The sequence below is a fragment of the Pseudomonas sp. OTU5201 genome, from assembly GCF_038440135.1.
Lineage (GTDB): Bacteria > Pseudomonadota > Gammaproteobacteria > Pseudomonadales > Pseudomonadaceae > Metapseudomonas > Metapseudomonas resinovorans.
This window is the reverse complement of sequence record NZ_JASATC010000019.1, coordinates 1-57,122: the sequence shown is the minus strand read 5'-3', so window position 1 is coordinate 57,122 and position 57,122 is coordinate 1. Positions and strand designations below refer to the sequence as shown.

Here is a 57,122-nt window from a genome sequence, read left to right as displayed (position 1 = left end):
CCTGGCATCAAGGCTCAGAGATCCAGCACCAGGCGCGGGCTGCGCGAGCGCGAGCAGCAAGGCGTGAACTGATCGTTGCGCACCTGTTCCTCCGTCGTGAGGAACAGGTCCCGGTGTTCCGGTTCACCCTCCAGCACGCGGGTCAGGCAGGTACCACAAATGCCCTGCTCGCAGGACAGCGGCAGGTCGATCCCCGCCTCCAGTAGCACGTCAGCCACGCTGCGATCCGCCGGGACCTGGAAGCAGCGTCCATCGCTGGCCAGTTGCACTTCGAAGGCCCCGTCATCCGCATGATCCTGCGGCTCGGCGGCGAAGTATTCGCGGTGCAGGCTCGACTCCGGCCAGCCCGCCAAGCGCGCTTCCTCCAGCACGTGGGCCATGAAGCCGCTGGGGCCACAGACGTAGAGATGATCGCCATCGGCGTAACCCGCCAGCACCTCGGCCGCCTGCAGCCGCTGGCCGTCGAAATGGAACGTCACCTGCGCGGCGAACGCCGATTCGCGAATGCGCTCGATAAACGCGGTACGTTCCGCCGAGCGGCTGCAGTAGTGCATCTCGAATGCCGCCCCGGTGGCGGCCAGGCGCTCGGCCATGCAGAGGATCGGGGTGATGCCGATACCGCCGGCGAACAGCCGTGTGCGCCGCGCGCCGTGTACTAGCGGGAACAGGTTGCGCGGTTCGCTGATGCGGATGTGGCTGCCAGCCTCAACCTGCTCGTGCATGGCACGCGACCCGCCCCGGGACGACGGGTCCAGCAGCACGGCGATCTGATAGCGGTGCTGCTCGTCCGGGTGGTTGCACAGCGAGTACTGACGCACCTGCCCGCCGGGTAGATGCACGTCGACATGTGACCCAGCGCTGAACGGCGGCAGCGGACCGCCATCGGCACGAGCGAGTTCGAAGCTGAAGATGCCCTCGGCTTCCGGGTGTTTGCAGGTGACCCTGACCTCAATCATGGACGCTGACCTCGTGGAAAGAGCGCGGCTTAGCACCCGGCCAGGCCGGGTGTGGAACGTGGAAAAGACAGGTGAGACCGCCGGTCCGACGACCGACCACGGCCTTCAGATGGGCTCGGCAGTGAGCTTGAGCATCGCCTTGGTCAGGCCGATACGGTCGAAGCTGCGGTCCTGCGCCATCTCGCGATCACCGGCGAGGATGGAGTTCTCGCTGATGTATTTGCAGCGCTCGAAACGACGCGCCATGAAGCGGTTCAGGCGCGCCTCCAGCGAGCCTTCGCCGGCCAGTTCCAGGCTCAGCACCAACGCATCTTCGATGGCCATGCCGGCGCCCTGCCCCAGGTGCGGGGTGGTCGCGTGAGCGGCGTCGCCGATCAGGAGGACGCGGCCCCTGAACCAGGGCTCGTCGACGAACACCACTTCCATCGGTTTGTAGACCACCTGGCTGCTGTCGGTGATCTGCTCGCGCAGCTCGCCCACCAGGCCGCCGATGTGCTGGATGCGGTCGCGCATCAGGTCGGCGAAATCCTTGGGCTCGTGCCAGGGGTTACCCGGCTCGTGGGAGGTGGAGAACATGTACATCAGGTCATCGGCCAGGGGCACCAGGCCGGCATTGCCCTCGGCGCCGGTGTAGCTGGCCAGGTGGTCGATGGAGGGGTGGCGCGGAAAGTTGTAGCGCCACACGGCCTGGCCGGTGAAGCGCGGCGTATAGGTGTCGCCGAAGAGCATGCCGCGAATCTTCGAATACACGCCGTCGGCTCCTACCACCAGGTCGTAGCGCCCGGCACTGCCGTCGGTGAAGGTCACGTCCACGCCGTCGACGTCCTGCTCAAGGCGTTCCACGCTGAGGCCGAGGCGTACCTGCGCGCCCAACTCGATGGCCGTTTCGCTCAGCACCTGGTGGAGCGCCAGGCGCGAAATCCCGACGTTGGCCGGATACTCCGGGCCGGCCAGGCGCTGGCCGGGAATACGAGCCAGGGCATTACCCTGCAAGTCGTAGATGCCGACATCCTCGAAGGCATAGGCGGCATCCAGGTAACGGTCGAGTACGCCGAGACGGGCCATCTCCCGCACCACGTTGCTCTGCTGGATGATGCCAACGCCGTAGACGGTCCACTCGGACTTGATTTCCACCAGGTCGACCGACACGCCCTGGCGGCACAGCGCGATGGCCGCGCAGAGTCCACCGATGCCACCACCGACGATGAGTACCTTGCTGATATCGCTCATGGATGAATCCTTGTTCTTGTTGTTGGCGCACGGGCGAACGCGAGCGCGGTGGCCCGGGCGGGAAGGTTTTCTCAGTAGGGGCCGCGCAGGCTCGGCAGGCAGCACGGCAGCCGGTGAGCGCCCCTTGGGAGCACAGGCTAGGAAGGCGGGAACAATTTGACTAATCGTTAGTCGGGATGCAGGGTATCGCGAAAATAAATACAACAAGAGCCTGCTGCCATGCGCTTCAAACACCTGGACCTGAACCTCCTGGTGGCGCTGGATGTGCTGCTGGAAGAGCAGAACATCACCCGCGCCGCCGCCCGCCTGCACATGACCCAATCAGCCACCAGCGGCGTGCTGGGGCGCCTGCGCACCTACTTCGAGGACGATCTGCTGGTGCAGGTGGGACGCAAGATGATGCCCACCCCCCTGGCCAAGGAACTGGAGATCCCGGTTCGCGAAGTCCTGCTGAAAATCCAGACCTCCATCACCGCCAAGCCGGTCTACGACATCGCCGAGAGCAAGCGGCATTTCCGCATCATGGCGTCGGACTATCTGATCAGCGTGGTGTTCGCCGAAGTGATCCGAGAGATCAACCAGGAAGCGCCGCTGATGACCTTCGAGCTGATCAGCCCCGGCGAAACCGCCGTCGAGATGCTCATGCGCGGCGAGGTGGACCTGATGATCGCGCCCGAGCACTACATCGTGAAAGAACACCCTTCCGAGCTGCTGTTCGAAGAGCAGCACGTTTGTGTGGTGTGGGCAGACAACGACAGCATCGGCGAGCGGATCACGCTGGAACAATACCTGGACATGGGTCACGTGGGCGTCGCGTTCGGGCGCAGCCGCACGCCGGGCATCGAGGAGTGGTTCATGTCCCAGTACGGCTGCAAGCGCCGGCTCGAAGTCATCACCCACGACTTCAACACCCTGCCGCAACTGGTCGTCGGCACGCAGCGCATCGCCACCATGCACAGCCGCCTCGCGCGGCTCTATGCGCGCAACCTGCCGCTGCGCATCCTGCCGCCGCCAGTGGAGCTACCCGCGATGCAGGAATACATGAGCTGGCACCGCAGCCTGGACCGCGACCCCATGCTGCGCTGGTTGCGCCAGAAGCTGGCGCAGATCGTACAGCGGCCGGACTCACCGGTCCTCGCCTGAGCCTCAGCGCGCGCCACGGAAGGCGCGGACCGCCTCGCCCAGGCTCGCCCCCAAGGTCTGCAGGCTGTCCGTGGCCGACTCCAGGCGCCGGCAGTCCTCGGCGTTCTGTTCCACCACACGCGCCACTTGCAGCACCGCCTCGTCGACCTGGCGCGCCACGGCCTGCTGCATAGCGGACGCCTCGGCGATGTTCCGCCCGCTGCGCTCGACCCGTGCCATCGCGGCGGTGATAGCCGCCAGCACCCCGGTCGCCCGTCCCGCCCGCTCGACGCCCTCCTCGGTCAGCCGCTGACTGCCTGCCAGCCCATCAGCGGTAGCCCGGGTCAGCTCGCCGAGGCGCTGGATCATCGCCTCAATCTCCCCGGTCGAAGCGCGGGTGCGACTGGCCAGGGCGCGCACCTCGTCGGCGACCACGGCGAAACCGCGACCATGGTCACCGGCCCGCGCCGCCTCGATAGCAGCGTTCAGCGCCAGCAGGTTGGTCTGCTCGGCCAGAGCATTGATCACGTCGAGCACACCATTGATAGCCTCGCTCTGCGCCTTGAGTACCTGCATCGATCCGGCGCTGGCGCGCATTTCCGCAGCGAGGTGTTCCAGGCTCTCGCTGGCCTGGCGCACCAACGCATCCCCCTCGTGGATCAGGGCGCCCGCATCGGCCAGCACCGCACCGCTGCCGGCCACCTGCTCGCTGACCTGCGCCGCCGAGCGCGTCATGTCCGCCATGGCCTCGGCGACCCGCTCGGCCTGCTGGCGCTGCGCGCTCACCCCCGCCGCCGTGCGCCCGACCATCGCCACCAGGGTGCTGGCGGCGCCATCCAGTTGATCGACATCGCCACCGATGCGGCCCACCAGCATGCGCAGAGCAGCGAGCATTTCTCCCACAGCATCCTGCAACTGCCCCAGTTCATCGCGCCGCGCAGGCGGGGCCGCCATTTCGCCGAGATCCCCGCCGGCGATACGCCGCGCCAGGGCCAGCATGCGCCGCAGCGGCACGACCAGTGCCCGATGAATCGCCAGCGCCGCCCCGGCACTGACCAGTAAGGCCAGGAGCGCCAGCAGCCCCAGCGCTTCGTGGAGCTGCCGCCGGGTTTCTGCATAGGCCCCGCTGCGCAATGCGCGCTGCGTATCCAGCTGCTGCGCGACCATGCCCGCCACCTGACTCATCCGCGTCTTGGCAGCACGAGCCAGTTGGCCGCCCCGGACAAAGCTCAGGAAGGCCTGGCGATACACCTCCAGCGCCTGGCGCGCCTCCTCCAGCGCCGCACGTTGCTCGCCGTCCAGGCGCGCGGCGAGACTGGCCAGTGCTGTAGCCAGCTCGTTCATGCGGTTCTCCCAGTCGTCGCGGTAGCGTTTTTGCGCATCAAGGGTGAAATACAGCTCGCTGTCGCGCAGGTTGGCCAACCGTTCGCGCAGGCTCACGGCCTCCTCCAGCAACTGCATCTGCGACATACCCGGCGGTGTACCGGCCTCCAGCCCGAAGTTGATGTCATCGAGCTGGTCGAGGAACAGGCTGCTGAAACGCTGCCCCACCGTCTCCGCCTGGGCCTGCATCCGCAGCCGCGCCGCATATGCTGTTTCCAAAGCCTGCGCAGAGTCCTGAAAGGCACTGCGGTAGGCCTGGGCGGTGTCATCCAGGGTCATGCGGAAATCCGCGTCGGAACCGCTGGCGGCCAGCCCTTTACGCAGTTGGTCCAACCCTGTGCCGACCCGCTCGGCCGACTCCGGTGCAAGATCCAGCGCGAAGTCCCGCTCCGCCAGGCGGGCCCCGGCCAAGTGCAGTTGCAAGGCGTCCAGCGCACGCAGTTCGGTGACGCGGGCCTGCAGCACCTGCAATGCCTGGACAGTGGCCAGCGCCATGCCCAGGGTGGCCAGCAACACCAGGCCGAAGCCGAGCGACAGCTTGCTGCCGACGGAGCGGTGGCCCAGCCAGCGCGTGACGCTGGCAAGGGGCATGAACAGGCGATGGGGGTGATTCGACATGAGCGTCCTTCCTCGTGGTCCGGGCCAGAAACAGCGGCGCGTACGCTAGCCGCCCGGTCCCGGAGGCCACCAATCGAGACTGGCGATGCGAGGCATCGTCATTCGCCATGACCCGGGCACGTCGGACACGAGGTATCTCGCTTGCCGATAGCTGGCATCCGAACAAGCGATTTGTTCAATTCCTGGCCCCATGCGAGCTTGCCATGGCCGCCCCACCGGGCGGTCGGCGCCCGCACAACTGCCTGCTGCGGGAGCAGTCACTCCGGGCTCGCCTGCCTTGCGCCCTGCCCTTACCAACCCGAGCGGTAAGCCCCGAGAGCCGGGGAAGATGGCGCCCCGGATCAGAAGAAGGAAAACAACAACATGTTCCGTTACTTCCCCACCAACTACGTCTGGAACCTCTCCGTTGACCTCGCCCTGGAAATGGGCGCGCGCATCGGCGAGATCGTCGAGATGTGCGAGCCCCTGCAGGAGGCCGCCAAGCAGCCCGATGCCGCCGGCACCCGTGCTTTCCGCGAAACCTGGTCGAAGATGGCCGACAAGCTCTGCGACCTGGCAGGTGAGGACGAGGCGCGTGGTCGCCTGCTCTCCGCCGGGGAGAAATACAACCGCGCTGCCACCTACTACCTGACCTGCGAACGCCTGCAGGCCCACGGTGCTCCCGGCCGCCAGGAGCTGTACCAGCGTTTCCTCGACACTTTCGCCCGTGGCATCGACCTCTCGGGAGAAAACTGCGAGCGAGTGGAGATTCCCTACGAGGGCAAGGTGCTTTCCGGCCTCTACGTGCGCGCCGAAGGTGTGACGGGACCCGCGCCGCTGCTGGTTCAGCTCAACGGCCTGGATTCCACCAAGGAAATGAAATACCGCGTCGGCCTGCCCGCCTGGCTCGCCAGACGCGGCGTGTCCTCACTGGTACTCGACCAGCCGGGCACAGGCGAAGCCCTGCGCCTGCATGACCTCAAGGCCCGCTATGACGCCGAGCACTGGGGTAGCCGCGTGTTCGACTGGCTGGCAGACCGTGCAGACGTGGATGCCACGCGCATCGGTTGCGAGGGCGTATCCCTCGGCGGCTACTACTGCCCGCGCGTAGTCGCCTTCGAGCCGCGCTTCGCCTGTGGCGTGGTCTGGGGCGCCAACCATGACTGGCGCGAGGTACAGAAGCGCCGCCTGGAGCGCGAAGGCAGCTTCCCGGTGCCGCATTACTGGGAGCATGTGCGCTGGGTCTGGGGTGGCAAGGACGTCGAGGAGTTCATGGCCATCGCCGAGAACGTCAACCTGGACGGCGTGGTCGAGCGCATCAAGGTGCCGTTCCTGGTCACGCACGGCGAGCAGGACTCGCAGATTCCGCTGAAATGGGCCCATCGCACCTACGAGCAACTGGTCAACAGCCCCAAACGTGAACTGAAGATCTTCACCCCCCGCGAAGGTGGTGTGCAGCACTCCAGCTTCGACAACTCCATCAATGCCGGCCACTACATCGCCGACTGGGTCGCCGAGACCCTCGGCGGCCGCACCGCCTGACGAGCGAGACGAGAACCTGACCATGAAGATCATCGGACCCGATTACCTGGTGTTCGGCGTCGACAACGTCGACGCCTGCGTGCAATACCTCACCGACTACGGCCTCAAGCCGCGCGCCATCGACCACACCGGCGGCTACCTGGAAGCCCTGGACGGCACCGGCATCGAGATTCGCCACCGCGACGACCCGTGCCTGCCCAAAGCCATGGAAACTGCCAACACCCTGCGCGAAACCGTTTACGGTGTGGCCGACGAAGCCACCCTGCAGGCCATTGAGGCCGAACTGTCGACAGACCGCGACGTCATCCGTGGCGAAGACGGTGTACTGCGCACGGTAGATGACATGGGCTTCGCACTGGGCTTCCAGATCACCTGCCGGCGCCCCCTCGACCTGCCCGGCGAAATCAGCAACGCGCCCGGCGCCAGCACCAGCCGCGTGGTCAACAGCCTGGGCGCCAGCGACGACATGGCCGCGCTGCCCCGCAGCCTGTCCCATGTCGTCTATTTCGTGCCGGACCACGCCAAGGCCGAAGCCTTTTACACCCGCTTGGGCTTCGTCTGCACCGACCGTTTCATCGACACCGGACCGTTCCTGCGGCCGGGTGGAACCTTGGACCATCACACCCTGTTCCTGATCCAGACGCCGCCGTTCATGAAGGGTATCGAGCACTTCACCTTCCACATGGGCGGACCGACAGAGGTGATGCTGGCCGGTACCCGCTTCGTCGAGAAAGGCTACGAGTCTTTCTGGGGTCCGGGCCGCCACCAGCTCGGCTCCAACTGGTTCTGGTACTTCAACAGCCCCATGGGCTGTCATGTGGAGTACGACGCCGATATGGACCTGCACGACGACAGCTGGAACGCCCGCGTGTCGCCACCCGGCGCGGATACCTCGCAGTACTTCCTGTTCCGCTACCAGGAGAAATGGGCCCCGGGCGGCCCGCCGCCTAAGCATTGACGCGCTCCGTCGTCATCGGCAGGCGAGCCCCACAGCAACACGCCCCGAGCGCGGGGCGCCTGCCACCTCAACTCCCGGGAACCGGCTGGCCCGGGAGTCTTTTTTGGGTCTCGCGATACTCCGGGAAGCGGTGGTCACACCACATGGGAAGTGGGGTATTGGCGTAGCCCTACGGCCTACTCAGCGCTTGAAGTGGCGAAGCATGCATCAAGTGTCGCGGGAACGACTTGAGCCAATCTGCTTGCCGGGTTCTGCGGATATTTCGGGTTTCGCTTTCCCAGGCGACGCCCTTTTGCAGTCGCTCAATAGGAAGCAGAACGCCTGTCGAGCGTTGGGCTTCGGTGGGCCCAACCCAACAAACGCATTCCGGCAGCCTCCCCGATGTGCTCCCTCACTCGGGCTTCTTGTAGTACCCCACCGCAACCAACAGGTGCCCGGTCTTGCGCAGCAGGGCGTACTTGTCCTCCACCTTGCCGGTCACCGGGTTCTTCCAGCGGTAGTCGAAACCGCCCTCGCGGCGGTCCTTCATCAGCGCCAGGATCGGCGCGCCGACCGGCTTGCCGTCGGGATCGCCCACGCTGGCAAACTCCACACCGAGCAGGCGCAGGTTGTAACCGTGGGCGAGGTAGCGCCCGGTGTCGAGGTCGATGACGAAGACATACAGGTCGTCCTCGCGAAAGCGCGGCGACAGCGCATTGATCGCGGCGATGCCGGCTTGCGGGTCCTGTTCCAGGGCGGTCACCGCGCGTTGCAACAGGTGTTCGGCCTGCTGGGGCGTGGCCCGGGGCAGGTAGAGGCCGACGGCGATGACCCGGTCTCCCATCCGCTGGAAGAACACCCGCTTGCGTTCCACGCGGCCGTCGCGAGCGTTCATCCAGCGGTATTCGGCCACCCGCACCTCCCTTTCGGCGCCTTCCAGGGCCTGACGGAAGCCGTCGCGCAATTCTGGCTCCAGAGCCTCGCTGACATCGCGTCCGATCAGCACCGCCGAGGTGCCGCCGCTCGCAAGCATGGTGCCGTGGGTGTCGACCACGAACACATAGTGCTCGCCGTCGATGAACTCGCCCTGGCGGCTGAACGCGGCGAAGGCGGCATCGCCCTGCACCTGGTAGTAGTCGACGGCCCGCTGCAGGAGCTGGCGGGCCCGTTGTTCCTCGTCGGCCTGGGCGGTTGTGGCGGTGGTCAGGAGCGCGAGGGCGCCCCACAGCAAAACAATCAGACGCATCGGGGTCACTCCGTGGCTAGTTTGGATTCGGGGGCAATGCGGCGAATGGTGCGGAAACCGACATGAGAGGTGGCCAGGTCCGCGTCCTGGCGTTCCCGCGCCGCCGTGCGGTAGCGAGCGCAATAGGACGTGGCGCAGAGGAAGGAGCCGCCCTTGATGACCCGTGGGCGCGCCGGCCCAAGGGCCGCACGCAGCTGTTGGGGGTCGCCGTTGGCGTGGCTGATCAGGGGCCCCCACTGGGTATCGGCGGTCCACTCCCAGACATTGCCGATCATGTCGAACAGCCCATGGGCGTTGGCAGCGAAGCACCCCACCGGGGCCAGACCGGCGAAGCCATCCTCCGCCGCGTCCTGCACCGGGAACACGCCCTGCCAGTAATTCGCGGCAGGCCGGCCGTGGGCGTCCAGTGGCGCCTCGCCCAGTCGTTGCGAAGCCTCGCCAGCGCGCGCGGCGTACTCCCACTCGGCCTCGCTGGGTAGTTCATTACCGCGCCACCGCGCATAGGCCTGGGCGTCGGCCAGGGTCACCAGGGTCACCGGGTGGGCGTCCAGCGCGGCCGGGGCGGCATCGGGACCCTCGGGGTGAAGCCAGTCGGCGCCTTCGACATAGCGCCACCAGGGCAACGCCGAACCGTCGGCGAAGTTCTCCAGCGGCGCGCGGAACAACGCGGCACCGCCGGAGCGCTCGGCCTCGGTGACATAGCCGGTGGCTTCGACGAATGCGGCGAACTGGGCGCGGGTGACCTCGGTGCGGTCGATCCAGAAACCGCCGACCTCCACCGCCCCCAGCGGCCGCTCATCCGGGTAGCCGTCCTCGGTGCCAGGGGTGAAGCGCCCGCCGCCGATCCGCAGCATCCCGGCGAGGGGATCGCTGCCCCAGCCCGCCGGCAGGCCGCCATAGACCTTGCAGCCGGCCACATCGCCGAGGGGTGGCGTGGCCCCGGGTCGGGCCGCGACGCCCAGCAGCGCCAGCGCCCCCAGGCAACCGGCGGCGATCAGCGCTCGCCTCATGGCAACTGGGCCACCGGCGGCGGCGGCGCCACCACACCCACCTGGCGGGCGTAGCCCTGCCAGGCCTGCATCAAACGCTCCAGAGTTTCCGGCTGGCTGGCGGCAAGGTCGTGCTGCTCGCTGCGGTCGCGGGACAGGTCGAACAGCTGCCAGCGCAGCGGCGGCGGCGCCTCACCCGGCTTCACCCAGGACACCAGACCGAGCAGCTTCAGGTCGCCCTCGCGGTAGTAGCGGCTGCCGAACAGCTCACCGGCCATGACCGCTTCGGGGCGCTCCTGGCCCTGCAGCATCGGCAGCATCGAGCGGCCGGTGATGGGGTGCTTGGGCTGGCCCTTCCAGCTGTCGCCCGGATCGGGCAGACCGGCCAGGGAGAGGAAGGTCGGCGCCAGGTCGTCGACCCGCGCCACGCTGCGTTCCAGCCCCTGGCGGCGCAGGTTGGCGGGCAGTTGGACGATGGCCGGGACGCTGATGCCACCCTCTGCGGTGCTGCCCTTGAACAGCCGCAGGGGGGCCGCGCTCACCTCGGCCCAACGCAGTCCGTAGTCGATCTGCGAGCCGCGCCGGCCGAGGTTCTCCAGGCGGTTATCGGTGTTCGGCCCGGCCGGGTAGAACTGCTCGTGGCGCTCGCCCGCGGCGCCGTTGTCGGACATGAAGACGACCAGGGTGTTGTCCAACTGGCCGCTATCCCTCAGGTAGTCCAGCAGGCGTCCGATGTTGTAGTCGAGGTTGTCGACCATGGCCGCGTAGATCTCCATCTTGCGCGCCTCGACACGCTTGCGCTGCGGGTCCAGTTGCGCCCAGCCGGGCAACTGCGGGGTCACCGGCAGGGTCACGGCCGGTTGGAAGTCGGCAGGCAGCAGCCCCTTGGCCTTCATTCGCTCGATCCGCGCCAGACGCACGGCGTCGTAGCCGCCGTCGTAGTGGCCCCGGTACTTTTCCAGGTAGGCCTCCGGCGCTTGCAGCGGCCAGTGCGGCGAGGTGTAGGCGGCGTAGGCAAAGAAGGGCTTGCCACTGTCCTCCCCCGCCTTCAGGTAGGCGATCAGCTTGTCGGTGTAGAAGTCGGTGGAATAGAAATCCTCCGGCAGTTCCACCGGCCGGCCGTTCTCGCGGTAGGTGACCTGCTCGAGCCTGGCGGTCGAGCCCGGCGTCGGCCTGAAGTGCACCGCACCGCCCTCCAGCAGGGTGAAGGAACGCTCGAAGCCACGGCGGTCCGGCCCCTGCTCCGGCGCGAGGCCCAAGTGCCACTTGCCCACCATGCTGGTGCGGTAGCCACCGCCCTGCAGCAGTTCGGCGATGGAATGGGCCTGCTGGTTGAGGTAGCCCTCGTAGCCCGGCTTGCCGCGCTGGAAGGGCTGGATCGCCTCCTCCATAGTCCCCAGCCCGGCCAGGTGGTTGTCGGTGCCGGACATCAGCATGGCGCGGGTCGGCGAGCAGGTCGGCGCGGCGTACATGCTAGTCAGCTGCAGGCCGTTTGCGGCCAGGCGGTCCAGGTTCGGCGTCTCGATTTCGCCGCCGAAAGCGCCCAGGTCCGAGTAACCCAGGTCGTCGGCGACGACCAACAGGATATTGGGGTGATCGGCAGCGCTGGCCATGGCTGGGGCAAGGCAAGCCAACGCAGCCAGCAGGATGGGGAGGCGCATGAGGAACTCCTGTTCTTATTCTTCGAAAATCGCCACGGCGCGGACGAAGCCGGCAGAGGCATGTTTGATCTTGTAGGGGAAGCAGGACACCAGGAAACCGCTTGCCGGCAAGCTGTCGAGGTTGGCCAGCTTTTCCATCTGCCCGTAACCAATATCGCGCCCAGCCTTGTGCCCTTCCCAGATGATGGACGCGTCGCCACTCTCGGCGAAGCGCTCACGGGTGTACTTGAACGGCGCGTCCCAGCTCCAGGCGTCGGTGCCTACCACGCGCACGCCACGCTCCAGCAGGTAAAGCGTGGCTTCGCGGCCCATGCCGACGCCAGCGTCCAGGTAGCCCGGCTGGCCGAACAGGCTGCCTGCGCGGGTGTTCACCAGCACGATGTCCAGCGGCTGCAATTCATGGCCGATGCGCGCCAGCTCCGCTTCCACCTCGGCCCCGGTCACCACGTGGCCGTCGGGCAGGTGGCGCAAGTCCAGCTTCACGCCGGGCTGCAGGCACCACTCCAACGGCAGTTCGTCGATACCGAAGGCCGGCTTGCCACCGTCGGTGGTCGATGCGTAATGCCAGGGCGCGTCCATGTGGGTGCCGCTGTGGGTGGTGATCGACAAGCGCTCGGCGGCCCAGGACTCCTGACCCGGCATCTGGTCGATGGACAGGCCGGGGAACATGGCGGCCATTTCCGGCCAGCCCTGCTGGTGGTCCATGTAGTCGATTTTCGGCAGAAGCGGCAGTGGGTCCGTGTACGGGTTGTTGTCGAGCGTTACCGACAGGTCGACGAGGCGGCGATTACGGGCAAGGGTCATGGCGGGCGATCTCAGGCGGTTTGTGGCGCAGCGCGCAGGCGGCGCGGCCGTTGATTGAGGTTCAGGGCATTGCGTACCAGGGCGAGGGCGGAGCCGTCGTGGCGGAAGCCCAGCGCCCGGGATTGGGGGGTACGCAGTGACGGATAGCGACCGAATAGGCGCTCCAGCTCGGCATCGGGCCGGTAGTTGACCAGAGCGCGCCGGTCTTCGCCGAACGCGTCGGCCAGAGCGTCCACCACCTGGCCGATGGACAGGTGCAGCACCGGGAGTTGCCAGACGCGTGAGTCGCCGGGGTTGTCCAGCTCGGCAGCGTGCAGCAGGTTATCCAGGCAGCAGTGAGCGGACATCCACCAGGCGCTGGCTTGCGATGACACCGGGCATTCGTAAGCCTGGCCGGCAGCGAGCGCGTGCATCAGATCGCTCATGAAGGCCGAGCGCAGACCGTTTGGCTCCCGTGGCCGGGCGACGATGCCGGGCAGGCGCAGGGCACGGCCATCCACCTCGCCCCGCCGGGCCAGGTCGCTTAGCTGGGTCTCCACCATCAGCTTGTGGGCGCCGTAGGAGAGCACCGGACGGGGTGCCAGTTGCTCGTCCATGCGCGCCGGCAGTTCCGTGCCGTACACCGCCACACTGCTGGCGTACACCAGCACCGGTGGCTGCGCGACGCGACGCAACTGGTCGAACAATTCGAGGCTGGCCTGCAGGTTGACCTGATAGCCCAACCCGTACTGCTGTTCCGCCGCACCGCCGGGGATGCTCACCAGATGGAACACCACGTCCATGCCGTCGGCCAGCACGCGCCGCAGCAGCGCCGGGTCGGTGATGCTGCCGGCATGGGGGCGCAGACGCGGGTCATGCGCAAATCCATCGAGCTCCTGGTCCAGCAGTACCAAGGTGTCCAGCGGCTGACCGCGCAGAGTGCCCCGCTCCAGCAGGCGCTGGACCAGTAGCCGACCGAGGAAGCCACCGGCACCGGTAACCATCACACGCATGGCGCACCTCCCCGGACCACGCACTGGTCGATGGCGCCGAACAGCGGCGAGCCGTCGGCACTGCGCGCCTCCATGCGCACGCGATCACCGAAGCGCATGAAACCGGTACGCGGCGCGCCGTGCTCGATCATCTCGATGGCACGGCGCTCGGCGATGCAGGCGGAGCCCACTCTACGGTCGGCGTTGGAAACAGTGCCTGAGCCCAGGATGCTGCCAGCGCCGAGACGGCGGGTCAGCGCTGCATGGGCGATCAACTGGTGGAAGCCGAAGTGCATGGCGCCGCCGTGCGGGTGACCGAACCACTGGCCGTTCCACTCGACCTCGAGCGGCAGGTGCACGCGGCCGTCACGCCAGGCATCGCCCAGTTCGTCCGGGGTCACCGCCACCGGAGCGAAGCTGGAGGAGGACTTGGCCTGGACGAAGCCGAAGCCGGTCTTCATTTCCCGCGGCGCCAGGGCGCGCAGGCTGACGTCGTTGACCTGCAGCACCAGGCGGATATGCCCCAGTGCCTCCTCGGCGGTGCAGCCCATGGGCACTTCGTCCACCAGCACGGCAAACTCGCCCTCGAAGTCGATTCCGTGAGCCTCGCTGGGCAGGGGAATGTCCTGACGGGCGCCGAGGAAGTCGTCACCGGCGCCCTGGTACATCAGCGGCGTGGTTTCGACGCCCTCGATGGGGTCGAGGTGAAAGGCGCGCTGCATCAGTTCGCCATGACTGAGGAAGCAGGAGCCGTCCAGCCACTGCCAGGCACGCGGCAGCGGCGCCATCGCCCGGCTCGGGTCGAAGTCGAAGGCGCCGGTCACCTCGCCACGGTTGAGGGCGTCGTAGCGGCCGCGCAGGTCGGCCTCCACGCTCCACCAGTGGTCCACGGCGGCCTGCAGGGTGGGCGCGATATCGGCGGCGTCCACGGCGCGGGTCAGGTCACGGGAGACCAGCAGCAGGCGGCCGTCACGGCTGCCGTCGGCGAGGGTGGCAAGCTTCATCAGAGCATCTCCTTGAGTTCGGGGGCGTAGCGGCCGTCGAGCAGGATGAAGACCATCCGCGCCATGGCCTCGGTGCGGTTGCTCCAGGCGTGGTTGGTGCCGCGCTGGACCACGATGTCGCCGCGCTTGAGGTGGACTTCCTCGCCATCCAGCACCAGCCAGACCTCGCCCTCGGTGACAATGCCGTAGTCGAGGGTTTCGGTGCGGTGCATCAGCTTGTGTTTCGAGTCCGCCTTGCCGGTGCCGGCATGGGCTTCGCCGATCTCGGCGAAGACAGCGGCCGCGTCCTCGGCGCTGACCTGGTTCTGCACGCTGTCCGGCGGGATATCCACCACACGGATCACGCTACCCAGGGCGCCAGGGGAGAGTTGCAGCGGCTTGTCGGTGGGGTCGCCGCCATTGTCCAGAAGAGCCGGGCTGATGCTGCTGTTCCAGACCTCGTAGAACAGGGTGCCGGGCACCGCCTTCAGGGGGAAGTTGTTGGGCGTCGGGCCTGCCATGGCGACCACGGCCTGGCCATCGGCGTCGTGGCCGGTGACCACGCGTTTGAAGGGGGGAAGTGCTTGCATGGAAACTCCTTTCAATTGCCGTCGCCGATGGTGGTGCCACCGTCGACGATCAGGTTCTGTCCGCTGATAAAGGCGCCGCCGGGTGCGGCCAGCAGCAGCGCCAGGGCCGCCACCTCCTCGGGCCGGCCGACCCGGCGCAAGGGGGTCAGTGCCAGGCGCCGTTGCATCACCTCGGGGTTGTCGGTCAGGGGTCGGGCGAATTCGGTCTGGATCACACCGGGGCTGATGGCGTTGACGCGGATATTCGAAGGCCCCCACTCCACCGCGAGGTTGCGCGCCAGTTGCGCCAGCGCTGCCTTGGACAGGCCGTACAGCCCCAGGCCCTTGTTGCCGCGCACGCCAGCGATGCTGGCCATCAGCACCACGCTGCCCCCGCCCTGCTCCGCCATGGCCGGCAGCAGCGCGCCGGTGAGCCAGGCCGCGCTTTCCAGGTTCACGCTCAGGGTCAGCCGCCACTGCGCAGCATCGGCGCTGGCCAGCGGCCCCAGGTGCGGGGCGACACCGGCATTGCACACCAGCACTTCGATCCGCCCATGCAGTGCAAGGGCAAGGCTGGCGAGCTGGCGGACTTCGCGCTCGCAACCAAGGTCGGCAGCGAGACCTTCAGCCTCGAAACCTTCGCCGCGCAGCAGCGCCGCCACGCGCTGGCAGTCCTCGGTGCTCTCGCTGCTGATCACCAGCCGCGCGCCGGCACGGCCATATTCGCGGGCGATGGCCAGGCCGATGCCACGGGTAGCACCCGTGATCAGGGCGACCTGGCCCGCCAATGAGAACAGGGGGCTACTCATAGGATGCGACAGCCCTGTTCGAAGGACAGGCGCGGGCCGGCCGGCCGCAGGCCGGTGGGTTCGCCGTAGCCCAGGCAACAGAGGAAGTTGCTGCGCCATCGGCCATCGGGGAAGAACGCTGCGTCCACCTGGGCGTTGTCGAAGCCGGACATGGGGCCGCAATCAAGCCCGAGGGCGCGGGCGGCAAGCATCAGGTAGGCACCCTGCAGGCTGCTGTTACGCAGTGCCGCGCTGGAGGCCGCCTGCGGGTTGTCGCGGTAGGCCGCGCCCGCGTCATAGATGGGGAATAGCTCGGGCAGAAACTCGAAGAAGCGGCTGTCCCAGGCAACGATGGCCGTCACCGGCGCCTGCAGCATCTTGTCGCCGTTGTGGCCCTTGAGGGCCGGCAGCAGTTTCTGCTTGGCCTCGGCACTGCGCACGAAGACGAAGCGCGCCGGGCAGCAGTTGTTGCTGGTCGGACCCTGGCGCAGGGTCTGATAGAGCTGGTGCAGCAACGCGTCGGGTACGTCGCGGTCCTGCCAGAGGTTGTGCGAGCGCGCTTTCAGGAACAACTGGTCGAGCGCGGCGGAATCCAGGGGATGGGCCATGGAATGCTCCAGATGGAATCAGGAAATGGACGGCGTAGTGCTGGCCAGCGGGCGGAACAGCCAGGGCAATGCCAGGCAGGCGACCGCCAACACGAGTTGTGCGATGGCCACCAGTGCCAGGGCAGCCGGCAGCTCGCTCACGGCGCCACCGTTGAGGCCCAGCACCACCAGCGGACTGATGAATTCGCCGGCGAACAGCGCGGCGGTGAAGCCGCCCGTGGCACGACCGCGCTGGGCGAAGCTGACCTGGCTCATCACCCAGGTGATCAGCGTCGGCAACATCAGGCCAATACCTAAGCCATTGACCAGCACGGCGATGATGACGAGGGCGTGGTTGCCGGCCTCGGCCATCAGCAACCCGCCAGCCCCCGCCGTCGCGAAGGCGATGAGCAGCAGGCTCTGCCGCCGCAGGCCGCCCAACAGGCGGAAGCTCAAGGCGCCGGCAAGCACACCGAGCTGGTTGGCCCCCATGGTCATGCCGATCTGCTGCGGCGAATCCACGTGCAGCAGGGTGAGCAGGAAGCCGGCCTGCACCGGCACGATGAACAGGCTGATGCCCGCCAGCACCGTGAGCCCGTAGAGCGGCAGTAGCGCGCTCCAGGGAAAGCGCTCGGCGTTCGAAGGCTGCACGTCGACCGGACCAGCCTGCGGCTCCCAGAGCAGCGCCGCCATCAGCGGCAGGAACAACAGGCCGGACGCGTAGAGCACGAAGGGTACGCGCCAGTCGTCCTGCCCCAGGGCGCCGCCCAGGGCGATGAACACCGCCGCCGACAGCGAGGTGGCGACCATCTGCAGGGCGAACAGCCGCTCGCGGCGCGCGCCCTGGTAGTAGTCGCCCATCAGGGTGGTGCAGCAGGTCATGATGCCGGCCTCCGCCAGCCCCAGTCCCGCGCGGCTGGCGACGATGCCCGCCAGCGAATCCAGCCACAGCGGCAGCAACCCGCAGGCGGCGTACAGCAGCATCGAGGCCAGCAGCAGCGGCTTGCGTCCGAGGCGGTCGGCGATCACGCCGGCAAAGGGCGCCAGCAGTGCGATCACCAGGGCCGGGATAGTCAGGCTGATGGGCACCAGCACCTCGGCGCCCGGCGTGTCGGCGAAGTGCGCCTGCATGCGCGGCAGTACCGGTGCCAGGAGCACCGCACCCAGTACCGGCAGGCAACTGCCGAGCAGCAGCAGCAGGGATTGCGGCAGTCCGGCCTGGCGTTCAGTGGCGGTCACGGCGCACCTCCGGCAACAGCCCGTAGGCGCCCTCCACGTAGTACCCGACAGCGTCGGGCAGGCCGTTCCAGAGGGCGTGCAAGGTCTCGATCAGTCGTGTCATGCCGATGTGCTCTTGTTGTTGTAGTGGCGGTTCAGGGATTGATGGCGTCCAGCAGCAGCGGGCGGCTGGCAGTCACGTTCCGTTTCGCCGGCACAGCCGCCTCGTCGGAGGCGGCGTCGCGGCGCCGGTTGGCGGGCAACAGGAAGTAGGCCAGCGCCGGCAGCAGGACCAGGGCGCCGACCATGTTCCAGACGAACATGAAGGCCAGCAGCACGCCCATGTCGGCCTGGAACTTGATGGGTGAGAAGATCCAGGTGCCGACGCCGATGGCCAGGGTCATGCCAGTGAGCATGACCACCTTGCCGGTGGAGACCAGCGCACGGTAATAGGCCTCGGAGAGGCTGCTGCCCTGGCGCAGATGGCCGAGCAAGATGCTCATCACGTACAGCGCGTAGTCGACGCCGATGCCCACGCCCAGCGCGATCACCGGCAGGGTGGCGACCTTGACGCCGATACCGAGCCAGACCATCAGCGCTTCGCAGAGGATCGAGGTAAGCATCAGCGGAATCACCGCGCAGAGGGTAGCCCGCCAGGAGCGGAAGGTGACCAGGCACAGCAGGATCACCGCGCCGTAGACCCAGAACAGCATCTCGCGGTTGGCTTCCTTGACCACGATGTTGGTAGCCGCCTCGATCCCGGCGTTGCCGGCGGCCAGCTGGAACTTCACATCGGCCGTGTCGTTGGCGGCGGCGAAGGCTTCGACGTGCTCGACCAGGCGGGTCAAGGTCTCGGCCTTGTGGTCGGTGAGGTAGACGTAAAGCGTCAGCAGGTTGCAGGACTCGTTATAGAGCCCGCGCGGCGCGCTGGCGGTGATCATGTTGAGCATCGCCTGGTTGTTCTGCAGCTCGTACCACTTCGGGCTGCCTTCGGAGAGGCCCACCAGCATGCGGCGGTTGAGCAGCGCCAGGGAGTTGGTCGAATCCACCCCCGGCAGGCTGCGCAGCTGCCAGTCCAGCTCGTCCACCTTGCGCAGGATGTCGTAGCGCGCGCAGGCGTTGTCCGGCGTGCGCACCATGATCGCGAAGAGGTCGCTGCTGGCACCAAAGCTGCGGGTCATGAAGGCGTCGTCCTGGTTGTAGCGCGAGTCCGGTCGCAGCTCGGGGGCGCCCGCATCGAGGTCGCCGATGGCCAGGTGCAGGCTGACCATGAAACCGAACACCGCCATCACCAGACTGATGCCGACGCAAAGGGCGGCCCAAGGCTTGCGGGTGAACAGGTCGAGGAAGCGCCAGAACGCATGACGGGCCTGACCGCCCTCCTCCGCGCGCTCGCTCTTGAGGCTCAGCTCTGCGGCGCGCGGACTGACGCCGACGTAGGAGAGCAGCACCGGCAGCAGGATCAGGTTGGTGAAGATCAGCACGGCGACGCCGATGCTGGCGATGATCGCCAGGTCCTGGATCACCTGGATCTGGATGATCATCAGCACGGCGAAGCCGACCGCATCGCACAGCAGCGCGGTGAGGCCGGCGAGGAACAGGCGGCGGAAGGTGAATCGCGCGGCCACCACACGGTGCATGCCGCGGCCGATGTCCTGCATGATGCCGTTCATCTTCTGCGCGCCGTGGCTCATGCCGATGGCGAACACCAGGAAGGGCACCAGCACCGAGTACGGGTCCAGCTCGTAGCCCAGCAGCGGCAGCAGGCCGAGCTGCCAGACCACTGCCACCAGGGAGCACAGCACCACCAGTACGGTACTGCGCACGCAACGGGTGTAGCCGTAGAGCACGGCGGTGGTGATGAGAATGGCGACGGCGAAGAACAGCAGGATCTGCTCCAGGCCCTCGATCAGGTCGCCGACCTTCTTGGCGAAACCGGTGATGTGGATGTCGACGTTGTCGCTTTGGAACTCCGCCCGCAGGGCGTCGAGCTGCTCGGACAGGGTGGCGTAGTCGAGCGGCTGGCCATCCGGCGTACGCGACAACAGCGGCACGTAGATGATGCTGGAGCGCTGGTCGAAGGCCACCAGCTGACCGATTTCGTTGGACAGCTGCACATTGCGCCGCAGCTCCGCCAGGGACGTCGCGCTGCCGTCGTACTCGTCCGGAATCACCGGCCCGCCATCCAGACCCTCTTCGGTCACCGAAACCCAGCGCGTGGCCGGCGTCCACAGCGACTTCATATAGGCGCGGTCGACTCCCGGCAGCAGGTAGATCTGGTCGCTCAGGGCCTGAAGGGTCTTCAGGTAGTCGGCGTCATAGATGTCGCCCTTGCGGTTGGCCACGGCGATGCGCAAGGCGTTGCCCAGACCCGACAGTTCCTTCTGGTTGTCCAGGTAGTTGGCGATATAGGGATGCCCGGTGGGGATCATCTTCTCGAAGCTGGCGTTCAGTTCGATACGACTGGACTGCCAGCCGAGCAGCACGGTGGTCACCAGGCAGATCAACAGCACCCAATGGCGGTGGTTGAACAGGGCGCGTTCGACCAGCGAACCGGAGCTCGGATCGAAGTCGCCCCGTTCGGGCAGCGAGGGTTGGCGAGCGGAATTCATGAACTCACTCCGAGGCGGAAACGGCGGGCAACGCCAGGCGGGACAAGCCGGTGAAGCCGGCGACGACCAGGCTGCCGTCGGCGGCCTGGATCACACCCGACACCGGTCTGCCCTGGGGTTTGGCGGCGGAGGCAATGGTGCCCGTCGCACTGGTGAACAGTCCGCCCGCCTGATTGGCTAGCAGCACGCGGTCATCGGCCAGGCGGATGGCATCGCTGAAGGACACCGGCGCCAGCACCGGTAGCGCTTCAGCGCTATCGGCACCCGGCGCCAGGAGGAAGGCAAGTCCTTTCAGGCCGCCGATCAGCAGGGCACCATCGGCGCGGCTCGCCAGGGTGAACAGCGTGCCGCTGTAGGGGCTTTCCAGTTGCTGGAAGTGCTCGCCGTCCGGCGAGCGCGCCAGGTAGCCCTGCTCGCCAGCGAGAAACCAGCGCTCGTCCTGCTGTGCCACGGCGTACAGGTGCAAGCCCATCGGGTTGTCTATGGCGCCGACGACGGAATGCCAGGTGGCACCGCCGTCCTCGGTACGGAAGGCAAGGCCGTAGGCACCCACCACCAGGCCATGCTGAGCATCGGTGAAGGCCAGGGCGAGGAACGGTTTGTCGGCCCCCTCCTCCACCATACGTTCGGCCGTCTGCACGCGTGCCTCTGCAGCCTCGGAATCGGCCGACGCCGGCAACTGATGGCGTGCGGCATCGAGTTCCAGCTGCGCGGCGCGTCGGCCGTCGAGCTGCAACTGCCAGGTTTCCCCGCCGTCACGGCTGGCCAGGATCACACCAGCGTGCCCCACCGCCCAGCCCTGTTGGGTATCGACGAACTGCACGGAGGTCAGCCCCACCGACACCGGCACTTGTGCCTGGCGCCAATGCTGGCCGTTGTCATCGGACAGGAGCACCAGCCCACGTTCACCCACGGCCACCAGGCGGTCGCCCGCGCGGGCCAGGTCGATGAAGACCGCACGCTCAGGATTGGACACACGCATAGCCGGGCTTTCCAGCACATCCCCGGCGGCCTGGCCAGCGGCGAAGCACGCGGGGGTCATCGGCAGGGCGAGGGCCAACAGCAGGCCGCCCACCTGACGCAATCTGTTCATGTTCTACCTCGATCTCGTTACGCAAGCGGGAGGACGGCGCGCGTCCTCCCGGTAAGGCGTCAGCGCACGCCACGCCCGGCCATCGCCGCCGGGGAGAACTCCGCCGCCTTGTAGCGATCGACCACCGCGTATTGCTGGTCCTTGCCGGCGTAAAGGTTCTGGATGAACCAGGTGCCGGAGATCAGGTCGTAGAACCCGGAGGACAGCTGAGCCACGGCAGGCAGGTCCGGCATGACGGCAGGCAGTGACCAGAGGGTCTTGGCGAGCTGGCCGTTAGCGTCCCAGCGGTCACCGAGCATGGCCTGCCAGGTGTCTTCGTCGAGGTAGTAGCGCCCCTTGGGCAACTGGTGGCGCTTGCCCGGTGCGAGGTCCGCCTCCACCACCCAGACGCGGTGCAGTTCCCAGCGCACGTAGTCCGGATTCATGTGGTGCTTGGCGAACAGGTCCTCGGGCTTGGCGGCCGTCTGCACCTTGTTGGCGTTGTAGGGGATGTACAGCTCCTGCTTGCCCACCAACTTCCAGTTGAAACGATCCAGACGACCCTGGAACACACTGAGTTCATCGAACGACATGACTCCGGCAGTTGCGGGCGTCGGGGTGTCGCAGCAGGCGTTGGGCAGCTTGCGCACGCGACGCTGGCCAGTCAGGTAAACGTGTGCCTGGGACTTGTCGCCATTGAGGTTGGTGCGCCCCATGATCTGCTCACCGGCCCGCAGCGGCGGCCCAACGTTGAGCAGGCGGAACAGCCAGTAATCACCTTCGAACGTCGCGGCCGAGCCATCGGGGTAGTAGTAGGGCATCTCTTGTACGGCCTTGCCGTCGGTGGTCAGCACCTGGGCGCCGTCTGCAGTCATCAGGTAATGGCGGAAATCCATGGCCACCGACGTGCCGCGCCAGTTCAACACGTGGTTCCACATGGCCTCGGTGCCGTTCTTCGGCACCGGGAACGGAATGCCGCCGTAGGCCCCTTCCGGCACCGGGCCGGCGCTGCTGTCCACCAGCCTGGCGCTCTGCGCGTTTTTCAACGTGTTGTCGTACACCCACTGCGGGGCGGCTGCGCTGCGCCGGGTCGGGTAGATGTCGAGGCGGTAGGTCTCGGGGTAGCGCTTGAACATGGCCTTGACGCCATCGCTGAGCTTGTCGGCGTACTGGTCCATATTCTTCGCGGTGATGCTGAACAGCGGCTTGTCGGCGGCGAACGGATCGCCGCGCTTGCCGCCTTCCTTGAAGCCGGCATCCACCCGGGTGTAGCCGCCGTCCCAGGCCGGGATGCTGCCGTCGGCGTTGCCGGCGCGTTCGGCGCCCAGCGGGGTCAGGCTTTTGCCGAGGTCGGCGACGCTGCTGGCGAGCGCCGGTTGCAGGCTCAGGACGGCGGCGCCGACCAGCACCAGGCAGAAGGTCTTGAGAGTGAACGGAATGGTCATGCGCAAGTCCCTCAGAAGGTGGTTTTCACGGAGAAGGCCAGGTAATCCCGGTCCTTCAGCGACTGCTTGAAGGTGAAATGGTTGAGCGCGTCGAGGTTGGTGTCTTCCGGCCCGTAGTAGTGGGTGTAGGTGAGGCCGAAGGTCACCCGGTCGAGGTAGGTGGCGCTGACGCCGATGTTGAAGTCGCCGCCGTTGTCAGGCCCGAAGCTGCTGATCACCGCCGACTTGCCCATGGGGAAGTAACTGATGCCCAGCGGCACGCTGAGGTCGATGCCGGGGAACACCTGGCGATAGGTCGGGCTGTAGACCAGCTTGATGCCCACGCCATCGTCGGTGGTCCCCGGGTCCAGTGCAGCGCGGTTCTTGGTCACACTGAGCAGCCGGTTCCATGCGATCTCGCCCACGAGGCTGGCCTCGTTGTAGATGAACGACGGGCCGAGGGAAGCCAGCATGTTCAGGTTGACGTGCGCGGTGCGCCCCACGGCGTAGAGCGGATCGTCATCGTTGTCGGCAACCACGCCGGGCAACACGGTCTGACCATTGGAAACCAGCGGCATGTTCCAGCGCAGGGAGGCTTCACCGGCGAAGCTGAACTCTTCCACCGTGGTGGCGAAGCTCGCGCCCAGGGCGCGGATGTTTTCCGGGTAGACCCAGTAGTACTCGCCGATCTGGCCGGTGGCGAAGTTCGGGCCGGTGGCGCTGGGCTTGAGGTACAGCTTCGGCGACTTGTCGTGGTACTGGATGGCGTAAAGGCCGTACTCGGTGGTGTCGGCGGTGTAGCGCAGCTGCAGGCCGCCCTGCCCCGAGCTCTTGGCTTCCTTGTCGTTGCCGTGGAAGAAGGCCGCCGGACTGGACGGGTTACCCCCCAGGAAGGTCGGGAACGGTGCGCCCACGATCAGTCGCTCGTTGCCCTCGCCAATGGTGTCGCTGACCGAAAAGTAACTGCCGGCACCGGGCAGACGGGTTTCTTCCCATTCGAACTGGTAGAACGCGCCAAGGGACAGGTCGTCGGTCATCTGGAAGGTGGTGGAGAGCTGGTTGACCGGGCGGGTGATCTCCTTGAACTGGGTGTTGGGCACCGATACCGCCTTGACCACGTCCACCGGCGCCATGCCGCCGGCAATGCCGTTGGCGCCGAAGAACAGGCTTTCGCCCCAGATCAGGCCATGACGCCCCAAGCGCACGGAAGTGGTCTTGTCGGCCAGGGCGCCGTTCCAGTAGACGAAGGCATCGAGCACCTCGGCATCCCCACCGTGCAGGTGGCGGGTGTCGTCGGTGAACTCGTCGTAGGCCACCGAACGCTGGTTGGCGCGGGCGGGGTCGTCGTTGTCGTTGTCCTTCTGGTACTCGGTGTCAAACCAGCCGGCACCACTGACGCGAGCACCGAAGTCGCGGTAACCGATGTCCAGTTCGGAGAGGATGTCGAGCCGGTTGGAGATCAGCCCCTTGTCGAAGGCGCGATCACCGTCGTCCTGATTGCGGGCGACCTGCCCTTCTGTAAGCTTGCTGCTCTGGTCCTTCAGACGCCAGGCGGCGCTGTACTTGAGCGTGTTGTCCCAGCGCAGACTCAGGTCGGGGTTTCCAGTCTGAATCTCGAACGCTTGGGCGGAGGGAAGGCCATACACCAGGGCCGCGGCGAGCGTCAGGGTGAAGGGCGCACGCCGCGCAGCGGCGATATTGCGAATAGCCATCGAACGAACCCTCTTATTGTTCTTGTTGGCGAACTTCTCGTGAGCCACGACCGGCCGGATCAAGGCAGACCGGGCCGGTAGGGCCAGAAATGCCGGAGTGGCATCGCCAGGCGGGATTGACCGGGCGACGGGCAAAGGTTGACGTGAGGGGCTGGCTCTGACTAATCGCTTGTTGGGATGCGACCTATCGGCAATCGCGATACCTGAGGGACGCAGGAAAGACACGGCACAAGGCCCCAGGCGGAGGTTCGAACCTCCACCTGGGGCCTTAGGCGCGGCGTTGGAAAGGAAGGGGGGAAGCCAGGGTATTTCGTTGTAACACCCTCAGGCGTGCCTGGTATTCGGCAGCGGGCGTGCCTTGTGAAGTCAGTCGGTGCCAGGGTCGTAGTCGTTCACGTTGCCAACTTGAGTATGCAGGCGTCCCAGCAGCTCGATGAGCGTGTCCACTTCCTCGGCTGACAATCCGCTCAGTAATCGGCGCTCTCGTTCAAGCGCGACTTTCAGTACTCGATCGTGCAGTTCCCGCCCACTCGCGGTAAGGCTCACGGTATTGCGCCGAGCGTCCTGCGGGTCCACCTGACTGCTGACATGCCCCGCTGCCTCCAGCACTTGAAGCGATCGGCTGACTGCGCTCTTGTCCAACCCAATCACCTGGCAGATGCGGTTGGCCGTGATGCCGTTCTCGACAGCAAGCATGGACAACATTCGCCACTCCACGACACCAACCCCGAAGTGCTTGCGATAGCACTGCGAGGCCCCGGTTGCGAGCTTGTTGGCGAGGAAGGTGATCAGCCCGGGAACATAGCGGGCAAGGTTCAGTTGAGATTCGGTGTGCATGAACAAAGCGCCTTACTGACGAGGTGCATGATGAAATTGGTTGACGCCGCAACCAATTACTCCGAGGATTACCTTCAACGAAACGGCGCGGGCAGGTGTCCGCATGATATGCCGCCGTAGAACCTCACAAAAATAATTATCAGGCCCTCGTCATGAACCACCTGGATTACGCGTACCCCTCTCTACACTTCCGCACCCTTGCCCTCCCCGTCTCAGCCTCGGACTGAGCCACTACCCACCCCGGGTCTTCAACGTCTTCTTTCAAACGCCACTTCAGTGTGGAGGGCTGAGTCATGCTCCAGGCTCGCGTGAGCCGAGAAACCATGAAGCAGAAGGTATTTGCAGCTTCGAACTCTGTCTCCCCTCAAAAACAACAACCGTGCCCCCCGGAGGCCACCATGAGTGCATCCAATACTGACCCTCTCGCCTATGAGATTGCGCCCCCATCTATCCCCTGTTTCCCGATGGATCAGTGGTACGTGGCGGCTCTGGGATGGGAACTGAAGGACCAGCCGCTTGGCCGGACCCTGCTGAATAGGCCGGTGGTGCTATTCCGCACCGCCGATGGCACGGTCGCAGCGTTGGAGGACCGTTGCTGCCATCGGGCATTGCCCTTGTCCAACGGCACCCTGGAAGAGCGCGGCGTACGTTGCGGCTATCACGGGCTGCTGTTCAACAGCGAAGGCGAGTGCCTTGAGATTCCCGGCCAGGAAAAGATTCCCAGCAAGGCCAGGGTACCGGCTTACCACGTTCACGAGCAGGACCAGATCGTGTGGATCTGGTTCGGCAGCGAGACTCATCCGGAGCCCACGTGCGAACCTCCGGTCTATGACGTTCACAGCAGCGGCAAGTACCTGTTCGACGGCGACGTCTACCACTACGACGCCCCCTACCAGCTCATCCATGACAACCTGATGGACCTCAGCCACTTGGGCTATGTCCATCTGCGCACAATCGGTGGCAATGCCAGCATTCACATGAATGCGCAGATGAAGGTGGAAGACAACGGGGAAATGGTCCGCGTGGTTCGCCACATGCCGGACTCCGTTCCGCCCCCCACCTATAACGCGGCCTATCCCTTCAAGGGCAATGTGGATCGGTGGCAGGAGATTGAATTCCATATCAGCCACCTGCGCATCTGGACCGGTGCGGTGGATGTGAATACGGAGGCTCTGGATGACCCGGATCGGGGCGGTTTCCACATGCGCGGCTTCCACGGCGTGACGCCGGAAACCGAAACCACCAGCCACTACTTCTGGACCATTGCCACTAATCCGAAAAGCGATCCGGAGACAGTCAAGGCCAAAGTCGTCGAGCAAACCATGCTGACGTTTGACGAAGACAAGGTCGTGATCGAGGCGCAGTACCGGAACATGTGTCGCTTCGGCGCGCTTCCCATGATCGACATTCATGTCGACGCAGGCGCCAACCGCGCTCGCCGGATCATCGAACAGCTTCGCCGCTCCATCCGTTGAGTGCTGTCGTTAATCTCGGTTCGGGCTCATCGGCTCTGCCTCTGATGATTCGAGTCAGCGAACCCGCAGGACGCCGCCGGTGCCGTAGGTTGGTGCGGGCTGTTCTTTGGGCCTCGCACCGCTCAGCCACAAGCACGAAAAAGGCCCATCGATCATTGATGGGCCTTTCTTCTTTCATCGCCTGTTCGTTCAGGCCTCTTTCACCATCTGGGTAGCACCCACTCGCATGATGGTCTCGATGGCACGTTGCAGCGCGTGCTCGGAGTCGTAGAGGTGGCTCCGGGCGATGATGTCCTTGTTGGCCGCGCGCAGCTTGAAGTAGTTCTTGCCGCTGGAATCAATGCGCCGTACGAAGCGCTCCTCATGCACGCAGTTCTCGCGGAACAGGGCCATGGCCGCCTCCGCGACGCCACGGTCCTCATAGACCCCGGTATCCAGCAGGGTCTGCGCATCGGCTGCCTTCAAACGCAGGCGCCAGGTGCCACCCGTATTCTTGCGCAGCTCGAACCAACCACTCATCACAACACTCCTCGATCAATTAGGGGATGCGCGTCAGCGCCGGCTTGAAACACCCCCGCGGGACATTTCAAGCAGCGGGCTACCCTACCCCTTTGCATTTTTCCGGCTAGCAGGACTGGGCTTATTGAGCTGTAGGAGCGACCACGCCGCTTCAGGCGAAATTTCGCCGAATACAGCAAAGCCCCATGCCAGAGCCTTCCTGTCATATCTCCGTCACCCGGCTGACTTAATCTCGCGGCTCCTTCCACTCCCTAGAAACAAGGTGTCTGCCCATGCCGCGCGCCATGACCGCCAGCGACAAGGACCTGTGGGGCCGTGCCCTCAGCATGTTGCTGCTCGGTTTCGTCTGCTATGCCTTTCCCTGGTCGGTGTTCGCCGCCCAGCCCGAGACCGTCCTGCGTATCCAGGGCTCCAACACCATCGGCGCCAAGTTGGGGCCGGCGCTGATCAAGGGGATGCTGGAAGAAGAAGGGATGCGTGCGATTCACCAGACGCCAGGGGATCGGGAGAACGAAGTGCACATCCTCGGCCATGATGCCCAGGGCAAGGAAATCCGCGTGGAGCTGGCCGCCCATGGCTCGTCCACCGGCTTCACCGCACTCAAGGAGGGCAGCGCTGACCTGGCCGCGTCTTCGCGCCCGATCAAGGACGCCGAAGCCAAGGACCTGTCCGCCTTCGGTGACCTGCGCAGCCATTACGCCGAACAGGTGATCGCCATCGACGGCCTCGCCATCATCCTGCACCCGGACAACCCGTTGCGCGCCCTCACCACCGCCCAACTGGCCGCCGTGTTCGCTGGCGAAACGAAGACCTGGGAAGAACTCGGCGGCAAGGGCGGTGCCATCCACCTCTACGCCCGAGATGACCAGTCCGGCACCTACGACACCTTCAAGGAACTGGTACTGGCCCGCCAGGGCAAGAGCCTGTCCGGCAGCGCCCAGCGCTTCGAATCCAATGACAAGCTGTCTGCCGCTGTCAGTGGCGATCCCCAGGGCATTGGCTTCGTCGGCCTGGCCTCGATCAATGAGGCCCGCGCGCTGGCGATTGCCGACGGCGACTCCCAGGCGATGCCGCCCAGCACGGAGCTGATCGCCACCGAGGACTATCCGCTGTCGCGTCGGTTGTTCATCTATATCAAACCGGGTGAGCAGAATCGCTGGGCCCAGGCACTGGTGCATTTCGCCCAGAGCCCGCGCGGCCAGGCGATCGTCGACCAGACCGGTTTCGTGGCCCAGCAGGTCCAGGCAATCAAGGTCCAGGCGCAGCAGGATATGCCCGAGCGTTACCGCGACCTGGCCACCCATGCCCAGCGCTTGTCGGTGAACTTCCGTTTCCAGGAAGGCAGCGCCAACCTCGACAACAAGGCCCTGCGAGACGTGCAGCGGGTGCTGGATTACCTGAAGCAGTCCAACAAGCTGGAACAGAAGGCGGTACTGGTGGGCTTTGGCGATCCCAAGGCTGACCCGCAACGTGCCGAACTGCTGTCCAAGCTGCGGGCCATGGCGGTGCGCCGGGAGCTGGCCAAGGGTGGCGTGAGCCTGCGGGACGTGACCGGGCTCGGAGACGAGTTGCCGGTGGCGGCCAACACGGCCGAGGAAGGGCGGATTCGCAACCGTCGGGTGGAAGTCTGGGTGTATTGATCGAGTCAGGAAGACCGCAGCGGTAGGGTGGACCACGCTCCACCGGTCCACCATTCGAGGCCCCTCTCCCGCGCTGGGAGCGGGGCCTTGCCGCATCAGAAGTCGAAGCGGGTGGTCAGCATGTAGTTGCGCGGGAAGCTGGCGCGGCTGCTATCCAGCTTGTTGACGGTGATACCCGGTGTTTTCGAAAGCACATCACCGATACTGGTCAGGCCCTGGTCATCCATCTGCTGACGAGTGATGACGCTGACCGATTGCGGGGTCTCGCGAGGCGACAACGACAGCTTGGTGGCGGTGCGTGTCGAACCGGTGGTGTAGGAACCCGTACCTTCAGTGGTTTCACCCAGACGGTTGTCGGTGATGGACGTCGCCACCAGTTCCAGCGATCCATTGCCGTTCTGCTCCTCGGCCAGCGCCCCACCGACCTGCAGCGCCAGGGTCACCCCCAGAATCGCCAAGGACAACGGATGACGCTTGAGCCATGCGGCAACGGCATCCCCAGCCGTATTCGCCGCGTTGAACGCATTTTGCTGTTGCACTCTCAAACCCCTTGAATGGTTTGTCTGCTTGTTGGCCGGCTAACCAACGGCTTTCTTCTTTTTCTCTTCGGCGCGCACGAGAGGCGGCTGGCGGCCGTGCAGGCAGGAACGCACCTGGCGGCGGGTGCCAAAATTAGCATCCAATACGAATACCTTACAATTGTTACTACCTATCATTCTCAAACGTGTTCGGAGATTTCCTACGCCTGAATGGGCAAAGATTTGTTACAGCGCCCCCATTTCTCCCCTCCCCGACGGGCGGTACGCTTCTCCTCGTGACGCCGGGCCCCTCTGACGGCTTGCCAGCCGCCATGTCGGAGTCACTTCTTCAACTACGACAGAAGGAGGGGCTCATGGCAGCTCTACATGCATTTCTCACCGCCGACTTCCTCGGCACCGCCACCTGGTTGTGGCTCGTCTTCCTCGGAATAGTCCTTGCCTTGCTGGTCTTCGACCTCGGGGTGCTTCACCGCGACCAACACGAAATCGAGATGCGCGAAAGCCTGCTGCTCTACGGCGGCTACTTCAGCGTCGGCGTGCTGTTCGGTGTCTGGGTCTGGTTCGAGCTGGGTGCGCAGAGTGCGCTGGAGTTCTACACCGGCTTTTTGGTCGAACAGTCGCTGTCCATGGACAACGTCTTCGTCATGGCGATGATCTTCGGTTTCTTCGCCATCCCCCGCCGCTACCAGCACCGCGTGCTGTTCTGGGGCATCCTCGGCGTGGTGGTGCTGCGCGCCATCATGATTGGCCTGGGTAGCGCCCTGGTGAAGGAGTTCGACTGGATCCTCTACGTGTTCGGCGCCTTCCTGCTGTTTACCGGCGTGAAGATGCTGTTCACCAGACAAGAGACCCACCCGGACCTCGCCAACAACCCGGTGCTGAAATTCGTCCGCCGCCACATCCGCGTGACCGACGACCTGCATGGCTCGCACTTCTTCGTACGCCTGAAGCGGGCCGGAGACAGCAAGGCCCTGCTCTACGCCACACCGTTGTTCCTGGCCCTGGTGCTGATCGAGCTGGCAGACCTGGTGTTTGCGGTGGACAGCGTCCCGGCGATCTTCGCCATCACCCAGGACCCGTTCATCGTGTACACCTCGAACATCTTCGCCATCCTCGGCTTGCGCGCCCTGTACTTCGCCCTGGCGGCCCTGATGCACCGTTTCGTCTACCTGAAGTACGCCCTGGCGCTGGTGCTGATCTTCATCGGCGGCAAGATTTTCCTGCACGGTTTCATCGGCAAGATTCCCCCGCTGCTGTCCCTTGGCGTAACCTTCGGCCTCCTTGCCGGCGGCGTGCTCCTGTCCCTGTTGAAAACCCGCGACCGCCCGGCCCAGAGCACGGGAGACCTGGAGAAACATGGATGAAGTGCGTATCGAGCCCTTCGAGAAAGGCGGGCGTACCTACTGGCGGGTACGCCTGGGGCAACGTGGCCTGACTTTTCAGGAGGAACTGGCCGCGCGCACCTTTGCGGCGCAGTTGCACCTGCGGATGGGTTGGCTGCGCGAGGGTGATGATCCCAAGAAGGAATAGGTGCCACTTACTAAGGTGGACATCGCTTTTCATGTTCACCGGTGGAGGGTCCGTCCACGTCAATGGCGGAGGTTAAAAGCGACATCCCCCTATGACAGCTCGTACCCAAGCCCTTGAAAAAGAAAAAGGCCCGCGCAATGCGGGCCTTCTTCGTTGCGGGCGATCACTGACCGCTGCGCAGCATTTCCTTGGGTACGTACTTGCCGACTTCATACTTGCCGATAGCCGCGCGGTGCACTTCATCCGGGCCGTCGGCCAGGCGCAGGGTGCGCTGCATGGCGTACATGTAGGCCAGCGGGAAGTCGTTGGAGACTCCGGCACCGCCGTGGATCTGGATGGCGCGGTCGATCACGCGCAGGGCGACGTTAGGCGCCACGACCTTGATCTGCGCGATTTCGCTCTTGGCTACCTTGTTACCCACGGTGTCCATCATGTAAGCCGCCTTCAGGGTCAGCAGGCGGGCCATGTCGATTTCCATCCGCGAGTCGGCGATCTTGTCGATGTTGCCACCCAGACGCGCCAGCGGGCGACCGAAGGCAGTGCGGCTGACGGCGCGTTTGCACATCAGTTCCAGAGCGCGTTCGGCCATGCCGATGGAGCGCATGCAGTGGTGGATGCGGCCCGGGCCGAGACGACCCTGGGCGATCTCGAAGCCGCGACCCTCGCCCAGCAGCACGTTCTCGTAGGGCACGCGCACATCTTCGAAGAGCACCTCGGCATGGCCGTGGGGGGCGTCGTCGTAACCGAACACCGGCAGCGGACGCAGGACCTTCACGCCGGGGGTGTCCATGGGAACCAGGATCATCGAGTGCTGCTGGTGGCGCGGCGCATCCGGGTTGGACAAACCCATGAAGATGAGGATCTTGCAGCGCGGATCGCAAGCGCCCGACGTCCACCACTTGCGGCCGTTGATGACCCACTCATCACCCTGGCGCACGGCGCGGGCTTCCATGTTGGTGGCATCGGACGAAGCTACGCCCGGCTCAGTCATGGCAAACGCCGAACGGATCTCGCCGCGTAGCAATGGCTCCAGCCACTGACGCTTCTGTTCTTCATTGGCGTAGCGCACCAGCACTTCCATGTTGCCGGTATCCGGCGCGGAGCAGTTGAACGGCTCCGGGCCCAGCAGGGAGCGGCCCATGATCTCGGCCAAGGGCGCGTATTCCATGTTGGTGAGGCCAGCGCCGTACTCGGATTCCGGCAGGAACAGGTTCCACAGCCCTTCCGCCTTCGCCTTGGCTTTCAGCTCTTCCATGATCGCGGTGGGCTGCCAGCGGTCGCCCTCGGCGACCTGTTGCTCGAATACCGGCTCGGCCGGATAGACATAGGCGTCCATGAATGCGGTGACGCGTTCACGCAGTTCCTGGACCTTCGGGGAATAGGCGAAATCCATGCGGGGCTACCTTTTACGGGCTGTTTGGTGAGGTCTGGTAAGGATGCTAGAACAGGGCGTAAGATTTCCCTAGTCTATTTTCGGCATCTATGAACATTCATCACCGATATATGATCCGCTGATAAAAACAACTTCGAGGAGCACGCCCGGCATGAATCTGAACAAGGTAGACCTCAACCTCTTCATCGTCTTCGACGCCATCTACACCGAGGCCAACCTGACCCGCGCCGGCCAGATCGTCGGCATCACCCAGCCCGCCGTCTCCAACGCCCTCGCCCGTCTGCGGGAAACCTTCAACGACCCCCTTTTCGTGCGCACCGCCCAAGGCATGGTGCCCACGCCCATGGCGCAGAACATCATCGGCCCAGTGCGCAACGCCCTGCAGTTGCTGCGGGTCTCGGTGCAGGAAAGCCGCACCTTCAACCCGGCCCAGGCGAACAAGACCTACCGCATCAGCATGACCGACCTCACCGAAACGGTGATTCTGCCGCCGCTGTTCCAGCGCCTGCGCCGCCTGGCGCCAACCGTGCAGATCGAGAGCTTCCTGGCCAAGCGCCGCGAAACAACCAAGGAACTGGCCGCCGGCCGCCTGGACTTCGCCGTGGACGCCCCGCTCAACACCGACCCGCAGGTGCGCCACGTCAAGCTGATGGAGGACCGCTACGTCTGCGCCATGCGCCGCGGTCACCCGCTGGCCAAGGAGAAGATCAGCCTGGAGGAGTACCTGTCGCTGTCGCACATCCACATTTCCAGCCGCCGCAGCGGCCTTGGCTATATCGACCTGTCCCTCGGCAAGATGGGTATCCAGCGCAAGGTTGTCCTGCGCTCGCAGCATTACCTGATGGCCTCCACCGTGCTGCACGGCACTGACCTGGCCATCACCGTCCCCGAGCGCTTCGCCCGCCGCCAGGACCTGCACTATGTGGACCTCCCGGTGCATGACGTGCCGTCCCTGGAAACCCACCTCTACTGGCACGAAAGCACCGACCAGGACCCGGCCAACCGCTGGATGCGCGAGCAGATCATCGAAATCTGCCAGCAGGTGACGACGCAGGAGCAGAAAGAGCGGGCTTGATCGCTCTTTGTAGGGGCGAATTCATTCGCCCCTACAAAGGAATTCGCCCCTACAAGAGCAGTAATTCGCCTGGAGCTACCGCCCGAACTCCGGCTTGCGCTTCTCGATGAAGGCGCCCATGCCTTCCTTCTGGTCCGGCGTGGCGAACACCGCCTGGAACAGCCGCCGCTCGAAACGCAGCCCCTCCGCCAGCGAGCCTTCGTCCACGCGGTTGACGCACTCTTTGAGCATCATCACCGCGGTGCGCGATTGCGCGGCGATGCGGTTGGCGCTGTCCATCGCCTCTTCCAGCAATTCAGCCGCTGGCACCACCCGCGCCACTACGCCACAGCGTTCAGCCTCGGTGGCGTCCATGCTGCGGCCGCTCAGGAGCATTTCCATGGCCTTGGCACGGCCCACCAGGCGTGTCAGGCGCTGAATGCCGCCGGCGCCCGGAATAACGCCCAGTTTTACTTCCGGCAATCCGAATCGCGCGGTGTCTGCGGCGATAATGAAATCGCACATCAGCGCCAGTTCGAATCCGCCACCCAGCGCGTGGCCAGCCACGGCGGCAATGATCGGCTTGCGCCGTTGGGCCACGCGATCCCAGCGGCCGAGGAAGTCGTCGAGGTAAGTGCCGGGAAAGCACAGACCGGCCATTTCCTTCACATCGGCGCCTGCCGCGAAGGCCTTGGCGGAACCGGCGATAAGCACGCAGCCAATGGCGGCATCACGTTCAAAACCGTCGAGCACCTGGTTCAGTTCGTCGATGAGTTGGGTGTTGATGGCGTTTAGCGCCTCGGGGCGATTGAGGGTGACCAAGCCGACAGCGCCGGCCTGCTCCACCAGCAGGGTCTGGTAGGTCATATTGATTTCCTGGAGATGTTTGTAGGCCAGGCCTGCGGCCTGGTTGGCGAATGATTTGGCTATGTCTGCATGACGTGTTGTAGGCAGCTGCACTGCCCGTAGGAGCTGGCTTGCCAGCGAATGGCGGCGTTTCGCTGGCAAGCCAGCTCCTACAAGGCTCTTGGTCAGAGGGTAAATCGCTCGCAACAGCTCACGCAGACATAGCGAACTCATTCGCCAAGGGCTGCGCAAGCAGCCCCGGAGAATCAGAGGCTGCGGGCGATCACCATGCGTTGCACGTCGGAGGTGCCCTCGTATATCTGGCACACGCGCACGTCGCGGTAGATCCGCTCCACCGGGAAGTCCTTCAGGTAGCCGTAACCGCCCAGGGTCTGAATGGCAGCCGAACACACCTTCTCGGCCATTTCCGAGGCGAACAGCTTGGCCATGGAGGCTTCGGTCAGGCAGGGCATGCCGGCTTCGCGAAGGCTGGCGGCGTGGTGCACCATCTGCCGCGCGACAGCGATCCGGGTAGCCATGTCAGCCAGGCGGAAGGCCACCGCCTGGTGCTCGATGATCGCTTTGCCGAAGGTCTTGCGCTCATGGGCGTAATCCCGCGCCGCCTCGAAGGCCGCGCGGGCCATGCCGACGGACTGCGCGGCAATGCCGATGCGCCCACCCTCCAGGTTGGACAGGGCGATGCGGTAGCCCTCACCCTCTTCGCCCAGGCGCAGGGACGCCGGAATGCGCACCTCATCCAGTTGGATCTGGCAGGTGTCCGACGCGTGCTGGCCGAGTTTTTCCTCGACCCGAACGACCTGATAACCGGGCGTGTCGGTGGGCACGATAAAGGCGCTGATGCCCTTCTTGCCGGCCTGGGGATCGGTCACGGCGAAGACGACCACCATCCCCGCATGGCTGCCCGACGTAATGAACTGCTTGGCGCCGTTCAGCACATAGTGGTCGCCGTCACGGCGCGCACGGGTGCGCAGGTCGCTGGCATCGGAACCCGCCTGCGGCTCGGTGAGGGCGAAGGCGCCGATCATCTCGCCCGTGGCCAGGGGGCGCAGGAAGCGTTCCTTCTGCTCCTGGCTGCCGTACTTGAGGATGGGCATGCAGCCCACCGAGTTGTGCACGCTCATGATGGTGGAGCAGGCACCGTCGCCAGCGGCGATTTCCTCAAGCGCCATGGCGTAGGCCAGGTGGCCGGTGGCCGCGCCGCCCCACTCCTCCGGCACCAGCATGCCGAGAAAGCCCAACTGGGCCATTTCACGGATGGCCTCGGCAGGGAAGCGGTGCTCGCGATCCCAGTCGGCTGCGAAGGGTTTCAGCCGCTCCTGGGCGAACTGCCGGGCCATGTCGCGGATCTGGATTTCGTCTTCATTCGGGATCATTGCGCTTTCCTCAGCTCATGCGCTCAATGGCGACAGCAGTCGCCTCACCACCACCGATGCACAGCGACGCCACGCCACGCTTCAGGTCGTACTGGGTCAGGGCGTTGAGCAGGGTCACCAGCACCCGGGCGCCGGATGCGCCGATGGGGTGGCCCAGGGCGCAAGCGCCGCCGTGGACGTTGAGCTTGTCGTGAGGGATGTCCAGGTCACGCATGGCGACCATGGGCACCACGGCAAAGGCTTCATTCAACTCGAACAGGTCCACCTCATTCAGGCCCCAGCCAGTGCGGGCCAGAAGGCGCTGGATGGAGCCCACCGGCGCCGTGGTGAAGAGGTTCGGCGCATGGGCAAAGGAGGCATGCCCAGCGATACGCGCCAGCGGGATAAGGCCGCGCTTTTCCGCCTCGGACAGGCGCATGAGCAGCAGCGACGCGGCGCCATCGGAAATGGAGCTGGCGTTGGCTGCGGTGACGGTGCCGCCCTCGCGGAAAGCCGGCTTCAGGGTGGGGATCTTGTCCAGGCGCGCCTTGGGCGGTTGTTCGTCCTGGCTGATGGTCACCCGTTCGCGGCCAGACGTGGCTTGCACCGGCACGATCTCGGCAGTGAAGCGGCCGTCGGCCATGGCCTTCTGGGCGCGGGTCAGCGAGGTGATGGCAAAGGCATCCTGCTGTTCGCGGGTGAAGCCGTAAGCCTGGGCGCAGTCCTCGGCGAAGGTGCCCATCAGGCGGCCCTTGTCGTAGGCGTCTTCCAGGCCATCGAGGAACATGTGGTCCAGCACCTTGCCGTGCCCCATGCGGTAGCCGCTGCGCGCACGCTCCAGCAGGTACGGCGCGTTGGACATGCTCTCCATGCCACCGGCCAGCACCACGTCGGCGCTGCCGGCGAGCAGCAGGTCATGGGCCAGCATCACGGACTTCATGCCCGATCCGCACATTTTGTTCACCGTGGAGCAGACCACGCCCTGCGGCAGCCCCGCGCCCAGTGCGGACTGGCGCGCCGGGGCCTGGCCCTGGCCGGCCTGCAGCACACAGCCCATGATGACTTCGTCCACGGCGTCACCTTGCAAGCCGGCGCGTTCCAGCGCAGCGCGGTTGGCGGCAGCGCCCAGTTGCGCAGCAGTCATGTCCTTGAAGTCGCCGAGGAAGCCGCCCATGGGCGTGCGCACGGCACTGACGATAACGATCGGATCGGTTTTCTGGGTCATGGCGTTGTTCTCCTTACTTGGCAGCCATGCGAATGGCGCCGTCGAGGCGAATGACTTCACCGTTGAGCATGGTGTTCTCGACGATATGGCGGACCAGCGCGGCGTACTCGGAAGGGCGACCCAGGCGCGGCGGGAACGGCACTGCTGCGCCGAGGGAATCCCGCACTTCCTGGGGCATGCCGGCCATCATCGGGGTTTCGAAGATACCGGGCGCGATGCACATCACGCGGATGCCGTGGCGCGCCAGTTCGCGGGCGATCGGCAGGGTCATGCCGACCACGCCGCTCTTCGACGCGGAATAGGCCGCCTGGCCGATCTGCCCGTCAAAGGCCGCGACCGAGGCGGTGTTGATGATCACGCCGCGCTCACCTTCCTGATTCGGCTCGCCCTGGGCCATGGCTTCTGCGGCCAGGCGCAGCATGTTGAAGCTGCCCACCAGATTGATGCTGATCGTCCGGGCGAAACTGTCCAGGGCATGCGCGCCGTTGCGGCCGATGACCTTCTCGGCCGGGGCGACGCCGGCGCAATTGACCAGCCCGTGCAGGCCACCAAAGGCCTCGACGGCGGCAGTCACGGCCGCGCGGGCGTCCTCTTCACGGGTAATGTCCGCCTTGACGAAGCGGGCATTGGTGCCCAGCTGTTCGGCACGGGCGGCGCCGGCATCGGCGTTGATGTCCACCAGCATCACCTTGCCGCCCTGCCCCACCAGCTCGCGGGCGGTAGCCAGGCCGAGGCCGGAGCTGCCGCCGGTGACCAGGAAAACGGAATTCTCGATACGCACGTTTACGACTCCTTCGGATCAGTGAGCGGCGGCCGCTTGGGCCTTGGCGATCTCCTGGTTTCGCAGGAGGAAGCGCTGGATCTTGCCGCTCGGGGTCTTGGGCAATTCCGCGACGAATTCGATTTCGCGCGGATAGGAATGGGCGGACAGGCGCTTGCGCACGTATTGCTGCAGCGCCTCGGCCAGGGCGGCGTCGGCAGCGTGGCCGGCGTGCAGCACGACGAAGGCCTTGACCAGTTCGGTGCGCTCCGGGTCGGGCTTGCCGATCACCGCAGCTTCGATCACCGCCGGATGCTCGATCAACGCGCTCTCCACATCGAAGGGGCCGACCCGATAGCCGGACGTGGTGATCACGTCGTCGGAACGGCCGACGAAGCTGATGCTGCCGTCCTCGTTCAGCTCCACGGTGTCACCACTCAGATAGTAGTCACCGACGAACGCCTTGGTGGCCATGCCCTGATAGCCGGGGAACCAGAACAGCGGCGAGCGCGGCATGTCCAGGGCGAGGATGCCGGGCTGGCCGCAGGGCAGCTCGCGGTGCTGCTCGTCCAGCACCACCACGCGGTGACCGGGCATGGCGAAGCCGGCTGCCCCCAGGCGCACCGGGTGCTCCAGCGCATGGTGGTTGCACAGCACCATGCCCAGTTCGGTCTGCCCATAGTGGTCATGGATGGTGCAACCCAGGCCTTCGGCGAACCAGCGGATCACCTCTGGCGTGAGGGGCTCGCCGGCACTGCTGACGGCGCGCAGGCTGCCCTTGATGGCGCCCTCTACCTCGTCGCGTGCAGCCAGCAGCAGGCGGTAGGCGGTAGGCGAGCCGGCCAGGTTGGTGATGCCGTACTCGCGGATGATGCGGCAGGTGCTTTCAACGGTGAACCCGCCTTCGTAGAAGGTGGTGGCATGGCCCATGGCGAGCGGACCGGTCACCGCATAGTAGAGGCCGTAGGCCCAGCCCGGATCGGCAAGGTTCCAGAATCGATCCTCAGGCCGCAGGTCCACCGCGTCACGCATGTAGCTGACGAAGGCGACGATGGCCTTGAGCGGCACGGACAGCGGCTTTGCCAGGCCGGTGGTGCCCGAGGTGAACATCAGCAGGAAGGGATCGGACGCCTTGCGCAGTACCGGCTCGAAGCTGTCCGGCTGACGCTCCAGCTCGCGCCAGAAGTCCTCGCCGACGGTCAATACCAGCGGTGCACCCTCTACCTCGTCCAGCTTGGAACGGTTGGTCAGGTCAGTCACCACCAGCTTCGAGCCGGCACCCTGGACGCGGTGCTCGATGGCCTTGGGCCCGAAGGCGGTGAAAAGGGGCTGGTAGACGGCACCGGCACGCCAGGTACCGAGAATGGTGATCAGGAGCTCCGGGGTACGCGGCAACAAGCCCGAAACGCAGTCCCCGGGGCGCACGCCACGGGCCTGCAGGCAATTAGCGAAGCGCGCGGCGGCTTCCTTGAGCTGGGCAAAGGTCCAGGTGGCCCGTTCACCGTTGCGCCCCTCCCAGACCAGGGCGACGCGCCCCGAATCGGCATGGCGATCGCAGCATTCGACACAGGCGTTGAGCGCGTCGAGCTCCCCGGCCAGAGCGGTGGAAGCGGCGCTGGCGTAATCGAATTCGCGGGCAGCGGTGAAGTAATCGCGCATCGGATGGCCTCCCAGGTTGTTTTTGTTGGAGTGCCGGGATGGTCGCGCCGGGGGCCGGTGACGGCAATGTCGAAAGGCATCAACCTGGGTGAGCGAATTTGACAGGGACGAGCCGTCCCCTGTGCAAGAGTCCCTGCCGCCCCGGCCTGGCTGACACCAATCCGCCATCATCCAGTCTTCGCGCAAAAGCGCTTATGATTCCGCGCTTTGTCGTGGTTACAGGGATCAACCCATGCTGTCTGCTGTGAAACGCTACAAGTCGCTGCTGTCGGGGGCCTTGGCGCGTTACTTCCCACGAACCACTGAATACCTGCGCGCCGAGAACGAAGCGGCCGCCCAGCTCAGAAAACCCAAACCCCGGGCCAAGAAACCCGCCACCGCCGCTAAAGCCAAGGCCGGTGGCACCCGCAAGACTGCCGCTGGCGACGGCCCCGCCAAACCGCGCCCAGCCAATGACGACGGTATCTACAGCGGCGCCAGAATGAAGGTGACGGATGCGCAGGCAGAGGCCATGCGCGCACGGGTTGCCCAGGCGGTGGCCGCCGGCGTGGTGAGCGCGCCCTCCGACGAGCAATGGGCGATGATCCTCGGCCGCGCCCCGCTCACCCGCATCTTCGCCGGCGCGGGTTCCGGCAAGTCCACCACCCTGGTACTGCGGCTGGTGTTCATGCTTTGCCATATGGGCGTGGCACCGGAGAAGCTGACCGTCATTTCATTTACCAATGCCTCCTGCGCCCAGTTGCGCGAGCAATTGCTCAAGGTCCTGGCCTTCTGGCAATTCCCCTTCGACGCGCCCCAGGCGCGCCAGTGCGTGCGCACGTTTCACTCCGCCATGGGCACCCTGGCCAAGGAGCTGCTGGGTAACCCGCGCTGGTTTGAGCAATTGGATGAAGCCACGGCGGGCGAGCTGGACAACCCGCTGCTCGCCGGTCGCCTGCGCCCCGCCCAGCAGCGCCTGCTGCAACAGGCCTATCAGGCGTGCTACACGGCGGACGCCACCTTCCGCGAGCGGGTACACAGCCTGCTGGACCTGCCGCCCCTGCCCGCCCCCGCCGAAGGCCAGCCGCCGCGAATTCCCAAGGCACCGCTGGATGGCTTCAAACTGGCCGGCGAGTTCACCCCGCTAACGCTGTTCGAAGCCTTCTATGCGCAGGCCGGGTTCATGGAGAGCATCGGCATACGCCTCGACCAGCTGAAACCACGCGAGCTCACCTGCTCCCCACGTGAGCGCACCTTCGTCGAAGCCCAGGTGCAATTCTGGAAGTACTTCGACGAGCTGCTCAGGGAACAGGGGCTGATGACCTTCAACGCCGCTTTCCAGCGCCTGGGTGAAGTCCTGGCCAAAGGCGACAGCGTGCCCAGCGAGGCCCTGATGCCCTTCTGCCATTTGCTGATCGACGAGTTCCAGGACATCTCGCCGCAGATCGTCCAGTGGCTGCAGGCCTTGCATCGCAGCCTGGCACGCCGCGGCGAGGCGGTCAGCCTGATGGCCATCGGCGACGACTGGCAGTCCATCTACGGCTGGCGCGGCAGCTCGCCGGAGCTGTTCATGGACTTCGACAAACACTTCCCCAGCAGGGGCAAGACGAAGAAAAGCACCGTGCTGATGCTGGAAACCAACTACCGCTCCATCGAGCCAGTGCTACGTGACGGCGAGGCGGTGCTGGACGGCGTGGCCTTCAAGCAAACCAAAGCGAGCAAGGCGTTCAAGGCCATGCAACCGGGCGACCATGGGGTGAAGCTGGTGACCCGCTTCGACCTCAAGGCGCGCTTGCCGGAACTGGTGAAGGAGATCCAGGCGCAGTGCGCCCATGTGGCCAGCCGCGCCAGTGCCGACCGCAATGCCGTGCTGGTGCTGAGCCGGCGCAATGAACCGCTGCGGCAAATCCAGGCGCAACTGGATTCGACGCTGCCAGTGAGGGCCTACAGCATTCACCGGGCCAAGGGGTTGCAGGCCGAGGTGGCAATCATCGTCGACGACTGCATGCTTCCGGAAAAACACCCGCTGCGCAATGCGCTGTACGCCTACTCCGGCTTCTTCCGCAACAGCTACGACCAGGCCATGCAGGACGAGAGCCTACGCCTGGCCTATGTGGCCATTACGCGGGGCGTGAGCCGGGTGATCTGGTACACCAACAAGGTGCAGGGTGCGGTCGAGGTGTTGACGCGGCGCGGCTGAACGCGCCGTTTCCTTTCCTGAAGATAAGCAGCACGAGGCCCGAACGAATTCGGGCCTTTTGCTTTGACAAGCGCTGATCCTGGCCCGCAAGCGCTTCCCCTCACCTCCATGGTTCTGGGGAAGCGCCTTCAGGCCATGAGGTCACTACCCACGCCCACCGCCATAACCACCTTTTCCGCCATGATCACCGCGTCCACCGTGATCGCCTTTTTCGCCATGATCACCGCGTCCACCGTGATCACCTTTTCCGCCATGATCGCCGCGTCCACCGTGATCACCTTTTCCACCGTGATCGCCTTTTCCACCGTGATCGCCTTTTCCACCGTGATCACCTTTTCCACCGTGATCGCCTTTTCCACCGTGATCGCCCTTGCCGCCGTGCCCACCTTTCTCACTCGCGACAGCGCTGGAATCACTGGAGATGTAGTCAGGAATAAGAACAGTGGATGCCGACAGCACTCCACCAATCGCCAGGGCCAGCAAACATTTTTTAATGGACATCAAAACCTCCGACTTGCTTATTAATTAGTTAGTCGACAATCTATCCCCATACGCCTTTCAATTAACAATCAACTCGACCTGAAACAACCAAGCCAACAAACAAGATTCGGCGCGGACACATCAGACAAAAATTATCAGGTCATCACAGCCGCGCATCCAACCTGCTCGCAGAACCATTTCAACCTCAACTCAAATAAACACGTTGATGAAGATCAAAAAATGGAAAACATCCGAACCTGAACAAAACCTTACCAAACATCAACGAGACGCAATACTCGAAACTAAAGACCAACCCGCGAAACATGATACCGCGACCAACAAAAGATCCCTCTCGCTTTTTGAGGGCAATACCAGACTGCCCTCCGACGTCAGCCAGAAAGCCAGATCCAATAGGAGCGCCGCCCGCACCAGCGATCGATATATTCCTGACCCAGCACTATAAAACAGCAGAACCCGAACGACCGAAATGCCCTGCAAAAAATGACGAACGGATAATAATCAGACCACACTTAGAAAAGCCGGCTTATCCCCACAAAAAATATCAAATCCAAATACACGGCAAATAGCGGACTATTTCTTCAAAAAATTTGACCCAGATCAAATTTAATCGACAAACCCAACAAGCAGCCTCAATCAAATGATGCTTCCATTTCGGACGATCGGTATTTAAAAAACTCAAACGACCTCCATCCCCCGAACTAGCCGGACAATGGGCTAGCAACTGATTCATGCACTTTACAAATGCACACTCCCTGCACTTATCGACTTACAAATCCCAAATTCAACAGGGTAAACGGCGCCCTGCTCCCGTTGCGCCAATACCAATGAGAAACGTAATCGCAACTCCGTTACTCGATCGAGACGGCTCCGCACCTGACCCCCTGTCGCTCAGCGCAGGCACTGTCATGAAATGAAAAACCGCTGTCGTGCGATGCAAGGCTTCCGGTCGGCGCGCCGCCTAGAGTCGATGCTCTTCAACGCAAGCAGGGCTCCTTGCCCGGGAACACGAGAGTCGTAATGAGCAAATCCCCTCGAACGAGCCAGACCGCAACAACCGCCAAGCGACTTCCCGCAGCAGGCCGAACCCGCCGCACCCGCAAGGACGCCGACCTCCCGCAGAACGCCGAGCAGCACGAACTGATCGGCACGGCAGCGAGCCAGACTCTGGCAGGCAACCCGCTGGTCAGCGTGCGCGCAGCCGATCTGGCCAGCTCTACCAGCTACCTGCTCAAGGCCCTGGGAAAATCGCCGCTCAAGGCCGGCTACCACCTCGGGGGTTACTTGAAGGAGCTGCGCGCCATCGTCGGGGGTACGTCGGGCATTGCGCCAGACCCCAGGGACAAGCGCTTCGCCGATCCGGCCTGGCAATCCAATTTCCTCTTGCGTGCCCTGCTGCAAAGCTATCTGGCCGGCCAGAGCGAGTTCACTCGCTTCATCGAATCAACCGATCTTGCTCCCATGGAGAAAAGTCGGGCCCAGTTCGTCGCGACGCTGCTGGCCGATGCCCTGTCGCCAAGCAATTCGCCCCTGACCAATCCCGCGGCCCTGCGCAAGTTGGTCGATACGGGAGGCATGAGCCTGGCCAAGGGCGTTCGACAGTTCACCCAGGACCTGCTGAACAACCGGGGACTCCCGGCACAGGTCGACAGCACGCCATTCAAGGTGGGAGAGAACATCGCCACAGCCAAAGGTGAGGTGGTGTTCCGCAACGAGATGTTCGAGCTGCTGCAGTTCGCACCGACCACCGCGAACACCTACGCGCGGCCATTGGTGATGTCGCCGCCGCAGATCAACAAGTACTACGCCATCGACCTGGCGCCGGAAAAGAGCCTGATCAAGTGGATCCAGGACAGCGGCGTGAACCTGTTCGTCATCAGCTGGCGCAACCCCACCAGCGAACACCGCGATTGGGGCCTGTCCGACTACGCCCTGTGCCTCGACCAGGCCGTGGATGTGGCGCGCAAAGTAACCGGCAGCGCGGACGTGAACATGTGGGGCTCCTGCTCCGGCGGCATCACCCTGGCGGCCTACCTGGGCTGGCTGGCGGCCCGGGGCGAAGGCCACAAGGTGGCCAACACCAGTTGGGCCGTGTGTGTGCTCGACATGCCATCGGCACTGGACGACACCACGCTCGGCCTCTTCACCACCCCGGCCACCCTGCGCGCGGCCAAGGCCAGCTCGCGGCGCAAGGGTGTGCTGAGCGGCCAGGACATGGCGCGCATGTTCGCCTGGATGCGCCCCAACGACCTGATCTGGAACTATTGGGTCAACAACTACCTGCTGGGCAACAAGCCGCCGGCCTTCGACATCCTCGCCTGGAACAACGACACCACGCGGCTACCTGCACAGTTGCACGCGGACTACCTCGACCTGGTGCAACTCAACCCCTACAGCAACCCGGGCACCCTGGAAATTGCCGGCGAATCGATCGACATGACCCAAGTGAAGGTCGGCGCCTATGTGATTGGCGGCACCACCGACCACATCACGCCCTGGCAGGGCTGCTACGGCACGGCCCGCCTGTTCGGCGCGGACGCCACCTACGTACTGTCCAACGCCGGCCACCTGCAGAGCCTGGTCAACCCGCCGGGCAATCCCAAGTCGTTCTTCTATGCGGCGCCTGCTGCTGCCGACGATCCGGAAACCTGGCTGCAGAATGCCGGCGAGCGCCAGCAAGACAGTTGGTGGCCCCATTGGCGGGAGTGGATTCAACAACGCTCAGGCGACAGCCTGCCAGCGCCGAAGAAGCTGGGGTCACGCAAGTACCCTCCCCTCTGCCCTGCGCCCGGAACCTATGTGATGGAGCGTTGAGGCGGGACGCCCGCTTTCACGCTCCGTTTCTCGGCCCAGCGGCAAGCGAATGGGAAATCAGCTGTACTTGTGGTTCAGCCACCTCGGCTACTGGAGGTCATCTCATGCCTATTCTTCGCCTACCTGCCTTGGTAGCCGCGATATTCCTGGTGACCGTGGCAGGAACATCCTGGGCTACAGAGCAGGGTCAACAACGTCGTGCCGCGCGAGATGTCCGGCAGGAAACCCGTCAGGATGCGCGACAGATAAAGCAGGACTGCCGCGCAGCCGACCAGCAGAGCAACCCCCAGTGCAGGCAGGATAAGCGGCAGACCAAACAGCAAGGGCGGGAGAGAGCTCGGGATATCAAGTACTGAGCCACGCGCACTCGACGGCCAAAAGCGGGAACTACCGGCGGCATTCCCAACCCGAATCGTCTATGTACTCAGCGCCGGTGCCGCTCGGCCCCCCATGCGCCTGGCGCTAGAGCGCGGCCTCACGTCCCCGAGGCGCGCTTCATGCAACGTTGATAGCGCTCATCCACCCGTTTGGCGAACCACTCGGTGGTGAGCTTGCGGGTGATCTTCGGGCTCTTCAGGTCGATGCCCGGCATCACTTCTCGCGGCAGCTTGCGTCGTTCCACCTTGTCAGCCAGGGCGAAGACCCGCTCATAAAGGTCGGTTTCCTCGAACGCCAGGCTGTCGCCCTTGAGCAGCGCGCGGCGAATCGCGGAGTCGCTGAGGTCCAGCGACTTCCGCAAGGCGCGCACCGCCAGTTCGGTGGAGCCAGCCTTGCTCGAGCCGTGGATGACGAGGTCGCCGTCCAGTGCCAGGGGCATTCCCGAGGCGAGGCTCACGGCATTCTGGAAGGCCGCATTGCGGCTGGCGTACCAGCCGGCGTTGAAGTCGGCGAAGCGGTACAGCGGCTTCGGGTAGTGGGTCGGATAGCCCAGCAGGTGGGCGATACCGAAGTACATACCGCCGCGCCGGGTGAACACCTCCTGGCGGATGGAGCCCGTGACCGGATAGGGATAGCCCTGCGCATTGGCTTCGGCAAAGGCGATGCTCACCTGCATCGGGCCGCCGGTATGCACGGGGTTGAAGTTGCCGAACAGCTTCTGACCCAGGGGCACCATGCCGATGAAGTCGTCGAAAATCACACTCAGTTCCTTTTCCGTGCGCACACGGCTGAGACGCTGCTCATAGGTCTTGCCATTGGGTGAGTCGAGTTTCAACGCCGAACTCACCAGGACCGCCGGCACATGCACGCGGCTGGCGCGGCGCTGGATTTCCTGCCGGGCGATCTTCGCCAGCCCTGGTACCTGCGGGTCGACCTGGTAGGTGGATTCCTGCTCGGTGACTGCCAGTACGGCGCACAGGTTGCTGTTAGTGGGAGGGATGTCCTGGGCGGCGAAGGCGGTCTGGATATCGGCGGCCCAACCCTGACGATCCGCCACGCTGGACGGCATCAACCTGACCACCTTGGCGCGCACTTCAGCAGGCCGCAGTACCTGTTCCTCCGGTCCCCGGGTGCCGCACGCGGCCAGGGTCAAAAGCGTGGCAATGATGACGAATCGTGTGACGAGCTTGCTCATGAAGGGGCTGCCTTGCGGTTCATGCCGGGGAAACATGGCATGAAAGACAGCCCCTGTGGGAAATGGTTTGCACAAGGTAAGAGAGCCGGTTCCTGTCGGTTGGCGCCAAGCGCAGCGCGGCCCAACGTCGGTGATCGGTCAGAGCCACTCAACGTTGGGCTTCGCGCCGCTCAAACACGCCCTACGAAGGACGGCAATGGAGCGCCAGGTGCTCTGCCGCGGGCCAGAAGCTGCTGTTGAAAGCCGAGGCCGTTCTGGAGCGCTGTCTGGCGCTGGAAGGTCATGCCGACAGCCTGACGGAGGAAACCGAGCCCAGCCTGACCCAGGCCATCGAGGTGCCCTACAACACCGTAATGCCGGTGCTCTGCGAGTTCGAGCAGACCTTTCCTTATGTGGACCTGAACGTCCGCCACCCGGTACACGGCGATGTAGCTGGCATGGTGCAGAAGGGGGAAGTGGAGATGGGCATCGCTTTTTCCCAACCGGAATACCCACGAGAACTGGAGCTCCGGCAGTTGGGCAAGCTGATCATGGTTCACGTCACCCACCCCAGGCATCCGTTGGCGCAGCTCCCCCAGGTCCGCTTCGCCGACCTTCATGCCCATCGCCGCCTGGCCTTCAGCGCGCATGCCAGCAAGCTGCCCAGCAGCGAATACCTGCGCGCAACCCGACTATGGCAAGCGGAGAGCTATATGGCGCTGCTGGAGATGGTGCGCGGGGGCGTCGGCTGGGCGACCCTGCCACGCCAGTTGATCCATCGGGACCTGGCCAACGGCGACCTGGTGGAACTGCAACTGGAGGCCTATCCGCACACAGACTGGCTGGTGGGCGTGGACCCGCTCTGGCCGCGCCGGCAGGGGCGCGGCAAGGCCAAGCGCTGGCTCAGGGAGCGGCTGATGCGCAACAAGGTGTTTGAGCTGGACCGCCAAGGCAAGGCGACGACGCTCTAGGTTTTGTACGAAAAGTCGTCGAGCGAAAGTCAGGCAAGTCGAAACGACCATCAGGAGTAGCAGCCAAGGGCTGGCCCGAAGGGTGAGCGCCAGCGAATCAATCGGCCGAAGAAGCGCAGTTTACGCGCTGTAAATGAGCATTCTGATCGGACTCGCGCTCGAGGCCGATTTCAACGCAGCATCACCGATGCGCAGGCACTTTTCGTACAGAGCCTGGGACGGGACTTCCCCACCCGGCGTAAAGTCCAGCATTCTGAACACTCGTTCTGGATGCTGAACCGAAAAATATTTTCTTACAGGCAACATAATCATTATAAATCAATAACTTAAGCGTTAAAAATCGATAAAAATCGGCCATTATTTTTTACGCTTTCCGTCGGTATCGTTTGACATATTAAACGGCTCTGGCAGGCTATATAGCAGGTCTCGACCGGAAATCGCCCCGCCGATAGCCGGCAGTGCTCGGGATCTCAGGTAGCGCTAACCCTCACTGGCGCGCCTGCACAGCAACGATAGGCTGAGCCTGTCCCAAGGTGAAATATGTCCAACAGCAACATTGGCAATAAGAAACGGACCACTCGTAAACCGGTCGTCCTGATGTCCATGGGCGCCCAGGAACGCAAGGGTCACGACTACCAGGTGATGACCCACAAGTACATCGTCCCGCTGGTAGAAATCTCCGAATGTGTACCTGTCCTCGTGCCCACCTGCTGCGGCACCGAAGACCTCGAGCAGTACCTCGATATGGCTGACGGCGTTTACCTCACCGGTGCCGGCAGCAACATCGACCCGGCGCTCTACGGCCAGGAAAACCTGACCCCGGAGAAAGGCCAGGACAAGGATCGCGACCTCTTCGACCTGCCCCTGATTCGTGCTGCCCTCGCACGCGGACTGCCGATCTTCGGCATCTGCCGTGGCATGCAGGAAATCAACGTCGCCCTGGGCGGCGACATGTACCAGAAGGTCTACGCCGAGCCCGGCTTCAATGACCACCGCGAAAACACCGAAGACCCGGTGGACGTCCAGTACGCGCCGGCGCACAGCGTGCGCATTCAGCAGAACAGCTGGCTGCACAAGGTACTGGGTACTGATGAAATCCGCGTCAACTCGCTGCACGGCCAGGGCCTGAAAACCCTCGGCAAAGGCATCGAGGCGATCGCCCGCGCTGAAGACGGCCTGGTGGAAGCCATCCACGCGCCGAACTTGTCGCCCTTCCTCTTCGCGGTGCAGTGGCACCCGGAATGGCAGGCGGCGAAGAACCCCGATTCGGTGAAGATCTTCGAAGCCTTTGGCGAAGCCTGCCGCAAGCAGGTGGAGCGCAAGGCCAAGGGCAAGGCGTTCGATCACGCCGCCTGAGTCTGCACCCGTCGAAAGAAGAAGCCCGGCCTCAATCGCCGGGCTTTTTCATATCAAACCCTCACCACAACCCTCTCCCCAAGAGAGGAAGCTATCGAATGTAGCCCGGATGCAATCCGGGAATGGGCCCGCCCGGCGCGGGCGATGGCATCGGCTATCCGCCACTCCACTACGCACGCCCGCTCTGCAGCCGCGCCAACCAGAGCGAGCTCACCACCACCACGCACATGCTGGCGAAGGCCAGCCACGCATTCGGCCAGAGCAGCGGCATGCCGAACAGGATCAGGTTGTCATTGCCACCGGGCACCAGGGTGGCGCCAAGGCCCATCAGCACCCCGCCACAGAAACACTTCAGCAGCGCCCGCGGCGTAGGCCAGCGATGCTCCCAAAGACCCGCCGTCCAGCCGCCCAGCAGCGCCCCGGCGAACATCACCGGCAGCAGCACGCCGCGTAGGCCCAGCTCCATGAAGCGTCCGGTGCCCAGTTCGGCGAGTATGTCGGTGTAGGCCCAGGCGCCCACGCAGACGAACAGCAGCAGGAAGGCAACCCCGAGGACGATGGTGGCGTGGTGCGGCGACCAGATGGACGCATTCGCCGAACCGTTGTGCCGGTTCCAGGCCAGCCAGCCCAGGCGTGCCACCAGCGCCGCGATGATCAGCGGCACCAGGCCGATGGGGACGTGTTGCAGCCAGTCCGGAATGGCCACCGGCATGGCCCACGTGATTGCCTGGCTGCTTCCGGCCAGGGCGAAGCCGGCGAGAAAGCCCGGTGGCGTCGCCAACCAGGCCCATTGCCCGGAGCCGATCCTCGCTACCACGCCAAAGGCGCAACCTCCGTTGATGAAGGCCCCGATACCCAACAAGGCCCCGCCCAGCGCAGCATGCCAGTGCAACGAATAGCCCATGGGCGCCATGGGCAGGAGATCGAAAGCGCGCAGCAGTGCGAAGCCACCAAGCACCCAGAGCGAGGTTTCCAGAAGTGCCCGGAAGCGCGCCCAACGGCCTTTGTTCACGACCTCTTCCAGCGCGGCCACCAAGCAGGTGCCGCCGCGCTGCACGGCAAAACCCATCAACAGGGCCAGGAGAACGCTCGCCAGCACTATCACGCCCTCGCCCTCCGCAGGCCGGGTCTTCCCTCAAGCTTAGCGAGCGATTCGGCAGACGCTTCGCGCGGATCGTCAAAGGCACTAGCATGGCCGCCTCAACTGCCCATGGAGAGTCACAGTGCCCCTCTCGATCCGCCCCGCCCAGCCTGAAGACGCGCAACAGATTCTCGACTTCATCACCGAATTGGCGGTCTACGAGCGCGCCGGCCATGAGGTCATCGCCAGTGTCGAAGACATTCGCCGCACACTGTTCGCCGACAACGCACCCTCCCGCGCCCTGATGTGCCTGCAGGACGGCCGGCCAATCGGCTACGCGGTGTACTTCTACAGTTACTCCACCTGGCTAGGGCGCAACGGAATCTACCTGGAAGACCTCTATATCACTCCAGAGCAGCGCGGCATCGGTGCCGGGCGCAGACTGCTGCGGGAAATCGCCCGCGAAGCCCGCGCCAACGACTGCGGCCGCCTGGAATGGAGCGTGCTGGACTGGAACCAACCGGCCATCGACTTCTATCGCGCCATCGGCGCCCTGCCCCAGGACGAATGGGTGCGCTACCGCCTGGACGGCGAAGCCCTGCGGGAGTTTGCCGAAAGCAACGATTGAAGCGCCCATTTCCCGTGCATTCCAGCCCCGGAGCCTCGCGCTCCGGGCTGCACGCCAGACGTCTGAGCCATGCAGCGGGTCCGCAGAGCGATTCGGACGCTGGCTTATGGCATCGCCTGTGCGAAAATGACGAAATTGCAGAGTAGATGTCGCTGGAGACTGTATGGAAATTCTGGATTACGAAGACAGCCTTGAAACCTATCTGGGCGAACTGAACGGAAAGAAGATCACGATAGTTTCCGCCTTCGCCAGCGGCACCGAGCCCTTGATCGACCAGATGATTGAGAACGGCAACCAGCTGGACATCATCGTCGGTAGCATCAACTCGCTGACTTCCCCCGACTTCATCGAGCATTGCCTCAACGAGTCCAATCCTGACCTGGCCCTGTCGGTGGACTTCCGTTACCAGGCGAGCGTGAACTGGAAGCTCTACCTGATCGAACCGGATGTGGTGATAGTCGGCAGCGCCAACCTGACCCAGGTGGGCGTCAGCCTGGTGCGCGATACCTGCACCGTGATCACCGATGCGGCCCTGCACGATGCCTACCTGGCGCGAGTCCAGGCACTGAAGGCCATCGATGGCGTGATGGCCTGCAGCCATTCACAGGCCTTCGAAGATGCACTGGACAGCTACAAGCAGAACCACCGTCGCATGCAGGCCGGCCTGGCGCGCACCGCCGAATACCTGGACAGCGAAGGCTGGCTGGGCGACGACATCAACCAGAGCATCCCGCTGTTCATCTGGTACAGCGACCACTCGCCGCAATCGGAAGACGAGGCGCGCAACCACCTCAAGTCCAGCAGCGACGGCGTGGCCTGGGACGATGTTCGCGAGTTCTTCACCTATGAATGCGCCGAGGGCGCCCTGCCCTACGAGGAAGGCGATGTGGTGCTGACCGCGCGCTGCAACGGCTCGCACATCGGCTTCTACACCTTCGACCGCATCCTCTATCGCGAAGGCACCTACTACATCTACGCCTACCGCAAGAAGCGCTACACCCAGCCGTTCAAGCTGGATGGCGACAAGGAACTGCTCAAGGACGCCATTCCGGCGTGGTACGAAGACGGCCGCACCGAGATCAACCGCGCCGATATCCTGCGCGTCATCCAGTGACCCCCGGTGGGTGGAAATCCACATTGTGAATTTCCACCCTTGGGTCAATTGCCAGCGTTGTCCAACTGCTCGCGAATGCGCCGATTGAGCACGGCCAGGCGCTGGGTAACGTCGGCTTCATCCTGGGGATTGTCGCCGGCGTTCAACTGGCGCGCGCAAAGGTTGAGCGCGGAAAGCACCACCAGCTCGCTGCCGGTGACGTAGGGGAATTTCTTGTTGTTGGCGGCGATCTCCGCCTGCAGCATCGCAGCCGCATCCCGCAGCACCTGCTCCTCACCGGGTGGCGCCTTGATGCTGTACTCGCGCCCGAGGATGCGCAGCACGCGGATGCCATCTCTGTTCATGCGCTGGCGCGGCTCTCACTGACGCGGCGAACCAGCGCCTGCAGGCGCTCCGCGGTGGCGCTGTGCTTCTCTTCCTGCTCCATCGCGGCCAGTTGCAGGCTGTCATTCTCTTCGCGGACCTTGCGCAGCTCGGCACGGATGCGAGCGTTGTCGTCGGCAATCGCCTGGTTCTGTTGCAGCAGCTCGCCAACGAGCTGTTCGAGTTGTACGAGGGTATTGTCCAGCATGATCGTCTCCCGGACGGATGAAAATGGCCGCGGAGCATAAAGAAAAGCCCCCTTGCTGGCCAGATAAAATAGTCTTGCTCAGACAGACCGTATGCTGTCAATTCAATGGCTTAGCTCATTCTCTTCATGTCAATCAGACACCATGGGCAGCACCTCGTCCGCCGCACGCGACGGAACGATGACGAGTAGAATCCCGCAGTGAAAAAAGGTTCCGAGGTTTCAGTCGTGGATTTACAGCAAGGCTTCGTCCTGACCCGGCATTGGCGGGACACGCCCGAGGGAACGGAAGTCGAATTCTGGCTGGCCACCGACGCCGGCCCGCGACAGATTCGCCTGCCCGTCCAGACTTCGGTGGCCTTCATACCCGCCGAGCAGCGCGAGCGCGCTGAGCCCCTGCTGCGGGCCGAACAAGACGTGGAACTGCGCCCACTTGCCCTCTGCGATTTCCAGCACCGCCCGGTGCTCGGCCTCTACTGCAAGCAGTACCGCCAGCTGATGCGCCTGGACAAGGCCTTGCGCAAAGCTGGCGTGGATGTCTTCGAAGCGGATATCCGTCCGCCGGAGCGCTACCTGATGGAGCGCTTCATCACCGCGCCCGTGCTCTTCGGCGGCACCCCGGATGCCAGTGGCCGGCTGCTGGATGCCCAGCTCAAACCGACTCCCGACTATCGCCCACAGCTCAAGCTGGTGTCACTGGATATCGAAACCACCGAGCGCGGCGAACTCTATTCCATCGCGCTGGAAGGCTGCGGCCAACGGCAGGTCTACATGCTCGGCCCGGCCAACGGCGACGCCAGCGACGTCGACTTCCAGCTCGACTACCGGGACAGCCGCGCCGAGCTGCTGGAAGCGCTGAACCAGTGGCTCGCCAAGCATGACCCGGACGCCATCATCGGCTGGAACCTGGTGCAGTTCGACCTGCGGGTGCTGCAAGCCCATGCCGAGCAGCTGAAGGTACCGCTGCGCCTGGGCCGCGACGGCGACCCCATGGGCTGGCGCGAGCATGGCAGCGGTAACAATCACTACTTCGCCGAAGCCACCGGGCGGCTGATCATCGACGGCATCGAGGCACTGCGCTCGGCCACCTGGAGCTTTCCGTCCTTCAGCCTGGAAAACGTAGCCCAGACCTTGCTCGGCGAAGGCAAGGCGATCGACACGCCCTATCAGCGCATGGACGAGATCAACCGCATGTTCGCCGAGGACAAGCCCGCCCTGGCGCGCTACAACCTCAAGGACTGCGAGCTGGTCACTCGCATCTTCGAAAAGACCGAACTGCTCCACTTCCTGCTGGAACGTGCCACGGTCACCGGTCTGGCCACCGATCGCAGTGGCGGCTCGGTGGCGGCCTTCACTCACCTCTACCTGCCGCTGATGCACCGCCAGGGCTTCGTCGCCCCCAACCTCGGCGAGAAGAAACCGGAGGCCAGTCCCGGTGGCTTTGTCATGGACTCGCGTCCCGGCCTTTATGAGTCGGTACTGGTGCTGGACTACAAGAGCCTTTACCCGTCGATCATCCGCAGCTTCCTGATCGACCCAGTGGGCCTGATCGAGGGGCTCAAGCAGCCGGACGACGAGCATTCGGTACCGGGATTCCGCGGCGCCCGCTTTTCCCGTAGCCGGCACAGCCTGCCGGCCATCGTGGAACGGGTCTGGCAAGGCCGCGAGGCCGCCAAGCGCCACGGCAACAAGCCGCTGTCCCAGGCGCTGAAGATCATCATGAACGCCTTCTACGGCGTGCTCGGCTCCAGCGGATGCCGCTTCTTCGATACGCGCCTGGCCTCATCCATCACCATGCGTGGTCACGAGATCATGCGCCGCACCCGTGAGCTGATCGAAGCCCAGGGCTACAGCGTGATCTATGGCGACACCGACTCTACGTTCGTCTGGCTCAAGCGCCCCCATGGCGAAGACGAGGCCACGCGAATCGGTCGTAGCCTGGTGCAACACGTCAACCAGTGGTGGCGCGAACACCTGATGCAGGAGTACGGCCTGGAATGCGCCTTGGAACTGCAGTTCGAAACCCATTACCAGCGTTTCCTGATGCCCACCATCCGTGGCGCCGAAGAAGGCAGCAAGAAGCGCTACGCCGGCCTGGTGGCGCGTCCGGACGGCAGCCGCGAGATGGTCTTCAAGGGCCTGGAAACCGTGCGCACCGACTGGTCGCCCCTGGCCCAGCTATTCCAGCAGGAGCTCTACCAGCGCATCTTCAATCGCCAGCCCTACCAGGATTACGTGCGCGACTACGTACAACGCACCCTGGCCGGAGAATTGGATGAACAACTGGTCTATCGCAAGCGGCTGCGCCGCCAACTGGACGACTACACCCGCAACGTGCCGCCCCACGTTCGCGCCGCGCGCATGGCCGACGAGTTCAACGACCGCCAGGGCCGACCGCGCCAGTACCAGAACGGTGGCTGGATCAGCTACCTGATCACCGTGAATGGTCCCGAGCCACTGGAAACGCGCCGCTCGGCCATCGACTACGACCACTACCTCACCCGCCAGCTGCAACCCATTGCAGATGCCATCCTGCCCTTCGTGGGGGACGACTTCGCCTCGCTGGTCGACAAGCAGATGGTGCTGTTCTAGTCGGCAGTTGGGCTGCCCTTCCTACAGCGCTGCAATCCCATGACAGAGCGATGGTTTTCGCGGGCTCCACCCATCCTACTGCGTGCTTCGGCACGCAGAGCCCGCGAAACCCATCAACGCGGCCCGAAAGTTGCCGGGATCAGGTTCAGATGGAAATCAGCCCATGCTCAAGGGCGTACTTGACCAGTGCGGCGGGGGTGTCGATGTTCAGCTTGCGGCGAATGCTGAGGCGGTAGGTTTCCACGGTGCGCACGCTGATATCCAGCTCGCGCGCCACTTCCTTGTTGTTCAGTCCCTTGGCGATCATCGACAGCACCTGCAACTCGCGGGGAGTGAGCTCGTTCTCGTCGCGGATGTTGGTGGCCAGCTTGCGGGCGATTTCCGGGCTGTAGAAGCTGCCGCCGGCGACGATGGCCTCGATGGCAGCGATCAGCTCGGTGGAGGGCGCGTTCTTCAGCACGTAGCCAAAGGCGCCGGCGTTGATGGAGGTGCGCACGTACTCCTGGTTGTCGTACATGCTGAGGATCAGGATCTTGATGCCTGGATAGAGGCTGCACAGCTTGCGTGTCAGTTCCAGGCCGTTCATGTCCTTGAGGCCGACGTCCACCAGCAGCAGGTCCAGCTCGGTGGAGGCCACCAGCTCCAGCGCTTCGGCGCCGGACTCGGCCTGGGCCACGACCTCGAAGTGCGGCATTGCCGATAGCAGGGATTTCACGCCATCGCGCACCAGCACGTGGTCGTCGATCAGCGCGATTCTGATGGGGTGGGGAAAGCTCATCACGGCCTCTGGTTGGGTAGAGCCGTCAAGCTCTTTGCAGGGGAATCTCGACCTGCAATTCCGTGCGGCCGGTGATCGAGGAAAGACTGAAAGCGCCGTGGTGGTGGTCCACCCGCTCCCTGATATTGCGCAAACCAATTCCCTGGCTCTTATCCATCACGCCGGGGTCGAATCCCACGCCGTTATCCTCCACCCGCAGGACAATGCTGTCCCGGTTGGCGGAGAGCGAGATTATAGCGGCGCTGGCCTTCGAGTGGCGCTCGATGTTGCCCAAGGCCTCCTGGATGATGCGGAACAGTGTGACGCGAACGTCCATGTCGAGGCTGGCGTCGTCCAGCCCGCGTTCATATTGGGTGCGGATCGCCGTGCGCTGCTCGAATTCACGCACCAGTTGGTCGATGGCGGGCGACAGGCCGAGAGTGTCCAGCAATGACGGGCGCAGGTCGTGGGAGATTCGGCGTATTTCGCCAATGGCCTCGCCCAGGCGTGTCGTGCCCGCGCGCAGGTTCTCCAGCCCCCTGCCCTGTCCGTTCTCCAGTTCCAGGCTGGCCAGCTCGAACTGGAACTTGATGGATACCAACTGCTGGCTGATGCCGTCGTGCAACTCACGAGACACCCGCGAGCGCTCCTCTTCCTGAAGATGGACGATGCGCTGGTTGAGGGCCGACAGCTTGCGGTCGGCGAGGCGGTGTTCGGTGAAGTTCAGCATCAGGCCACCGGTGAACACCACCAATACGGCGATCAGCGAGAAAGACGCAATCGCCAGTACCGTAGTCAGTACGCCCGTAGCTACTTCCTGGCGGGATTTGAGGGTCGCCACCTCGACATCATCAATGTAGATGCCGGTGCCCAGCATCCAGCCCCAGCGGTCCAGCATCACCACGTACGAGAGCTTTTCAGTCACCTGCCCGGTGGAGGGTTTCTCCCAGGTGTAGAGCTGGTAGCCATCCCCATTCTCGGCACTGTCGAGCAACGCCTGGATCACCGGCAGGCCGTTCTTGTCCTTCATGCCGATGAGTTCCTTGCCCACCAGGTTCGCCTGCCGGGGGTGCATCAGGTTCTTGCCGTGGCGGTCGTAGACGAAGAAGTAACCGTCCATGCCGAAGTTCGCCCGTGACAGCATACGCAGTGCCTGTTGCCGGGCCTCTTCATCGTCCCGGCCACTCTGGTACAGCGGAGCGATCAGGCTCAGGGCCAGCTCCAGGTAGTTTTTCAGCTCGGCCTTCTTGGCAGCCATGATGCTGCTTTCCACCAGCCTGGCCTGTTCTTCTTCCAGCTTGCGGCTCTGGGCGAAAACCAGGACGCAGATGAAGAGCACCGACACGATGAGGGGCAGGACGCTGAGCGTCACGATCTTATATTTGAGTTGCATGGTCACTCGCATCTAAGCGCTGCCGAGCAGCGGCTCGGTAGTTCTACGCACCCGCGGTCGGTAGAACAGCGCATTTCAATGGGCAGCTCGCCCGTGAATAGTTGCGCGGCTGTGCTGACCCTCCAACAAGAGGCCCGCCAGCTCACCCGCCTCCACAATAACAAGAGAAAGAACATGTCCCGACATACCCGTCTCTGTTCCTCCCTGCTCCTGCTGACCGGCACCGCCATCGGCGTCGCCTCCCCTGCCCAGGCCGAGTTCATCAAGGACAGCAAGGCCAGCCTGGAACTGCGTAACTTCTACTTCAATCGCGACTTCCGCCAGGACAACGCGGCCCAGGCCAAGGCCGAGGAGTGGGCCCAGGGG

General features: G+C 64.5%; 49 protein-coding genes and 1 pseudogene. 16 read left to right on the top strand and 34 right to left on the bottom strand.

Annotated features, from left to right (window positions below; translation table 11 throughout):
- Positions 1–14 precede the first annotated feature (14 nt).
- Together AAHM40_RS13805 and AAHM40_RS13800 are read right to left on the bottom strand one after the other, a co-directional pair.
- Complete coding sequence (locus AAHM40_RS13805; protein WP_342245154.1) at positions 15–956, bottom strand: PDR/VanB family oxidoreductase; 942 nt, start codon at positions 954–956, stop codon at positions 15–17.
- Between the two features lie 105 nt (positions 957–1,061).
- Positions 1,062–2,186, bottom strand: coding sequence for an FAD-dependent oxidoreductase (locus tag AAHM40_RS13800; protein WP_342245153.1), 1,125 nt, complete (start codon positions 2,184–2,186; stop codon positions 1,062–1,064).
- A 219-nt stretch (positions 2,187–2,405) separates the two neighbouring features.
- Here AAHM40_RS13800 and AAHM40_RS13795 point away from each other — a divergent pair, with 219 nt between their 5' ends.
- Positions 2,406–3,329: a LysR family transcriptional regulator gene (locus AAHM40_RS13795; RefSeq protein ID WP_028631212.1), complete on the top strand. Its 924-nt coding sequence runs from the start codon at positions 2,406–2,408 to the stop codon at positions 3,327–3,329.
- A 3-nt stretch (positions 3,330–3,332) separates the two neighbouring features.
- Here AAHM40_RS13795 and AAHM40_RS27275 read toward each other — a convergent pair whose 3' ends face one another.
- Together AAHM40_RS27275 and AAHM40_RS27270 are read right to left on the bottom strand one after the other, a co-directional pair.
- Positions 3,333–4,118 carry a methyl-accepting chemotaxis protein gene (locus AAHM40_RS27275; RefSeq protein WP_446731572.1) on the bottom strand — a complete coding sequence of 262 codons (786 nt, stop codon included), beginning with the start codon at positions 4,116–4,118 and terminating at the stop codon, positions 3,333–3,335.
- A gap of 78 nt (positions 4,119–4,196) precedes the next feature.
- Positions 4,197–5,186: pseudogene (locus tag AAHM40_RS27270) on the bottom strand (HAMP domain-containing protein); the annotation flags it as partial.
- 486 nt (positions 5,187–5,672) lie between these two features.
- On the opposite strand from AAHM40_RS27270, the gene AAHM40_RS13785 reads away from it, so the two are divergent.
- Both AAHM40_RS13785 and AAHM40_RS13780 read left to right on the top strand, forming a co-directional pair.
- Positions 5,673–6,830 (top strand): alpha/beta hydrolase family protein, encoded by a 1,158-nt coding sequence (locus AAHM40_RS13785; protein WP_342245151.1) that lies wholly within the window; start codon positions 5,673–5,675, stop codon positions 6,828–6,830.
- Positions 6,831–6,852: 22 nt separating this feature from the next.
- Entirely contained in the window at positions 6,853–7,788 is a 936-nt protein-coding gene (locus AAHM40_RS13780) for a VOC family protein (RefSeq protein ID WP_342245150.1), read from the top strand.
- Between the two features lie 391 nt (positions 7,789–8,179).
- On the opposite strand, the gene AAHM40_RS13775 is transcribed toward AAHM40_RS13780, so the two are convergent.
- The 15 genes from AAHM40_RS13775 to AAHM40_RS13705 all read right to left on the bottom strand — a co-directional run bounded on the left by AAHM40_RS13775 (position 8,180) and on the right by AAHM40_RS13705 (position 25,240).
- Positions 8,180–9,013 (bottom strand): cache domain-containing protein, encoded by an 834-nt coding sequence (locus AAHM40_RS13775; RefSeq protein ID WP_342245149.1) that lies wholly within the window; start codon positions 9,011–9,013, stop codon positions 8,180–8,182.
- Positions 9,014–9,018: 5 nt separating this feature from the next.
- Positions 9,019–10,023: a formylglycine-generating enzyme family protein gene (locus AAHM40_RS13770; RefSeq protein WP_342245148.1), complete on the bottom strand. Its 1,005-nt coding sequence runs from the start codon at positions 10,021–10,023 to the stop codon at positions 9,019–9,021.
- Positions 10,020–11,663 carry an arylsulfatase gene (locus AAHM40_RS13765; RefSeq protein ID WP_342245147.1) on the bottom strand — a complete coding sequence of 548 codons (1,644 nt, stop codon included), beginning with the start codon at positions 11,661–11,663 and terminating at the stop codon, positions 10,020–10,022. Before AAHM40_RS13765 ends, AAHM40_RS13770 begins: the two co-directional genes overlap by 4 nt.
- Positions 11,664–11,678: 15 nt before the next feature.
- Entirely contained in the window at positions 11,679–12,467 is a 789-nt protein-coding gene (locus AAHM40_RS13760) for a cyclase family protein (RefSeq protein ID WP_342245146.1), read from the bottom strand.
- An 11-nt stretch (positions 12,468–12,478) separates the two neighbouring features.
- Positions 12,479–13,459: an NAD-dependent epimerase/dehydratase family protein gene (locus AAHM40_RS13755; protein ID WP_342245145.1), complete on the bottom strand. Its 981-nt coding sequence runs from the start codon at positions 13,457–13,459 to the stop codon at positions 12,479–12,481.
- Positions 13,450–14,442 carry a fumarylacetoacetate hydrolase family protein gene (locus tag AAHM40_RS13750; protein ID WP_342245144.1) on the bottom strand — a complete coding sequence of 331 codons (993 nt, stop codon included), beginning with the start codon at positions 14,440–14,442 and terminating at the stop codon, positions 13,450–13,452. The genes AAHM40_RS13755 and AAHM40_RS13750 overlap by 10 nt, the downstream gene beginning before the upstream one ends.
- Complete coding sequence (locus tag AAHM40_RS13745) at positions 14,442–15,011, bottom strand: cupin domain-containing protein (RefSeq protein ID WP_342245143.1); 570 nt, start codon at positions 15,009–15,011, stop codon at positions 14,442–14,444. Before AAHM40_RS13745 ends, AAHM40_RS13750 begins: the two co-directional genes overlap by 1 nt.
- A gap of 11 nt (positions 15,012–15,022) precedes the next feature.
- On the bottom strand, positions 15,023–15,799 hold the full coding sequence (locus tag AAHM40_RS13740) for an SDR family NAD(P)-dependent oxidoreductase (protein WP_342245142.1): 777 nt from the start codon (positions 15,797–15,799) through the stop codon (positions 15,023–15,025).
- A complete protein-coding gene (locus tag AAHM40_RS13735) occupies positions 15,796–16,386 on the bottom strand; it encodes a malonic semialdehyde reductase (RefSeq protein ID WP_028631201.1) in 591 nt (196 codons plus the stop codon). Before AAHM40_RS13735 ends, AAHM40_RS13740 begins: the two co-directional genes overlap by 4 nt.
- 18 nt (positions 16,387–16,404) lie before the next feature.
- A complete protein-coding gene (locus AAHM40_RS13730; protein ID WP_342245141.1) occupies positions 16,405–17,604 on the bottom strand; it encodes an MFS transporter in 1,200 nt (399 codons plus the stop codon).
- Between the two features lie 134 nt (positions 17,605–17,738).
- On the bottom strand, positions 17,739–20,195 hold the full coding sequence (locus AAHM40_RS13725; protein WP_342245140.1) for an efflux RND transporter permease subunit: 2,457 nt from the start codon (positions 20,193–20,195) through the stop codon (positions 17,739–17,741).
- Positions 20,196–20,199: 4 nt separating this feature from the next.
- Positions 20,200–21,288 carry a WD40/YVTN/BNR-like repeat-containing protein gene (locus AAHM40_RS13720; protein WP_342245139.1) on the bottom strand — a complete coding sequence of 363 codons (1,089 nt, stop codon included), beginning with the start codon at positions 21,286–21,288 and terminating at the stop codon, positions 20,200–20,202.
- A 59-nt stretch (positions 21,289–21,347) separates the two neighbouring features.
- Positions 21,348–22,712, bottom strand: coding sequence for a DUF1329 domain-containing protein (locus AAHM40_RS13715; protein ID WP_342245138.1), 1,365 nt, complete (start codon positions 22,710–22,712; stop codon positions 21,348–21,350).
- Between the two features lie 11 nt (positions 22,713–22,723).
- Positions 22,724–24,403 carry a DUF1302 domain-containing protein gene (locus AAHM40_RS13710; RefSeq protein WP_342245137.1) on the bottom strand — a complete coding sequence of 560 codons (1,680 nt, stop codon included), beginning with the start codon at positions 24,401–24,403 and terminating at the stop codon, positions 22,724–22,726.
- Between the two features lie 366 nt (positions 24,404–24,769).
- Positions 24,770–25,240, bottom strand: a complete 471-nt coding sequence (locus AAHM40_RS13705) for a MarR family winged helix-turn-helix transcriptional regulator (protein ID WP_342245136.1) — start codon at positions 25,238–25,240, stop codon at positions 24,770–24,772.
- A gap of 398 nt (positions 25,241–25,638) precedes the next feature.
- Between AAHM40_RS13705 and AAHM40_RS13700 the strand changes: the two genes are divergently transcribed.
- Positions 25,639–26,715, top strand: coding sequence for an aromatic ring-hydroxylating dioxygenase subunit alpha (locus AAHM40_RS13700; protein ID WP_342245135.1), 1,077 nt, complete (start codon positions 25,639–25,641; stop codon positions 26,713–26,715).
- A 189-nt stretch (positions 26,716–26,904) separates the two neighbouring features.
- Here AAHM40_RS13700 and AAHM40_RS13695 read toward each other — a convergent pair whose 3' ends face one another.
- A complete protein-coding gene (locus AAHM40_RS13695; RefSeq protein ID WP_280283149.1) occupies positions 26,905–27,234 on the bottom strand; it encodes a YegP family protein in 330 nt (109 codons plus the stop codon).
- A 272-nt stretch (positions 27,235–27,506) separates the two neighbouring features.
- Here AAHM40_RS13695 and AAHM40_RS13690 point away from each other — a divergent pair, with 272 nt between their 5' ends.
- Positions 27,507–28,874, top strand: coding sequence for a phosphate ABC transporter substrate-binding/OmpA family protein (locus tag AAHM40_RS13690; protein WP_342245134.1), 1,368 nt, complete (start codon positions 27,507–27,509; stop codon positions 28,872–28,874).
- A 95-nt stretch (positions 28,875–28,969) separates the two neighbouring features.
- Here the strand turns inward: AAHM40_RS13690 and AAHM40_RS13685 are convergent, their stop codons facing one another.
- Positions 28,970–29,413 carry a TonB-dependent receptor plug domain-containing protein gene (locus AAHM40_RS13685; protein WP_446731570.1) on the bottom strand — a complete coding sequence of 148 codons (444 nt, stop codon included), beginning with the start codon at positions 29,411–29,413 and terminating at the stop codon, positions 28,970–28,972.
- Positions 29,414–29,766: 353 nt separating this feature from the next.
- Between AAHM40_RS13685 and AAHM40_RS13680 the strand changes: the two genes are divergently transcribed.
- Together AAHM40_RS13680 and AAHM40_RS13675 are read left to right on the top strand one after the other, a co-directional pair.
- A complete protein-coding gene (locus tag AAHM40_RS13680) occupies positions 29,767–30,777 on the top strand; it encodes a TerC family protein (protein WP_342245133.1) in 1,011 nt (336 codons plus the stop codon).
- Positions 30,770–30,943, top strand: a complete 174-nt coding sequence (locus AAHM40_RS13675) for a hypothetical protein (RefSeq protein ID WP_342245132.1) — start codon at positions 30,770–30,772, stop codon at positions 30,941–30,943. Before AAHM40_RS13680 ends, AAHM40_RS13675 begins: the two co-directional genes overlap by 8 nt.
- A 163-nt stretch (positions 30,944–31,106) precedes the next feature.
- Here AAHM40_RS13675 and AAHM40_RS13670 read toward each other — a convergent pair whose 3' ends face one another.
- Positions 31,107–32,336: an acyl-CoA dehydrogenase gene (locus AAHM40_RS13670; protein WP_137820763.1), complete on the bottom strand. Its 1,230-nt coding sequence runs from the start codon at positions 32,334–32,336 to the stop codon at positions 31,107–31,109.
- A 151-nt stretch (positions 32,337–32,487) separates the two neighbouring features.
- On the opposite strand from AAHM40_RS13670, the gene AAHM40_RS13665 reads away from it, so the two are divergent.
- A complete protein-coding gene (locus AAHM40_RS13665; RefSeq protein WP_342245131.1) occupies positions 32,488–33,411 on the top strand; it encodes a LysR family transcriptional regulator in 924 nt (307 codons plus the stop codon).
- Positions 33,412–33,486: 75 nt separating this feature from the next.
- Here AAHM40_RS13665 and AAHM40_RS13660 read toward each other — a convergent pair whose 3' ends face one another.
- From AAHM40_RS13660 to AAHM40_RS13640, 5 genes are all read right to left on the bottom strand, one after another.
- A complete protein-coding gene (locus AAHM40_RS13660; RefSeq protein ID WP_342245130.1) occupies positions 33,487–34,257 on the bottom strand; it encodes an enoyl-CoA hydratase-related protein in 771 nt (256 codons plus the stop codon).
- Between the two features lie 245 nt (positions 34,258–34,502).
- On the bottom strand, positions 34,503–35,630 hold the full coding sequence (locus AAHM40_RS13655) for an acyl-CoA dehydrogenase family protein (protein ID WP_342245129.1): 1,128 nt from the start codon (positions 35,628–35,630) through the stop codon (positions 34,503–34,505).
- Between the two features lie 10 nt (positions 35,631–35,640).
- Positions 35,641–36,834: an acetyl-CoA C-acyltransferase gene (locus tag AAHM40_RS13650; protein WP_342245128.1), complete on the bottom strand. Its 1,194-nt coding sequence runs from the start codon at positions 36,832–36,834 to the stop codon at positions 35,641–35,643.
- 13 nt (positions 36,835–36,847) lie between these two features.
- Positions 36,848–37,615: a 3-hydroxyacyl-CoA dehydrogenase gene (locus tag AAHM40_RS13645; RefSeq protein ID WP_342245127.1), complete on the bottom strand. Its 768-nt coding sequence runs from the start codon at positions 37,613–37,615 to the stop codon at positions 36,848–36,850.
- An 18-nt stretch (positions 37,616–37,633) separates the two neighbouring features.
- Complete coding sequence (locus tag AAHM40_RS13640) at positions 37,634–39,253, bottom strand: acyl-CoA synthetase (protein WP_342245126.1); 1,620 nt, start codon at positions 39,251–39,253, stop codon at positions 37,634–37,636.
- Positions 39,254–39,485: 232 nt separating this feature from the next.
- Between AAHM40_RS13640 and AAHM40_RS13635 the strand changes: the two genes are divergently transcribed.
- Complete coding sequence (locus AAHM40_RS13635; protein WP_342245125.1) at positions 39,486–41,432, top strand: DEAD/DEAH box helicase; 1,947 nt, start codon at positions 39,486–39,488, stop codon at positions 41,430–41,432.
- 128 nt (positions 41,433–41,560) lie between these two features.
- On the opposite strand, the gene AAHM40_RS13630 is transcribed toward AAHM40_RS13635, so the two are convergent.
- Positions 41,561–41,818: a hypothetical protein gene (locus AAHM40_RS13630; RefSeq protein WP_342245124.1), complete on the bottom strand. Its 258-nt coding sequence runs from the start codon at positions 41,816–41,818 to the stop codon at positions 41,561–41,563.
- A 1,132-nt stretch (positions 41,819–42,950) separates the two neighbouring features.
- On the opposite strand from AAHM40_RS13630, the gene AAHM40_RS13625 reads away from it, so the two are divergent.
- Complete coding sequence (locus tag AAHM40_RS13625; protein WP_342245123.1) at positions 42,951–44,744, top strand: alpha/beta fold hydrolase; 1,794 nt, start codon at positions 42,951–42,953, stop codon at positions 44,742–44,744.
- Positions 44,745–45,219: 475 nt separating this feature from the next.
- On the opposite strand, the gene AAHM40_RS13620 is transcribed toward AAHM40_RS13625, so the two are convergent.
- Positions 45,220–46,317 (bottom strand): DUF1615 domain-containing protein, encoded by a 1,098-nt coding sequence (locus AAHM40_RS13620; protein WP_342245122.1) that lies wholly within the window; start codon positions 46,315–46,317, stop codon positions 45,220–45,222.
- A gap of 236 nt (positions 46,318–46,553) precedes the next feature.
- On the opposite strand from AAHM40_RS13620, the gene AAHM40_RS13615 reads away from it, so the two are divergent.
- Positions 46,554–47,267 carry a substrate-binding domain-containing protein gene (locus tag AAHM40_RS13615; protein ID WP_342245121.1) on the top strand — a complete coding sequence of 238 codons (714 nt, stop codon included), beginning with the start codon at positions 46,554–46,556 and terminating at the stop codon, positions 47,265–47,267.
- Between the two features lie 540 nt (positions 47,268–47,807).
- The gene (locus tag AAHM40_RS13610) at positions 47,808–48,623 is read left to right on the top strand and encodes a gamma-glutamyl-gamma-aminobutyrate hydrolase family protein (RefSeq protein ID WP_342245120.1); all 816 of its coding nucleotides are present in this window, start codon (positions 47,808–47,810) and stop codon (positions 48,621–48,623) included.
- A gap of 169 nt (positions 48,624–48,792) precedes the next feature.
- Here AAHM40_RS13610 and AAHM40_RS13605 read toward each other — a convergent pair whose 3' ends face one another.
- Positions 48,793–49,728, bottom strand: a complete 936-nt coding sequence (locus AAHM40_RS13605; protein ID WP_342245119.1) for a YeeE/YedE thiosulfate transporter family protein — start codon at positions 49,726–49,728, stop codon at positions 48,793–48,795.
- A 118-nt stretch (positions 49,729–49,846) separates the two neighbouring features.
- On the opposite strand from AAHM40_RS13605, the gene AAHM40_RS13600 reads away from it, so the two are divergent.
- Positions 49,847–50,332, top strand: coding sequence for a GNAT family N-acetyltransferase (locus AAHM40_RS13600; RefSeq protein ID WP_342245118.1), 486 nt, complete (start codon positions 49,847–49,849; stop codon positions 50,330–50,332).
- A 163-nt stretch (positions 50,333–50,495) separates the two neighbouring features.
- On the top strand, positions 50,496–51,446 hold the full coding sequence (locus tag AAHM40_RS13595) for a phospholipase D family protein (protein WP_342245117.1): 951 nt from the start codon (positions 50,496–50,498) through the stop codon (positions 51,444–51,446).
- Positions 51,447–51,490: 44 nt separating this feature from the next.
- Here the strand turns inward: AAHM40_RS13595 and AAHM40_RS13590 are convergent, their stop codons facing one another.
- Together AAHM40_RS13590 and AAHM40_RS13585 are read right to left on the bottom strand one after the other, a co-directional pair.
- Positions 51,491–51,790 (bottom strand): cell division protein ZapA, encoded by a 300-nt coding sequence (locus AAHM40_RS13590; RefSeq protein WP_028630485.1) that lies wholly within the window; start codon positions 51,788–51,790, stop codon positions 51,491–51,493.
- The gene (locus AAHM40_RS13585) at positions 51,787–52,017 is read right to left on the bottom strand and encodes a hypothetical protein (protein ID WP_028630484.1); all 231 of its coding nucleotides are present in this window, start codon (positions 52,015–52,017) and stop codon (positions 51,787–51,789) included. Before AAHM40_RS13585 ends, AAHM40_RS13590 begins: the two co-directional genes overlap by 4 nt.
- Before the next feature lie 225 nt (positions 52,018–52,242).
- Between AAHM40_RS13585 and AAHM40_RS13580 the strand changes: the two genes are divergently transcribed.
- A complete protein-coding gene (locus AAHM40_RS13580) occupies positions 52,243–54,606 on the top strand; it encodes a DNA polymerase II (RefSeq protein WP_342245116.1) in 2,364 nt (787 codons plus the stop codon).
- A gap of 145 nt (positions 54,607–54,751) precedes the next feature.
- Here the strand turns inward: AAHM40_RS13580 and AAHM40_RS13575 are convergent, their stop codons facing one another.
- Both AAHM40_RS13575 and AAHM40_RS13570 read right to left on the bottom strand, forming a co-directional pair.
- A complete protein-coding gene (locus AAHM40_RS13575) occupies positions 54,752–55,384 on the bottom strand; it encodes a response regulator transcription factor (protein ID WP_342245115.1) in 633 nt (210 codons plus the stop codon).
- Positions 55,385–55,409: 25 nt separating this feature from the next.
- Positions 55,410–56,756, bottom strand: coding sequence for a cache domain-containing protein (locus tag AAHM40_RS13570; protein WP_342245114.1), 1,347 nt, complete (start codon positions 56,754–56,756; stop codon positions 55,410–55,412).
- 174 nt (positions 56,757–56,930) lie between these two features.
- Between AAHM40_RS13570 and AAHM40_RS13565 the strand changes: the two genes are divergently transcribed.
- Positions 56,931–57,122: OprD family outer membrane porin (locus AAHM40_RS13565; protein WP_342245113.1), on the top strand; the 192-nt coding region annotated here is incomplete at its 3' end.

Coding starts and splice junctions, on each gene's coding strand:
- AAHM40_RS13715 (WP_342245138.1), bottom strand. CDS start 22,712: ATGACCATTCCGTTCACTCTCAAGACCTTCTGCCTGGTGCTGGTCGGC.
- AAHM40_RS13665 (WP_342245131.1), top strand. CDS start 32,488: ATGAATCTGAACAAGGTAGACCTCAACCTCTTCATCGTCTTCGACGCC.
- AAHM40_RS13575 (WP_342245115.1), bottom strand. CDS start 55,384: ATGAGCTTTCCCCACCCCATCAGAATCGCGCTGATCGACGACCACGTG.
- AAHM40_RS13795 (WP_028631212.1), top strand. CDS start 2,406: ATGCGCTTCAAACACCTGGACCTGAACCTCCTGGTGGCGCTGGATGTG.
- AAHM40_RS13800 (WP_342245153.1), bottom strand. CDS start 2,186: ATGAGCGATATCAGCAAGGTACTCATCGTCGGTGGTGGCATCGGTGGA.
- AAHM40_RS13805 (WP_342245154.1), bottom strand. CDS start 956: ATGATTGAGGTCAGGGTCACCTGCAAACACCCGGAAGCCGAGGGCATC.
- AAHM40_RS13725 (WP_342245140.1), bottom strand. CDS start 20,195: ATGAATTCCGCTCGCCAACCCTCGCTGCCCGAACGGGGCGACTTCGAT.
- AAHM40_RS13760 (WP_342245146.1), bottom strand. CDS start 12,467: ATGACCCTTGCCCGTAATCGCCGCCTCGTCGACCTGTCGGTAACGCTC.
- AAHM40_RS13590 (WP_028630485.1), bottom strand. CDS start 51,790: ATGAACAGAGATGGCATCCGCGTGCTGCGCATCCTCGGGCGCGAGTAC.
- AAHM40_RS13770 (WP_342245148.1), bottom strand. CDS start 10,023: ATGAGGCGAGCGCTGATCGCCGCCGGTTGCCTGGGGGCGCTGGCGCTG.
- AAHM40_RS13585 (WP_028630484.1), bottom strand. CDS start 52,017: ATGCTGGACAATACCCTCGTACAACTCGAACAGCTCGTTGGCGAGCTG.
- AAHM40_RS13635 (WP_342245125.1), top strand. CDS start 39,486: ATGCTGTCTGCTGTGAAACGCTACAAGTCGCTGCTGTCGGGGGCCTTG.
- AAHM40_RS13775 (WP_342245149.1), bottom strand. CDS start 9,013: ATGCGTCTGATTGTTTTGCTGTGGGGCGCCCTCGCGCTCCTGACCACC.
- AAHM40_RS13625 (WP_342245123.1), top strand. CDS start 42,951: ATGAGCAAATCCCCTCGAACGAGCCAGACCGCAACAACCGCCAAGCGA.
- AAHM40_RS13670 (WP_137820763.1), bottom strand. CDS start 32,336: ATGGATTTCGCCTATTCCCCGAAGGTCCAGGAACTGCGTGAACGCGTC.
- AAHM40_RS13570 (WP_342245114.1), bottom strand. CDS start 56,756: ATGCAACTCAAATATAAGATCGTGACGCTCAGCGTCCTGCCCCTCATC.
- AAHM40_RS13675 (WP_342245132.1), top strand. CDS start 30,770: ATGGATGAAGTGCGTATCGAGCCCTTCGAGAAAGGCGGGCGTACCTAC.
- AAHM40_RS13640 (WP_342245126.1), bottom strand. CDS start 39,253: ATGCGCGATTACTTCACCGCTGCCCGCGAATTCGATTACGCCAGCGCC.
- AAHM40_RS13595 (WP_342245117.1), top strand. CDS start 50,496: ATGGAAATTCTGGATTACGAAGACAGCCTTGAAACCTATCTGGGCGAA.
- AAHM40_RS13620 (WP_342245122.1), bottom strand. CDS start 46,317: ATGAGCAAGCTCGTCACACGATTCGTCATCATTGCCACGCTTTTGACC.
- AAHM40_RS13785 (WP_342245151.1), top strand. CDS start 5,673: ATGTTCCGTTACTTCCCCACCAACTACGTCTGGAACCTCTCCGTTGAC.
- AAHM40_RS13700 (WP_342245135.1), top strand. CDS start 25,639: ATGAGTGCATCCAATACTGACCCTCTCGCCTATGAGATTGCGCCCCCA.
- AAHM40_RS13695 (WP_280283149.1), bottom strand. CDS start 27,234: ATGAGTGGTTGGTTCGAGCTGCGCAAGAATACGGGTGGCACCTGGCGC.
- AAHM40_RS13610 (WP_342245120.1), top strand. CDS start 47,808: ATGTCCAACAGCAACATTGGCAATAAGAAACGGACCACTCGTAAACCG.
- AAHM40_RS13755 (WP_342245145.1), bottom strand. CDS start 13,459: ATGCGTGTGATGGTTACCGGTGCCGGTGGCTTCCTCGGTCGGCTACTG.
- AAHM40_RS13690 (WP_342245134.1), top strand. CDS start 27,507: ATGCCGCGCGCCATGACCGCCAGCGACAAGGACCTGTGGGGCCGTGCC.
- AAHM40_RS13750 (WP_342245144.1), bottom strand. CDS start 14,442: ATGAAGCTTGCCACCCTCGCCGACGGCAGCCGTGACGGCCGCCTGCTG.
- AAHM40_RS13705 (WP_342245136.1), bottom strand. CDS start 25,240: ATGCACACCGAATCTCAACTGAACCTTGCCCGCTATGTTCCCGGGCTG.
- AAHM40_RS13680 (WP_342245133.1), top strand. CDS start 29,767: ATGGCAGCTCTACATGCATTTCTCACCGCCGACTTCCTCGGCACCGCC.
- AAHM40_RS13710 (WP_342245137.1), bottom strand. CDS start 24,403: ATGGCTATTCGCAATATCGCCGCTGCGCGGCGTGCGCCCTTCACCCTG.
- AAHM40_RS13735 (WP_028631201.1), bottom strand. CDS start 16,386: ATGGCCCATCCCCTGGATTCCGCCGCGCTCGACCAGTTGTTCCTGAAA.
- AAHM40_RS13655 (WP_342245129.1), bottom strand. CDS start 35,630: ATGATCCCGAATGAAGACGAAATCCAGATCCGCGACATGGCCCGGCAG.
- AAHM40_RS13745 (WP_342245143.1), bottom strand. CDS start 15,011: ATGCAAGCACTTCCCCCCTTCAAACGCGTGGTCACCGGCCACGACGCC.
- AAHM40_RS13780 (WP_342245150.1), top strand. CDS start 6,853: ATGAAGATCATCGGACCCGATTACCTGGTGTTCGGCGTCGACAACGTC.
- AAHM40_RS13660 (WP_342245130.1), bottom strand. CDS start 34,257: ATGACCTACCAGACCCTGCTGGTGGAGCAGGCCGGCGCTGTCGGCTTG.
- AAHM40_RS13740 (WP_342245142.1), bottom strand. CDS start 15,799: ATGAGTAGCCCCCTGTTCTCATTGGCGGGCCAGGTCGCCCTGATCACG.
- AAHM40_RS13650 (WP_342245128.1), bottom strand. CDS start 36,834: ATGACCCAGAAAACCGATCCGATCGTTATCGTCAGTGCCGTGCGCACG.
- AAHM40_RS13720 (WP_342245139.1), bottom strand. CDS start 21,288: ATGAACAGATTGCGTCAGGTGGGCGGCCTGCTGTTGGCCCTCGCCCTG.
- AAHM40_RS13765 (WP_342245147.1), bottom strand. CDS start 11,663: ATGCGCCTCCCCATCCTGCTGGCTGCGTTGGCTTGCCTTGCCCCAGCC.
- AAHM40_RS27275 (WP_446731572.1), bottom strand. CDS start 4,118: ATGGTCGGGCGCACGGCGGCGGGGGTGAGCGCGCAGCGCCAGCAGGCC.